Source organism: Microcoleus sp. S36b_A4 (assembly GCF_036700645.1).
GTDB lineage: Bacteria > Cyanobacteriota > Cyanobacteriia > Cyanobacteriales > Microcoleaceae > Microcoleus.
The window spans coordinates 57,672-115,342 of sequence record NZ_JAUBPI010000005.1 but is presented as its reverse complement, the minus strand read 5'-3'; the positions used below and the strand labels follow the sequence as shown (position 1 = coordinate 115,342).

Here is a 57,671-nt window from a genome sequence, read left to right as displayed (position 1 = left end):
CCCCTTTAATGGTGCGGGATGCAAATTTTGGCAATTGTCCTTTGTGCGATCGACCTTTAGACGAACACTACTGGAATTTGGTAGTCACAAAACACCACACCCAACAGCAGGAAATCTGGAACCAACTGTGGGTTGTGCGCGAACAGTTGGCCGTCTCTGAGCGCGAAATTCAAGTTCTCAGACATGAATACCGCGAACTTGAAGAGGAATTAGCGCCCTACCAAGAATTGCGGGAACGCCGCAGTCATTTACAAGCACAATTAGATAGCCTGGGCCAAGATGAAAACCGACTGCAAAGTATGCGTCAAGACGCTGCAGAAATCGAGCGGTTGCTACGCACCGGCGAGTATGCAGCGGAGGATTTGGGCGAACTCCAGCAAATCGAACAACAACTGCAACAGCTCAATTACAGCGATCGCAGCCACTCCCTCGCCCGCAGCGATGAAAAGCGCTTGCGGTGGGCGGAAATTAAGCAAGCTCAAATCAAAGACGCTCAGCAGAAACTGAATAAAATTAATGCCCGCCGCCCGGATTTGCAAACTCAATTAGTCACCGTACAGCAACAGTTAGAACAGCAAAAAAACAGCTCGGAAATACAGCAGCAAATTCTATCTTTAGATAGATACATTGCTGAAATTGGCTATAATTTGGAACAGCACGAACACGTGCGGAGCGAAATGCGCCGATCGCAGTTTTGGATCGCCCGCGCCGAAAAATTGCGATCGGCAACTGTGCAGTACCCCCAAGTGCAGCAGCGGGTTAATGAAATAGCAAATTCCATCGCAGTACGCGATCAAGATTTGCAAGTTGTCAGCGCTCAAACTGCCGCGATGAACCAGCAATTGCAAGAACATCCCGATCCCACAGCTCGCATAAGTGCGATCGAACAGCAAATCAGTCGCCGCCGCCAGCAGCTAGACCAACATTTGGGAAGTCTCGGACGCCTCCAGCAGCAGCAGCAAAATCTGGAAAATCTGCAAGTTCAGCTAGTAGCTCAAAAAGAGCAAATGCAAGTTGCCAAACGCCAGCAGCGAGTTTATCAAGAGTTGGGTCAAGCCTTTGGTAAAAACGGCATTCAAGCTTTAATGATTGAAAATGTTTTGCCTCAACTCGAAGCTGAAACCAATCAGATATTGTCGAGATTGAGCGCGAATCAATTGCACGTTCAATTTATTACTCAGCGGGCTGCTGCTTCTAAAAAAGCAACTAAATTGATTGACACTTTAGACATTTTAATTGCTGATGCTCGCGGTACTCGCGCCTACGAAACTTACTCTGGCGGTGAAGCTTTTCGGATTAATTTTGCGATTCGGCTGGCGCTGGCGAGATTGCTGTCTCAGCGGGCGGGCACGGCTTTACAAATGTTGATTATTGATGAGGGATTTGGGACTCAGGATGCTGAAGGGTGCGATCGGCTGATTGCTGCAATTAATGCGATCGCCTCCGACTTCGCCTGCATCCTCACCGTTACCCATATGCCGCACCTGAAAGAAGCTTTTCAAGCCAGAATTGAAGTAAGCAAAACTGCTCAGGGTTCTTGCATTAGCTTGTCAATTTAAAAGGGTTGATGAACCGGATGGAAGGAGGAGAAGAAAAAAAGTTCAACATATCAGTGTTTTCACCTTCTCTTTTCTTGCCGCCTTGGGTATTTTCACCTTCTGTTTTCTGGATAAGTACCGAATGCCTTCTGTTATACTACTTACTTTCAAGCACAAAGGTAATTGTATGCCCGTGCCCCAAACCATAATGGAATCAGTCATTGCCAATCTAAAATCTAAAATCTAAAATGGTATTAGTCGTCTCCCCCGTCGGCTTTTTTGGGCTGCTGACTTTGTTAAAAAAGCTAAATTAAAAATAAAATTATAGAATAAGAATGGCTCAAGCTATTTATAATTTCCTATTGTTCTGTCCGCTCCCAAGGAGTTTGGATATTGCTACAGATGACAACAGACTCTTTCAACCTGTCTCTCCTAGAACGGGCGATCGCAGCTTCGAGCAACAGTATCCTCATCGCGGATGCTCGCAAGCCTGACACACCTATTATCTACTGCAATCCTGCTTTTGAGAAACTGACCGGTTACAGTGCCGAAGAAGTTATTGGACGCAACTGCCGGTTTTTGCAGGGCCCCGATACCGATCATGCCGAATTAAATAAACTCCGCCGCAGCTTGGAAGCGGGAACGGAAATTCAGGTAATTATCAAAAATTATCGCAAAGACAAAACTCCTTTTTGGAACGAATTAATGGTTTCCCCCATCCTAGATAATGAGGGAAAATTAACTCATTTTATCGGAGTTCAGAACGATATTAGCAAAAGAGTAACAGCCGAAACAGCCAGGGAAGAAAGCGAAGAAAGATTGCGCGTTATCGCCAGTACGACTCCCGTTCCCATGTTAATTACGCGCATAGAAGACAGCGTTATTTTGTATGCAAATCCTGCTCTTGGTGAAAGTTTAGGTTTGAGTAATGAAGAACTCCTTGGTGGAAAAAAAAATGAATTTTATGCCAATATCAACGACCACATTCAATTGCTAGAATTAGTCAAACAAAATGGTTTTAGCGACCGCGAAGAAATCTGCCTCAAGAAAGCAAATGGTAGTTTTTTTTGGGTAAAAATGTCGATGCGAGCGATTAATTTTAATGGCGAAGCCGCAATTTTATCGGCATTTTACGATATTACCGATCGCGTAGAAGCAGAAACAGCACTACGGCAAAGCGAAGCGAGGTTTCAAAAACTAGCCGCCAACGTTCCCGGCATGATTTATCAATTTCAGTTAGCAGCAGACGGCGCTATGTCTTTCCCCTACGTCAGTTCCGGCTGCCGCGAACTCTGGGAATTAGAACCAGAGGTACTCCAAAATTCAGCTAGGCCCGCGATCGAAATGATTCATCCAGACGATGCGCCAAGCTTCCATGAATCTGTTGCTACCTCAGCTAAAACTTTAGAGCCTTTGCGGTGGGAAGGAAGATTTGTTTTTCCGGGCGATCGGATTAAGTGGATTAGCGGGGCTTCCCGACCAGAACCGGGCGAAAAAGATAACATTATTTGGGACGGCTTGTTGATTGATATTAGCGATCGCAAACTTGCAGAATCAGCACTGATCCAAAGCGAAGCCAGATTCCAAAAAATGGCCGCCAACGTGCCGGGAATGATTTATCAATACTTGCTGCATCCCGACGGTTCAAATGAATTCATTTATGTAAGTTCCGGCTGTTGGGAACTCTACGAATTAGAGCCAGAAAAAGTTGAACAAAACTCGGATTTAATTTGGGCAACGGTGCATCCAGAAGACCTAAAAAATCTGTTAGAATCAATCGCAATTTCCGGCAAAACTCTCAAACCTTGGATATATGAAGGGCGGATCGTAACCGGATCGGGAAAAGTGAAATGGATTCGCGGCATTGCCCGCCCCGAAATGCAGCCTGGGGGCGATATACTGTGGGAGGGAGTGACAATCGACATCAGCGATCGCAAGCTAGCAGAAATCGCCCTCAGCGAGTCAAAAATCGCCCTGCAACAAGCCAATCAAGAACTAGAAAAGCGCGTCCTAGAACGCACGGAAGCCTTGGAAACCTCCCAAAAAATGCTGTGGTTGGTAATCAATAACATCCCTCAGTTAATCGCCTGGAAAGATCGAGATTTAGTTTACTTGGGAGGCAACAAAAACTTTGCCAAAGTCGCAGGTTTCAATCACCCCAGTGAAATCGCCGGTCTCACCGACTTCGATATGCCTTGGAAGCCGGAAGAAACAGAATTTTTTCGAGCCTGCGACCGCCGTATCATGGCAACCAACACCCCAGAATATCACATCATAGAATCCAAAATGCAAGCCGACGGCACCCAGTGCTGTCTGGATACAAATAAAATACCTTTACACGACAATTCCGGCAATGTTGTCGGCATTTTGTCTACTTTTGAAGACATCACCGATAGGCTTTCCCTAGCAGCTCAAGTCCGGGCCAGCGAGGAACTATTTCGCACAATTTTTGAAGATGCACCCATCGCTATCTACTTAGCTAATTTAGATGATAATAAGTTAGTGAGAGTCAATAAAACTTACTGCGAAATGCTGGGATATACCGCAGCAGAATTGCTTGCCCAAACATTTATTGAACTTGGACATCCCGAAGATTCTCCAAAAAATCTCCAAGTTGCTGATTCTCTTAAGCGGGGAGAAATTACTCACTATCAAATCGAACTCCGCCAGATTACCGCTACAGGTAAAATTGTTTGGGTAAACGTGACAGCTACTTTGATTCGAGACGGTGAAGGACAACCTATTTACAACTTAGGGATGATTGAAAATATAACCAATCGCAAAATTTCCGCCGCTGCACTCCAAGCTTCCGAATCTCAATTAAGAAAACAAGCCGCCCAATTGCAAGAAGCATACGAACAGCTACAAAACGCTCAAATCCAATTAGTTCAATCCGAAAAAATGTCGAGTCTCGGTCAGATGGTGGCTGGGATTGCCCACGAAATCAACAATCCTGCCACTTTTATTAACGGCAATATTTCTCATACTTACAACTATTTTCACGATTTAATTGAACTGTTAAGTCTCTACCAGGAATGCTATCCGTCCCCAGGGCCTCAGATTGCTAAAAAAGTTAAGGACTTAGAGTTAGATTTTCTGAAGGAAGATTTGCCAAAAATGCTAAACTCTATGAGAGTAGGAGTAGAAAGAATCAGTAATATTGTGTTGTCGCTGCGGAACTTTTCGCGGCTGGATGAATCAGAAATGAAGTTAGTAGACGTTCATGAAGGAATTGACAGTACACTGTTAATTTTGCAGCACAGATTGCATCAGGCAAGTCAAAAAAGCCGGATTGAAATTATTAAAGAATACGGAAAAGTCTCAAAAATTTACTGTTGTGCGGGGCAGTTAAACCAGGTATTTCTCAATATTATCAGCAATGCGATCGATGCTCTAGAAAACCAACCGGAACCTCGGACGATCGTGATTCGCACCCTCATGAAAAAAGCTGGGTTGAAAAGCCACAGTAAAACCCAGCTCAGTGATTGCGATCGCATGGTAATTTGCATCGCCGACAGTGGCCCGGGAATGAGCGAAGAGGTTCGCAAGCGGCTATTTGACCCGTTCTTCACCACCAAGCCCGTAGGCTCTGGAACTGGTTTAGGATTATCCATCAGCCATCAAATTGTGGTAGAAAAACATAAGGGAAGCCTGCGGTGCATCTCAGCGCCCGGACAGGGAGCGGAATTTTGGATTGAAATCCCCTGCTGAGCGATCGTCCATTAATGTAAAAGTAAAAGTTTAAATATCTAACTTTTAATTCCCAATTGCCGTCGGTGCTTGAGTTATCAGGGTTTTGAATTAACCGCACTCAGAGGCCGGAACAAATCGCACTCAGCGGTGTGCTAATCTGCAGCCCTTATTCGCTAGGCAATTATGCTGAAAAAACTACCTTTATCCTGGTCTCGCTACATTCCAGCCGGGTTGACGCTGGCTTTGGGTGTCGGGCTGTCGGTTTTGACATTTGCCTTGGTTTGGGACTGGGAAGACAAGCGCCGCGACTACGAAATGCACCGCCGCATTGACGATATTTCGATCGGCATCGAACGCCAGCTCAACTCCGACTTAGATACTGTTCTCGCCCTCAGCGACTACATGAAAGCCTTCAGCGCCGTTGAGCGTTCCTCTTTTGCCCGGTTTGTCGCCCGGCCCCTATCCGTCCACCCCAGCCTGCAACTCCTGGCTTGGGCCCCCCGCGTCCCCAATTCCGAGCGGCGCAACTACGAAACCAAAGCTAGAACCGAAACAGATCCCAGCTTCGAGATTACAGAGCGCGGCCCGCGAGGAGAACTCCGCAAGGCCCTCCAGCGTTCCGAATACTTCCCGGCTTTCTACGTCGAACCACCAGCCGGAAACGAGACAGTATTAGGCTTTGACCTCGCCTCCCACCCAGAAATCCGCGTCGCGCTCGATCGAGGGCGCGATACAGGAGAAATGATTGTCACCAACTACATCGGCTTAACTCAGGGCAATTCCCCGGAACAGGGTCTTTTGGCAATAGTTCCGATTTACGAAAACAGCAGTAAACCGACTACCCTGGAATCCCGTCGCCAATTGCTACAAGGATTTGTTCTGGGCGTATTTCGAGGCAAAGATATTTTCCAAACCTCTTTAAAAGGACGCAATACCGAATACCTCAATATTTATCTCGTTAGCGAGGCTCCAGACAAGCAACAAGCAGCGTCATTGTTACCCCAAACGGCCAACCCGGTTCTCAAAAACCTCCCTGCTGAGAGGCAAATTCAGCAATTTGCGGTGCAGTTCCAATCCGCGAGCCAACAAGTGCTTCCAGTATCAGTCGCTGCAAAACCCTCTCTCCTACAAAACTGCCCGATTCTTGACAATCCAGGCCCGAACTATACAGCTTGCAGAAGGCGGCTGAAAATTAGCGGCCGCCAGTGGTCTATGTACGTGTCGGCAACGCCGGAAATTCGCAGGATTCGCAAGCACTGGCGCTCTTGGGGAACTCTGACGATGGGGATGCTGTGGACTCTGATTCCGGTGACATATATGCTGACATCTTTGAGTCGCACCGCCCAAATCGAAAAGCTAGCCGGAGAAAGAATTCGCCAAGCCGAACAGTTGCAGGCTGCTTACCTACAGTTGGAACTCGAACAAGCTAAATCCGAGCAATTGCTGCTGAACGTTTTGCCCGCAGCGATCGCCCTGCGTTTGAAGGACAATGAACACAATATCGCCGAAAGTTTTGCGGAAGTAACTGTCATGTTTGCGGACATTGTGGGGTTTACAGAGCTTTCGTCGAGAATTTCAGCGACGGCAGTGGTGGAAGTGCTCAACGATATTTTTTCCGCTTTTGACCACTTGGCCGATCGCCACGGTTTGGAGAAAATTAAGACTATTGGTGACGCTTACATGGTTGTCGGCGGTTTGCCTACGGCCAGAGAGGATCATGCCGAGGCAGTTGCGAACATGGCGATCGATATGCTACACGAAATTCGGCTCCTCAGTTTAGAACATTCGGAACCTTTCAGCATTCGGATCGGGATTAGCAGTGGCCCTGTCGTTGCCGGCGTTATCGGCTTAAAAAAGTTTATTTACGACCTCTGGGGCGACACAGTAAATATTGCTTCGCGCATGGAATCCCACGGGATTACCGGCTGCATTCAAGTCACCGCCGAAACCTACGAGATATTAAAAGATAAATATACTTTTCAGAAGCGCGGCGCCATTCAAATTAAGGGCAAGGGATACATGGTTACTTATTTGCTGACTGGGAAAAAAGATTATTGACAATCAAGCATCCAGGATACCCGCCACGTGATTCATCCGTCCAGAAATAAAAAACCTGTATCCGATGAAACTTGCCCCCCGAATTGCTCCGTGGGGTCAATGCTTCAATTCTTTAATCTAAAATCTAAAATCTAAAATCTAAAATCGATTGACCCAGCCCAAAAACGGATACAAGCCTCCGAATCCGCGATCGATTAAGACTTGCGATCGCCAAGCTAAGATATGATAAGCTCAAGGTATTCTATCACCCCTGCACCAACTGAGGAAAAACCATGACGACGCTGCTAATTCAAACCGAAAGCGTCCCACTGACGGTCAATTTCCCTGCGATCCAATCGATGACTGTTGAACAGTTCTATGAATTCTGTATAGTTAATCGCGATTTGAGAATTGAGCGTACTGCCAGTGGGGAAGTCATTATCATGTCACCAGCTTTTTCAGATACAGGGAATCGAAACGGTAAGATTTTTCAGCAACTTGCAAACTGGGCAGAAGAAGATGGCACAGGTGAAACGTTTGACTCCAGTGCAGGCTTTACCTTGCCGAATGGAGCAACCCGATCTCCCGATGCCTCCTGGATTAAACTAGAGCGCTGGAATGCCTTAACTGAAGAACAAAAAGCCTCATTCGCACCGATTTGTCCCGACTTTGTGATTGAATTGCGGTCTGCTAGTGACACTCTCAAGGGATTGCAAAACAAGATGCAAGAATATATTGAGAACGGTGTATCGCTCGGCTTTTTGCTCGATCGCAAAAACAGAAAAGTCTACATCTACCGTCCCGATTGCGAACCTGAAATCTTAGATAATCCTGAAACAGTCAGCGCAGATCCAGAGTTACCGGGATTTGTCTTGCGGATGGCCAAAATCTGGTGATTTAGATTGTTACACCATACTCAAAGACATCAATTCATCGGTCATTTCAAAATTCGCCGTGACGCTTTGCACGTCATCCAAATCTTCCAGTGCATCCATTAACTTTAGGAGCGATCGAGCTTTTTCAGGAGTGTCTATTTCCACTGTATTGCTCGGAATCCAGCGATTTTCCGACTGCAAAACTGCAAATTTTTTTTGTTTCAAAACATCAGCCAGTTGTTCCAGATGAGCCACACTTGTAAATACCTCTGCACCTTCAGTATCCTCATCAATTAATATCAAATCATAAGATTCCGCCGCCGCCTCTAGGGACGCTTCAAACAATTGTTCCTCATCAATCGGGCCGCGTACAGTACAAACTCCTTTGTTGTCAAACATCCAGCCCACACAACCAGTTTCGCCCAAGTTTCCGCCATTTTTAGTAAAAGCTTCTCGCAAGTCAGCCGCTGTGCGGTTGCGATTGTCTGTCAGCGCTTCAATCAGAATAGCAACCCCGCCAACGCCGTAACCTTCGTAGCGAATAGCTTCTAATTCCGAACTTCCCCCCGCCAAGCCAGCACCTTTGGCGATCGCCCTTTCTATGTTTTCATTAGGAATATCCGCCGCCTTGGCTTTTTCAATAGCCGTCCGCAGTTGAAAATTGCCAGCGGGATCGGGAACTCCGCTGCGGGCCGCGACAATAATTTCGCGAGATATTCGAGCAAAAACCTTGCCTTTAACGGCATCAACTCTCGCTTTTTGGCGTTTAATATTCGCCCACTTACTGTGTCCAGCCATATCGATTTAAGATTTTCGATTTAAAATGTGCGATCGAGATTAAACAATAACACCCAGATTCGGACTAATCAGATGAACGTAAGGTGCTCTTCTGCCGCGCACCTTACACACATAGCATAAAATGCGATTTTTCGCACGAATCTCAACTTTAATTAAACCGGATCGCGGTTTCAGAGTCAGTCAGGTGAGAAGTATCGCCATTAAGTGCGATCGACCATTCTCCCTCACCCCGCACCACTTTCACCAAACAGCACAAAGAAGCGTTAATTTCCGTTTCTGCACAGCCCGCTAGCCCGATCGCAGTTCCTAAAACCGACGCACCGTGACCTACTAATAACATATCTTCAGGAAACTCAGCCGCGAGGCGTTTAGCAGTTTCCCCCGCCCTTTTGAGACAAGCTTCCCCAGTTTCGGGATAATTAGTAATACCGCTTTTGTAGGAAGCATCAATCCGGGGAAAACGCCTGCACAAAGCTTCGACGGACTCAGTTTCCGGCATTTCTGTCATCCATTCCGGATTCAACCATTCGCACAGTCCCCACTCTAGTTTAATTGACAAATCGAGAGCTTCGGCCGCGTGATTTGCTGTTTGGACAGTTCGCAGAAAAGGGGAAGCAAAAATATGAGAAATTCCTTCTCCTTTGAGGCGATTGGCGAGTTGTTTAGCTTGAACGTGACCGTCTTCGGAAAGGTGGGGATCGTAGCGGTGTTCTGCGGTGAGAAACCAGTCGGGGTTAACGAAGTCGATGCGGTTTCCGTGTCGTGCGATCCAGACTGTTTGTGGCATGAGTTGGCTTGAGTTTGGCTTCTAGGTGTAATATTATATCAAAGTTGGGTAATTTGATTTGTTGCGAAGCTATTGAGGAGGTTTTGTTAACCGCAGATGCACGCAGATAGACGCAGATGGATAGTGGATTGGCTAAGGGGTGATGGGTGCGATCGGGTTTATTAATTCTTCCAAGTTAGAGTTTTACCAATCTTGATTCTAAAGCTAAATTAACTATTCTTTCTAAAGAAGTGGATTCGTCACTTTTTCCAATTATCTTAAAATAGTATGTTATGGACATCGCTAACGGCGAACCGTGACGGTAGTTCCGTCCATACTTGCTCACATAAAATTCCAAATTATTCATAACATAATTCTTTCTGTATGCTGGATCGTTCAAAAATTTATCCCTGGCACCTAATGCCCTATAGGAGGTATCAGGCATTAACTTAGCTGAAGGAGAAACCATACCTACTTTGTACTCATCCTCATTAACCATTATGCCAATTCCCTTCCGAATATAACCTGTATCTGTGACTATTTCCCAATTCGTCCAAATTCTCATTCTAGCTAGGATTTTATTATTGTTGTATCCTCTGGGAAGTGGCAGCCATAAAAACATTGCAGGGCTATTTCGTCTGGCATCAAATCTAAATTCAGCAATCAATTTATTTTTGCCGAAACCATACTTAATACTACTAGAGTCAGTAAGTTCCTTGACCCGTCTATCACAGCCTAGAATCTGTCTGCGAACGCTCAAAACTCCTTCGCGTTCAGTTTCATTACATTCTTGAACAAATTTTAAAAGCAACCTTGGCGGTTCAGATAGAGTTTCGTTGCTGTATTGTTCTCGATATGTAATCTCTACTCGTGCAATATGTTCGGCATCTACATCTTTAAAGTGTAAATATAATTTTTCCTCGTCAGGAACGATCGCAAATTGCAAAAATTGAAAAAATAGCCCGTGATACTTCCTATCTGTAAAATTATCCCTGTGAAATTTTAGCGTAATTGCTATTAAGCGAACGGGTCGATCGTAATCCACGCGATCGGCAAAAGGTTTGTGTTCCAACAAAGCATCGTAATAACGGGTTAACTGCTGAACGACATATCTATCTTCGCCGTTTTTCAACTCCAGCACAACTAACCGTTTATTCTCGTCCACCGCTATAATATCGCATCTTTGCTCGTTGACAGTGAATTGCCGCTTGATGACTGTCAAACCGAGCAAACTTTGCAAGTGAACTTCGACAAAATCCTCTAAGGCTTCTTCATTTGCAAATTCCCACCCCGACCCTGTTTTCCTCAATGCGGCGCTGCTTAGCATTTTGACAATTCTTAAAGTCTTTAACCAATTTTACCACTAATGTCTGTAGCCGGCCAGGGTTTAAATAAACCCCGATCGCCCTGACAGCTTCCCAGCCATCCCGCAACAAAATCGCTTTTAAGTTGGAGCGCTATAATAGTAACTATTCGACACTCCCATCTCTTGACAAATTATTAAAGATATGTTCCTCAGTGAAAGCGATCGCACTACCATTCGCTCAGTCGTAGAACAGCAACTGCAAGCATTTCAAAAAGACGATGCTGCTGGGGCTTTTGCCTTCGCCAGTCCCGGAATTCAGCAGCAGTTTCGCACAGCCGAAAACTTTATGCACATGGTAAAAATTGCCTATCAATCTGTCTACCGTCCGCGCTCGGTATTATTTGAAAACCTCGCCACTGTAGAAGGAATTCCCGCTCAGCCGGTGCTGTTGCTGGACTCGGAAGGCATCCCAATCCGAGCCATTTATCTCATGGAAAAACAGTTTGATAATAGTTGGCGAATTAATGGCTGTTATTTGGTTTCCATAACAGCATAATAAGTTATTATTACTTTTATGCTCAGCTTTTTTTGCTAACTCGCAGCATCTTATTCCCGCCTTTTTGAAACTCATAAGGAGCCTCTTGAATTTCTACACTAAAACTTCTCTTTTTCAATTCTGTGATAATCGGATTTAAGTGATCGGATTCCTCCCCGCTAAAACTCTGCAATAGAGGGAAGACCCGGACTTCCTTCGCAACCCGACACATTTCTGTAATTGCTTCCAAATGAAATTCTTCGGAAAGTAGGTGAGAATAAGCAAATAAGAAATGGCTGCACAAAGCTAAATCGAATTTACCGTTCTCGAAAGGCAAAACAGGCAGCTCAGCAGTTATGTAGCGGCCTTGCTGTAAGCCTGATGGAAAATCTTCTAAAAATTCCTGCATCGCCTTCATTCGCACTTCCCCTAGCTGGTAGGGCGATTCAAAATTATTCCACAGGTAGCCGTCTACATTGGCTTTTACACCGTCAATGACAGTTTGATATGTTTCTTGGATGCGATCGCCAATTTCCACCGCAGTAAACTGATAAACTGGATCGCAAGAAATTACCTTGTTACCTTGGCGACTCATTTCCGCATTGAAACTCGCCGGGCCGCCCGCACAATCAAGAATTGCTAGCTTGAGGTCACTTGAGGTCAAGCTAAACATTCCTATGTATTCATCCAAGCAGCGCCCCCAGGGAATTACTTTATCCAATTTTAGTGACACTTGTCTTTGTCCCGCAGATAGAATTATCTAATATTTTACCTCAAATCAGGGCGGTTTTTTCCTATCTCCTTTCTTCGGCGGGTTGATTTATATGCGGACTTATGTATGAAAAATTTTGCTCAAACGAGATCCTAATCCTGACAACAGTTGGCGGGCTTTACACTTTCTTTACAAACAAGGCACAAAATAGTTAAGTACGATCGTACAATTTTTATGCTTGCACCTGTGGATTTTGCAGCACAGCGAGGCTACACTGGACAGCAGGGAAAATAAACTAAAATCCACTAGCTAAATTGCTCTTGTTCATTGGCAGGCTGCAACCAGGGAAGAAAGATGAAACATACCATTCAAACCGCTACAAGTCTGAGTTTGTCAGCACTCCTGGTGCTATTGAGTTCGCTGCCCAGTAGAGCTCAGTTACCTGCCGTCAGAACTCCTGCGCCCGCTAGGAACCCAAACCAACCGAGAGTACCGCCGCCACCTCCGGGTTCGAGTTTGCCGCCGATCGGCAATTCTGGTTCGCTGACACCAGAAGCAGCTTATACTTTAGGCCCGGGCGATCGCATTGCTTTAGATATCTTCGGCGTCCCTGAATTCAGCAGAGAATATCAAGTGTTAGTTGATGGGACGCTCAATTTGCCAATTATTCGCAGCGTATCAATTCAAGGGTTGACGCTGCAACAAGCCGCTAATGTGATTACCCAGCGATACGAACCCTTCATCAATGTTCCCGTTGTTACCGTGACTGTGATCGTCGCTCGCCCCCTAAATATAGGTCTTGCGGGTGAAGTTACTCGCCCGGGTTCCTACAAGATTAATCCCACTAGAGAAGGAGGAGGAGTAAAATTCCCGACTTTGATGGAAATGCTGCAACTTGCACAAGGGGTGACATCAGCAGGAGATATGCGAAATGTCCAAATTCGTCGTTCCAACAGAGGCGGGCCGGAGCAAGTTACTAATGTTGATTTGCAGGATTTTTTAGACACGGGAAATTTGCGTCAAGATGTCACGATTCGAGATGGAGATACAATTTTTGTACCGACAGCAAGGGCCCTGAATACTCAAGAAGTTCGCCAAAGAGCCAGTGCTAATTTTTCCGCTGATATTACTAAACCAATTGGTGTGGTAATTGTCGGGGAAGTAAACCGGCCGGGGCCTTATACTGTATTTGCTTCGGATGTGCGATCGAGCAACCAACAAACAGAGTTGAGTTTTGTAGCTATCGACCAACAGCAAGGAGCAGTTGTAGGCTTACCAACAATAACTAGAGCATTGAAAATTGCTGGTGGTATCACTACAGAAGCTGACATTCGCCGCGTGCAAATCCGCCGCCGAGTCAGAGGTGGCAATGAACAAACTATCATGGTAAATCTGTGGGATTTGCTGCAAAAAGGCGACGCAACTCAAGATATTTTGCTGCAAGAAGGAGATAGCGTAATTATCCCGACAGCAGCTACTGTAGACTTAGCGGAAGTTTCTCAAGTCGCAAATAGCAGTTTTTCTCCGAACGCGATTAGCATCAATATTGTAGGAGAAGTAATTAGGCCTGGGGCTTTGCAGGTGCGGCCTAGTACATCCCTGCACCAAGCTTTGCTGACGGCGGGCAGTTTCAATCAATTGCGGGCTAAAAAAGACAAGGTAGAACTATTGCGATTGAACCCCAACGGTACTGTTTCTCGCCGCACGATCGAGGTAGATTTTGCTCAAGGGTTGAATCCTAATAATAACCCTACTCTCCGCAACGACGATGTGATTCTGGTAGCGCGATCGGGCTATGCTAGGGTAGGAGATAATATCAACAGTTTTTTGCAGCCAATAACAGGAGTTGCAAGTGGGATCAGCGCTGTTAGCGGCGTTTTTACTGGGTTTCAAGCAACTATCAACGCTTTTCAAAACTTATTTTTGGGAGGCGATTTTGAGCGGCGAAATCAGCTCAGACAGATTCGCGAACAACGTCAAGACAGACAAGAGCAACGTGAAGACAGACTGCTAGAAAGAGAGCTACAACGTGAAGAAAGACAGCGGCAAGCTGAAGACAGATTGCTGCAACTTGAAGACAGACGCTTGCAACTCGAAGACAGACAGCGGCAAATAGATCTTGAGAATCGGCAACTCGAGATCCAGCAGCAGCAACTTCAGCTCCAAAATCAGCAGCAGCAAATGCAGCCACAGCAAATTCAGCCAACTACTCCTTGATCAGACTCGGGCGTTGAAAGTTAGCCACCCTGTTTATGACTCGGCGGTTGAAACCGCTGCATAGAGTCATTCGATTTTAGATTTTAGATTTTAGATTTTTGATTGATCCCACGGATAAATTCGGGGGATTGTACTATCAAGAAATTCGCGGCGTTGCTGATTTACGGTATGAAACGCTAAATATGACTGTCATAGAAACCAGTATCCACACAGCTTTGGGATTTTAAAGTTTTTTTTCATACCCTGATTCAGCAACGCCACTATAAAGGTTCGATTGCCATGGTTCCCCTTTGTCCATTTCCCAAACTACATCAATCATGAGAAATTTTTTGTATTCGGGAAAATTAATCAACCTTTTGCCTGCAACAACTGCGGCTGCAAAACCTGATTTAATTTGCCACTGCGAAACCCCTCCAAATCCAAAGTCGCGTAAACAAAACCAAACTCTTGAAACACCGCGACTAATGCAGGCAAATCCGCATTTAACACAAACTGCTTAATCTCCTCTGCTGGTAACTCAATGCGGGCCGTATCTCCGTCCGATCGCACTCGCAAATTTTTCAGTCCCAACTGCCGCAAATAGCGTTCAGCGCGCCCCACTCTTTGCAACTTTCCCACGGTGATTTCTTCGCCGTAAGGAAAGCGCGAACTCAAACAAGGTTGAGCCGGTTTGTCCCACCAAGGCAAACCCAATTCTTTAGCCAACTGCCGCACTTCCAATTTAGTCATGCCTACTTCTGCTAAAGGCGATCGCGCGCCGCGTTCCTTCGCAGCCTGAATTCCGGGACGGTAATCCTTTAAATCGTCAGCATTAACCCCATCCACCACATAAGGATAACCCTTTGCTAGTGCTAGAGGTTTCAAAGTATCGTGCAGTTCGCTTTTGCAGAAATAGCAGCGGTTAACCGGGTTAGAAGTGTAATTTGGATTTGCCATTTCCTGAGTTTGTACTTCCTGGTGGGCAATCCCTATTTCTGCTGCTTGAATGCGCGCATCTTCTAAATCTTCTGGCAGTAAAGATGGGGAAACTGCCGTCACTGCCAAAGCGCGAGATCCCAACACATCAAAAGCGATTTTTGCCACCAAAGTGCTGTCAATTCCGCCGGAGTAGGCAATCAAAGCCCGTTCCATCTGTGCGAAAATATCTTTTAATTGTTCGAGTTTTTCTACTAACATAATTTCAACTTTTTGTGACAAACAGAGAAGTAAGAAAGCAAACTAAAGAAAGAAGGATGAAGAAAGCATATCTCGATCGGGTTCCCTTCTTCCCTCGAACCTCTTCCTTTTTCCGACTTGCATCGGACTTCTAATGCTATTCTGGATCGATACCGAGGGCTGCCAATCGAGCCAAAAGTTCTTGATTTCGCTGTCTTTCCTGTTCCAGCAGCGTCTCGGCTAACTCTTTGTCTTGCTGTTGGCGATCGGCTCGCTGGCGTTCATTTTCTGCCCGCAGGCGTTCATCTTCTGCCCGCAGGCGTTCATTTTCTGCCCTTTCTTCCGGCCACAAAAGCAGTTCTCCGCCCTCCGTCCACCAGCGCAGCCAATATCCCGTTCTACCTTCGCGAGTTCCCTGCCACACTCCCAGAAATAGATTTAATCCAGGTATTAAATAACGGCCGTTTTTATCAGGATTTTGATTGTCATAACGCTCGGATTCAAGCGCATAAACTTCTATTCTGCCTGTATGCGGTCGAAAAATGACATAGCGAGGAACTTTGATTACTTGTTCGTAAAAAAAACACTTACCGATTTCTTCTGTGTGTTCGACAGAGTATTCATCGCCGTAAGTAGCTGATAGAAATTCTATCACTACAAAAGGGACAGTTCCTTCGGTATGAGGGGTGTAACTACGGCGGGGATAGTTATGAGGCCAAGGTTGAACCGGCTGCACGTACATCCAGTCTGGGGCTTTGCAAATAGTGCGATCGTCCACAGCAGCGCACAAAGCAAAATTAGAAACTATTAGTGCGTCTTGCATTAGTTCCGGGGAATCCACTACAGACTGGCGCAAACCGTTAGCTAGCAAGGGATGGTCTATATCGTCTACAGGGTCGTCTGGTAGGATGAAATCATCGGGTAGCAGTGGCCAAGTAATCTTTAACTGCGATATCGGTTTGTGAATTATAGTAGTCATAAGTCACCTCATTTTACCAATAAAAGTTTGAGTTTTAGTCAAGATTGGCGATCGATAACCTTCTCTATATCTTAGCGCTCTAAGTCGATAATAAAATTGTTTGTAGTGAGGATTTTAGTCTTCACTACAAACCATTACCCTAAAGGTGCGGAATGCGCGCTTTAAAATTCCCGGCGGGAAAATATGGCGATCGCAATTGACAGCAGCAGCACCACATACAGCAAACCGTAGCCAGCATCTGTAATCAAACCTGCCAAGTAAGGAACTTGTCCGTAAACAGCATCGTTTCTCAAATTGAATCTGGCTAAATCCGGCAAAACCAGATAAAGTCCCATCATCAATTGTTCAAGACCAGGATTTTTAGTTAACTTGCCCAAAGCCACTAAATCCCGCGTCGAATGTCCCATTAAATAAACGCCAAATGTCAGTAAAGTTGCCAACAGCGAACTGCTAAAAACCCCAAATAAAATCCCGACACCAGCCATCAGACACAGCTCAAACCAGATAAATAGCGAAGCGATTAAAATGCTTTCCAAAGGGAAAGGAATGCGGCTCAAACTCAGAATAGCCAGATAGATAACAGTCATTGCTGCTACAAGCACAGCCAGCACCGCCGACAGTCCTAAGTGCTTGCCCACAATTAACTCAGCCCGACTTATCGGCTTAGCAACTAACAGATAAACAGTGCGCTTTTCAATTTCTTTGTTGACCAATCCGGTAGCCACAAACACTGTGGCAATTAAACCGAGAATGCTCATAGCCGCTAAACCGATATCTAAAATAATTTTCTTTTCGGTTGTCGCCGCCAATTCCGGTATCAACCGTACCGAAGCGCCCATCAACAGAGCAAAAATAATAATTAAGTAAAGGATGCGATCGCGAATTACTTCCCAAAATACATTGGTCGCGACTGTCAAGATTCTTCTCAAATTCATCTAGTTATTAACCCACTGGAGACTTTCGCCATACTTTAGTGTAAGGAAGAGGGAAGAGGGAAGAGGGAAGAGGAAAGAAAGAGGATTTTTTTCATCTCAGACTCTCAGAATCTCCCTCCCACTCTTAGACTCTCCTACTCTCCCGCTATACCGATCGCAATTAGTTAACAGAGACCGAATCAAACTTGACTGTCCCCCGCCGTCCCATCTTTTTTCTGTCCGGGTTGAGAGCGTTTGATCGCATCACAGGTTACAGTCGCCCTATTGCCTATATTGAACACCTCGCAAGATTTGGTAAACGAATATATTTCCGGTCTAAAAACCAGCCCCAGCCAAGTTGCCTGCATCTCTAACTGATAGCGGGAATCTCCTTGGACGATCGAGGTTTTGACATCCCACCTCGCATCTTCTGCGACTACCCCAGTTGTTTTTAAGGCTTGATTCCGCAGAAAAAATCGCTCGTTGTCAATATCTATTAACATTTGCTCTACTTGCGCCCACGGTTTTGTGCGGGCTTCATTTCGCAGGTATCGCTCCATTTCATTGAGGATGACAACTCCTCGGGAGCGATTAATAGTTGGCTGTTGAAATGTCACCACATAATCGCTTTGCCTTAAATCCTGAGATAAAACACTCGGATACTGTTCTATCCAACCTTGAATTAAAAAGTGAAATGCAAACCAACAGGAAAAGAGCAGGTGAACTAGAGTGATCATCAAAAAATGAGGGCGCACCAACGACCTGATACCTTCCCGTTTCGACTCGCTATTCCAAATCTCTATTGTCGCCAGAACTACTACTGCTATAAGTGGGCCAGCTATCCATGCTATTTCCTTCCTATCCGACGGCAATCTTACCAGCAACCACAACCCAATTAAAATGCTTGTCACCCACGGACTCAGACTTACTCCTTTAATCACAAAAGGTTGCTGGCTGGTCAGCAAACCCATTGAAAGTGTAAAAAATAACCAGCTCATATCAAAAAGCAGAGTTCTCGTCCGCCAGTCAGTGACTGCCGCCACTGTCAGCAAAGCTAAAAAGATGCTGAGTAGTAAAGGAGTCTTCCAGTGGACAACTTTAGGCGGAATCATCGCCTTTTGGATTTTTTTATTGGTTTCCCAAAGGTTGTTCGTCAGCTTAGTGAGTTGCTGAGTGACATCTAAAAATTGCTTCATCATAAATTTCAATAGACGCTTTGCAAAAACAACACGGTTAAAATAACGATATTGCTAACAGTGTGGGCGATTAAAATCCCCCCAAACTGGGTAGTTACTTGAAAAGTTTTTTTTGGAGGACGGCGGGTGAGGGTTGGTGGTCCTAAAAACTGAGGTTTGGAAGCTTTTTTATTGCCGGAAACCATGTTTTCTATGAATTCTAATCCCTGCCATTTAGCTAGAAATGTGACTGCCAATACTGAGAGTGCTATCATAGTTATTGGAGCGTAAACATTATCCCCACGTCCTAATAAAATATAACCGATAAGCTGTTCCCGCAATTCTTTGCTAAGAACGCTTTCAATGCCGAAGAAAACTAACCAGCCTACGCAAGTGCAAGATAGATTGAGGATGGCTGTATATTCAATGCTGGTTTTGGGGCCGAGTTTAAGTAGTTTTTGCAAAAACCACGATTCGATCGCGATCGCCAAAAACATAATTAAAATTTGCACCAAAACAGTCCGAAATGGGAAAACACTCGCAATCATAAGCCTTTAGGTATATCAGTCCGTGTTAAATTTTAATTGTACAGCACAAGCGGAAGAATCTTAACCGGAGGTTTGAGCACCTGATTCCGTTAGATCGCTGCTTAAAAGATTGGGGGTTAGAAGTTATCGTATAATCTGTTGAGATCCGCCAAAAGAATGGAAAAATTAAACATTCAAGGCGCGCGATCGAATACCCACCCCGCTACAGACTCAAACAACTGCTGATTATGGTAAGGAATGGCATTGGTATTCGGACAGCCTCATCCCGGTCGGAACGCGCCGCGGGTCAGATTCACGTCTACGACGGCGCTGGTAAAGGCAAGTCTCAGGCAGCTTTGGGAGTAGTGTTGCGGTCGATCGGGCTGGGTATCAATTCTGACTCGCCCACACGAGTCTTGTTGCTGCGCTTTCTCAAAGGCCCCGGCCGCTCCTACGACGAAGACGGAGCAATAGAAGCCTTGCAACGGGCATTTCCGCACTTGATCGACCAAGTGCGAACCGGCAGAGCCGAATATTTTGGGACCGAAGCAATCACCCGCTTCGATCGCGCCGAAGCTCAGCGAGGCTGGGATATCGCCAAAGGAGCGATCGCCAGCGAGCTCTATTCCGTCGTGGTACTAGACGAACTAAACCCCGTATTGGACTTGGGTTTGCTGCCAGTTGACGAAGTAGTCCAAACCCTCAAAAACAAACCAGAATATTTAGAAGTCATCGCCACAGGTCGAGCGGCCCCGGAAGCTTTGCTGGAGATTGCCGACTTACACTCAGAAATGAAGCCCCACTATCACCCCGCAGCGGCAGACCATCATATTTCGGGTATCGAAATATACACCGGAGCGGGGAAAGGCAAGTCTACGAGCGCTTTGGGCAAAGCTTTGCAGGCAATAGGTAGGGGTATCAGTCAAGACCAATCTCACCGGGTGTTAATCGTGCAATGGCTCAAAGGTGGCAGCGGTTATACAGAAGATGCGGCGATCGCAGCCTTGCGGCAAAGCTACCCGCAGCTAGTAGACCACCAGCGGTGCGGCCGAGATGCTATAGTTTGGCGGGGGCAACAGCAAGAGCTAGACTGCATAGAAGCAGAACGCGGCTGGGAAATCGCCAAATGTGCGATCGCCAGCGGCTGGTACAAAACGATTATTCTCGACGAACTCAATCCCACAGTAGACTTAGAACTGCTGCCGGTAGAGCCGATCGTCGAAGCCCTGCTACGCAAGCCGCGGGATACAGAAATTATTATCACCGGGCGCTGCCACAAACCCCACGCTTACTTTGACTTGGCAAGCGTACACTCCGAGGTATACTGTCACAAACACTACGGCGATCGGGGCGTAGAACTAAAGCGGGGCGTAGACTTTTAAAGCCCGGAGCGGTACCGAGTTCAATCCGGGCCAGAATTATTAAATGACGGCCCTGCCTGGAAAACCGGAAATTGCCACAAAGCCTTGTTACCAAGTAAAAATCTCCCAATTTTCCTTGTCTTCCCGATCACCCAGATCTGCCTTTTTTAATCTTTAATTTCCTCCCCCGGACGCGATCCCCGACCGCCAACCCAGAATGGAACATTAAGAATATGAGCCGCGTCTTATGGAGCGTGAGCACCTGAGACAGTGCACCAGGATTATTAAAGGGTGAAGACTTTGAAAATAAAAGCTTACAAGCAAAAAATCCGCGAGGGAGAAAGTCTAGACAGGGTTAACGCCAGTAGGCTAGACTTGCGGCTGGCAAACAGGTTAAACTACAGCGGAATCCAAACATTCGGTGTTCTAGGCAGTGTCTGTAGTCGCACCAGCGATGACCAACAAGTAGAGGAGTGAAGCTTTATGACAACGTTAGATGACAATTCTAATCAACTAGATTTAAACCTTCCGGGGCTAGGCCCGGATACAGTATTCGCCGGAGAGGGGGCGGATTTCATTAGAACTTCCACCCTGGGCGGCAGCTTAATATTTGGCCAAGGCGATAACGATACTCTGATTTCAGTTGGCCCGAACGATACCATATACGGCGGCGACGACGAAGATTCAATCAGATCTCAGCGGACTCCGGCTTTGCTATTTGGCGACTCCGGCAATGACACCATGATCGCTGAAGCCCGCGCTAGCCTGTACGGCGGTTTGGGAGAAGACTTGATCCAAGGTACTGTCGAAGCTAACCTCATGTTTGGTAATGAGGGCGCAGATACGATGCTGGGAGGGGCCCAGAGAGCAGATTCCCTCTACGGCGGTAAGGACAATGACTCGATCGGCTTCTTCATCGCAGGGGGTGGCAACAACCTCGGTCTTCCCCTAACCGGAGGCTTCGCTGGCAATGAAGGTAGCAACTACTTGCGGGGTGATTTGGGCGACGACTTGGTTGTAGGTATCAATGTAAGAGACAGTCTCTTTGGCGGTAAAGGCAACGACACCCTAAGAGGTGTGGCCAGCAACAGCTACCTGTCGGGCGATCTTGACGACGACATCTTATTCATTACCAACCGTACCCAGACAAGCCCGTTTGCTCAGGGCAGCGTCATTACGATCGGCATTGAGAGAACCACCTTGATTGGTGGTGGCGGCAACGATTCTCTCACCGGGGCGATCGGCGAGTTTGAAGCCGGCAGAAACTTCTTTGAGGGCGGCGACGGCAACGACACGATCACGGTTTTTGCCACGCAGGATACCGCTTTGGGAGGTGCAGGCGACGACTTCATCCAGTCATCCAGGGTATCGAATCTAACTTTGAGCGGAGGCGCCCAGAGTTCATTTCCCGGCTTCGCGGGTCGCAACTTGCTCGACGGCGGAGTAGGCAATGACACAATCGTTGCAGCTTTTGTGACGGATACAATGATCGGCGGCGAAGGCAACGACAGCCTGAGCGGTACCTTTACTAACGCAGCCGGTGGAGATGGCAACGATACTATCGATGCTACCAAGGCCAGTTTTGCTGGTACTGGTACGGCTTTGATTACTCTCGAAGGCGGACTCGGCGGCGATCTGTTAATTGGCTACACCAATCCTACTACTGGCAGCAGCTTCACCGTCACCAACCTCATGAACGGTGGCGAGGGAAGTGACACCATCATCTTTGGCAGCGCGCGCGATCGCGTGATTGGCAACGTTGCGGGTAACGACTTCATCTCCTACGCTAGCGGCGTCAGCTTTACCGGTCTTACAGCGCCAAACGTCATTACTGATAACTTAGGCAGCAACTTCATTATTGGTGGCAACGGCACTGATGTGATCACTACTGGTAGCGGGGATGACATCCTGTTCGGCGACTCATCCAATGCTATCGACTCCCTCGGAGGAGCCGGGGACGATACCTTAAATGGCGGTGGTGGGAACGACACCATGCTGGGCGGCTTTGGAAAAGACTATTTGATCGGCGGCGACGGTAACGACTCTCTCGGCGGGGGGCCTGGTGCTGACACGCTGATTGGCGGATCGGGTAATGACAGCTTCTACTACAACAACTTCGGCGAGGGCGCCGTGGGTACTGACACAGACCAAATCGGCGATTTTACGAGTGGCCAAGACAAGTTTATCTTCCAAATCAATGACTCCAACGGCTTCCCCAACTTGAGGGTACTGGATAATACGAATCGAATTTCTTCGAAGGCGTTCTTGCCACTTGAGAGTGGGCAGTACAACGGCAGTTTTGGTCCAGCCGGGGCGGGCGCGACAGAGCCGTTCGTCTTTTATGAAAATGAAACTGGACGACTAGGATATGACTCTAACGGTTTTGGTACTGCTGGCGGAGTAGTTACGCTGGCAATTCTGAATGGCAGACCGGGCATTACGGCTTCTGACATTACCCTGATTTAAGTTGGGTAAAAGTGGGTGGGGTCGATTCTGAAACATCGCCCTACCAACTCTCAAAACTAATTGTCCTATGTTTCGAGCTGGGGATATCCATCCCTGGCTTTTTTATTGGCATTGAGAATTGGGCATCGGGGATTGGGGATTGGGGATTGGGCATTGGGCATTGAAAGGAAGGGCAGATTCACCGCTCCATTTTGCCACCCATCAATAATGTTGATAAACCAGCCACCCAGCTCAAAGACGATATAATTGACATTTGAGTAAAAGTCGATTATCGTAGCAGACTAATATTCTATTTTGTCCTTCAAAAAAAGTTATTAATAGTGAAACTGCCCAATGGTCATCTAGCAGATTTAGGCAATAAAATAGAAGAATCTTCTCTAAATCTGAATCACCAAGAATGAAAAAATAAAGCTATTTTGTTTGCCCGTAAGTTAGGCATTAACCTAGAAAATGCTGAAATGCTCAAACAGGCTTTAAAAGAAGCTGCTATCAACGAAGATGTTGTTATTCAAAAAAACAATGAATACGGAACACATTATAACATGAAATTCTAGCTGAAAACCGAAGTAGGTGAGTCTCTGATTATAGCAGCTTGGAGCGTCCGCTCAGGTGAAACTTTCCCCAGATTAACAACTTGTTATCCCGTCCAAAAGTGATGTAAAAACAATGAAAACAATTAAAGACCTAGATATTGTTGCTTTAACTGAAGATTTAGAAGCAACCCATTTTGAAACAAAATAAATCATTAAATTATATAAAGGACAAGTAGGAACAGTTGTGATGGAATTTGATGGCAGTGCTTTTGAGGTAGAATTTTCTCATCAAGATGGCACCACTTATGCAATGGAAACAATTCCCGCCACCAAATTAATGCTTTTGCACTATGAATTACTGGAATCTATAAAGGCGGTTCGCAGGTGAATTTTGCCACCAATAATGTTGATAAACCCACCCCAAGATATTGGTACAAATAATTTAGGCTCATTATAAAAAATCCCGCAAACTATATGTTTGCGGGATTGAGTAGGCAGGAAAATTGTAGCGAATACTGTTACTAAGCTCGGTCTACAATCTCTTTTGCTTTATCTTTGAGGTCTTCTTTCAGGTGAATTGCTGATGCTTGATCCTGCTTGGCTTGACCTTCTAATTTATCTTTCTGATTGCCTGTAACTTCGCTAACAGCTTCTTGGATTTTGCCTTCAATATTTTTCGCTGTTGCTTCGACTCTATTTTCAATGCTCATAATTTTTTATTCTAACTCTACAACTATTAATATATACTTTTAAAGTTGAGTCTATATCCCTCTTTAGATAGATTTGTTATTACCGTTATTTCTATGTTAAAGGTTCGATCGCAACTTCGACAAGTTTATTTTTTGAGGAAAGACCTGATTTAATGCCGATCGCAGATTTCGGCACTTTAAACTTTTTTGCCAACAGCATGATTAATTCTTGGTTTGCTTTACCATCGACTGGCGGCGACTTGAGATGTATTGTGAGGCTGCCGTCGGGTTGCTCTTCGATGCTTTGCTGTTTGGAATTCGGTTTAACTTTGACTGTGAAAATTTTCATCTGACTAATAACTAATAACTGATGACTAATGACTAATAACTTATGACTAATGACTAATGACTAATGACTAATAACTAATGACTATCTGAATGTTCGATCTTCGTTCCCAAAACTTTCAGGAATTCAGCTAGCCAGTTAGGATGTGCTGGCCACGCGGGGGCGGTGACTAAATTGCCATCGACTACGGCTTCGGTAACGGGAACTTCTGTATATTTGCCACCTGCCCGGAGTACGTCGGGGCTGCAAGCGGGATATGCGGTGCACCGTTTGCCTTCGAGTACGCCTGCTGCAGTTAGAACCTGTAAGCCGTGACAAATAGATGCGATCGGCTTTTTGCTGTTGGCAAAGTAGCGGGTAATTTGCAGCACTTGTTCGTTGAGGCGGATGTATTCTGGGGCGCGTCCTCCGGGGATAATCAAAGCGTCGTAGTCGGCCGGGTTGATTTCGTCAAAAGTCGCGTTTAAAGTGAAGTTGTGACCGGGTTTTTCGCTGTAGGTTTGATCGCCTTCAAAGTCGTGAATTGCGGTGCGAATTGTTTGGCCTGCTGCTTTGTCCGGGCAGACGGCGTGGACGGTGTGACCTACCATTTGCAGTGCTTGGAAAGGAACCATTACTTCGTAGTCTTCTACAAAGTCGCCGACTAGCATTAAGATTTTTTTTGCTGTCATGTTTACAACTCCTGTTATTTTGATTTGGTTAAATAGGATTTAAAAAAATGCGGGGCCGTTAAAAAGCCTGCCCCGCAAGCTATTTTGGAATCTAGAAACCGTTGCGTCCCCAAATGACCATTGAAATTGAGAAGGAGAACAGAACTAGCACCGAAACCCAACCGAGTGACAAAATATCCATAGCTATTTATTGAACAAACTGTACAAAGTGACTCCAAACCTTATGATAGGTCAATTTGAGCCATTTTTGAAATGAGGGCGCTGTGAAGGATTCGTCAAATTTTAGTGCGGCTGAACGGGTAGAATCTTTGAAGGCAGGGAGTGTTGCTGCTTTGTCTTGTTTGCTGGCTTTTGGGGCGATCGCCCTTGGTAATAGCTTAATTCTAGCGGATAGGTTGGATTCTCTGGCGAGTTTGCAGGTAAGGGAAATTGACCTAAATTTTGCCTTGAGAGGGACGATCGCACTTTTGGGCGGTTTTTTGTTCGGCGTGACTTACCGCTACGCTATCCGCCGAGATGTTAACCCGCAGCTTAAATCTGGTGCGGTGTTGGCTTTTGGGTTGGTGCGGGCTTTTGGACAGTTGGATGCTGGATTGTGTTTTGAATCCGGGAAGATGCCCGCCCTACAAGAGTTATTGCCGTTTGCGGTTCGCGGTGTCGAGAGTGTGGTATTGTTTGCGATCGCGGGTTTGGTTTTGGATTGGGCGATCGGGCGATCGTGGATTAAGCCTTTCGATTCTTAAGTCTGGGCGGGTTTTGTACAAAAATCTGCAAAGGGCGGAAGTTTTGTATTGTTCGCTTAAACCGCCCCTACAGGTTTTTGTGTTTTTTGAGGTTTGGATATTTAACTAAAAGTTAATACGTCAAATTCTGGATTGCCGTAAAGCATTTGCCTGTCTACCGCCGACAAAACTTTATTGTTAGCAGCATCAGAAACTAAACACTGACAAACTAGCTGCGCTACATCCGCCCGGTGAATAGTTCCAGCAACTAGACAATCTTCTGTTAAAATACCGTTGCCTGTTGCAGGTTCCGATTTGAGTCCGCCCGGACGAATCACTGTATAAATCATCCCGCTTGCTATCAAATGATTTTCGGCTTTTTCCTTTTCAATTAAGACCGGGCCCAAAGTTTCCAAAACCTGCGGTTGCAAAGCAGCGGCACTTTTACCGCTACCGATGGATGAAACTAAAATAAATTTTTGCACGCCTGCTTTGACAGCCGCATCAATCAAGTTTTTGTTGCCCAAATAATCTGCTCTTTCTCCATCTTTGGGCAAGCCGCCAATTGTGCTGATTACGGCGTGAATTGGCTCACCGCCAGCCATCGCAGCTTCCATAGCTGCTGCATCCAAAGCATCGCCAGTCAAGACTTTGATGCCCATTGCTTCTAATTCGGTGCTGGTTGCGGGCGATCGCAAAAGTGCAGTTACTTGCATCTTTTGTGCTGTCAGACATTTCGCGATTTCTAAGCCGACTCCTCGACTAGCACCCGCTAAAAAAATGTGGGATTTATCTGTCATATTAATTGGGATTTAATTGGTGCAGAAAGTGGTTTATTTGACTGGATATAATTATACAACAATCTTCTGTCTATTGGTGAATGAGTTTTTTTATTTAACCGCAGAGGGCGCAGAGGCCGCAGAGGAATAGAGGGGAATGATTGGCAATTACCGATTGCCTATTTTCCATTTACGTTAGAGTTTTTTGCCCACCATTACTACCCAAGATTGAGCTTCGCGGGGTAAGCCGGGGGGGCGATAGTAGTGATTGACAATTGCAAATCCTGTTTCTTCTAAACAAGGCGCTAAAGTATGATATTCCCATCCCGCAGTATAGCGTTTTCCCGTTGGTCTCTCGTCGTATCCTTCCCAATTTCCTCGGCACATTGACATGACAATTGCACCGTTAACAACTAAGGCTTTGTGCAAATCTTGCAGCACTTTCACCATCTCGTCTCTGGGAACGTGAATCAGGGAAGCATTGGCAAAAATACCGTCAAATTCTGCTTTTGGCAAGTCGAGATTCAGAAAAGATTGTTGCCAAATTTCGCATCCTGACAACTCTTTTGCTATTTCTACAAAAGCCGGAGTTGCATCTAAGCCTACAACTGTGTGTCCTTGGCTCTTGAACGCTACTAAATCTCGTCCCGGCCCGCATCCTATATCGAGAATTTTACCGGGATTGCGGGGCATAGCAGCGGTCAGTGCGGATCGATTTTGGGATACGTCATGATGCCAAGTTCCTTCTCGAAAAGATTCGGCAGTTAGCTGGTATTCTGCGATCGTAATTTCTTCGCGTTTGTCCACAATTTTCCTCTCTTGTATTATTTTAGATTTTAGATTTTAGATTTTAGATTGAAGAATGTCAACCGTAGAATAAGGGTTTCGGGCTACAATCTAAGAACTTACCGTTTACACATTTGCTACCTCAGAAACCAGGTTTTTCTTTCCCATTCGTAAACGTGAAATATAGATACTGGGTAGGGACACGGCAGTGCCGTGTCTTCCTCTATTTCATCCGATTGAAAACTGCTATAAGAGTTACACAACCAGGGATTTTTGTTCGGATTTGGTAACTGCTGAATCAACTTCTAAGAGAGAACCTTCGGGGGATTCGATCGCAAATCCCGCATCTCGAATCATTTCCCAATCTTGATGGGCAGCTTGTCCGGGAGTTGTCAGATAATCACCAACAAAGATAGAATTAGCGGGGTAGAGTCCGAGAGGTTGCAGCGATCGCAAATGCACTTCCCGTCCCCCAGCAATCCGAATTTCTTGGCTAGGAAGCAAAAATCGGAACAAACAGAGAATTCGCAAACATTGGCGGGGAGTTAACCTGTTCACATCTGCAAATGGTGTGCCGGGAATCGGAATGAAAAAGTTAACCGGCACGCTAGTAACGCCCAACTTGCGAAGCGAAAGCGCTAAATCGATCGCATCATCATCCGATTCGCCCATCCCCAAAATTCCGCCGGAACAAGTTGTGATCCCCGCTGCTTTTACGTGTTCGACGGTTTCCACCCGATCGCCAAAAGTGTGAGTCGTGCAAATATCCGTGTGATATGATTCGGAAGTATTGAGATTGTGGTTTACGCGATCGACTCCAGCTTTAGCCAGCCGATGAGTTTGCTCCTCGCTCAACAATCCCAAACAAGCGCAAATTTTTAGGTTATAATTTGCCTTCACAGTCTCGACAGCATCCAAAACGCGATCGAAAGTAGAAGCGTTAGGTTGACGCCCCGAAATCACCAAACAAAACGTACCAGCTTTTAAATCTGCTGCACGTTTGGCGGCATCCAGAATTTTCTCCTTAGCTAAAAGCGGATATTTCTCAATTTCCGCAGTCGAAATTTTTGACTGAGAACAATAATGGCAATCTTCAGGACAAAGGCCACTTTGAGCGTTTAACAAATAGTGCAGCCTGACTCGGTTTCCCCAGTAGTGGCGGCGCACCCGATAAGCTGCGTTTAGTTGTTCCAGCAAAACCTCATCCGGTGCGCGCAATACGGCTAAAGATTGCTCGCGAGAGAGACATTTGCCCGCCAGCGCGTCGTCAGCCAAATCGTTCCAATTGGGTAAATTCATTACTAAAATTAAAGGGTTTACAGAGTATCCAAAACCTGACGAATTACCCGATAAATCGATTCTAGTTCATCAGGAGAAATGCAGTAGGGAGGCATCAAGTAAAGCGTATTTCCCAAGGGGCGGAGCAAAAACCCCGCTTCGAGAAATTTGGCTTTCAATACAGGAGCGATGTCATTAAAATAACCGGAATCGCTTTCCGTTTTCACATCCATTGCTGCGATGGTGCCGCAAGTCCGAATCCGTTCGAGTTTAGGATGATTTCTCAGCCATTGATTTAGATATTTGTGGTGGAGTTTTTCCATCCCTTGATACACATTTGGGTTTTGCTCCAAAAGCTCCAAGGATGCTACACTCACCGCACAAGCTAAGGGATTTCCGGTGTAAGAATGACCGTGAAAAAAAGCTTTGTCCCATTCATCTCGCCAGAAAGCTTGATAAATATCCTCCGATGCCATTGTGACAGCAATTGGTAAACAACCACCAGACAATCCTTTAGACAAACACAGGATATCCGGTGAAGTTGCAGATTTAACCGAGGCAAACAGTTCGCCCGTCCGCCCAAAACCCGTCATTACTTCATCGTAAATCAACAATACATTAAACTGGCGGGCAAGTTGTGCGATCGCCCGCAAAAACTCAGGGCGGCACATTCGCATCCCCGCAGAACCTTGCACCAAAGGTTCGATAAAAATTCCCGCATAGCCGCCCTGCTTTAACAAAAACTCCAATTTCTCTAAACTCGCCGCCTCCTTGCTTTCCACCTCCTCATCGCCGTCAAAAGTCGCCGGAAAAGGAACAACATCACCAGCAAACATTAAAAGTGCAAAAGATTCCCACCACAGCGAACTTCTGCCAGCCGACATCGCGCCCACAGTATCGCCGTGATAACCTCCCTCAAAACTAATAAAGCTAGTGCGATTAGTTTCTCCGATATTTTGCCAATATTGAAATGCCATTTTCAGAGCAACTTCAACAGCAGTCGATCCGTTATCAGAAAAGAAAATCCGCGTTAAAGAAGCAGGCGTATGAGTTAGCAATTTATTAGCAAGTTTTTCGGCAGGTTCGTGAGTAAATCCCGCAAATATTACGTGTTCTAACTTTTGAGCTTGTTCGTAAAGAGCCTCAGCGAGAACTGGATGGCTGTGCCCGTGAACAGTCACCCACCAACTAGAAATGCAGTCGAGAATTTGCCGCCCGTCTGCTAATTCCAGCACCGATCCTTTGCCGCGAATTACCTTCAGCGGCGGGGCAGCCGTTTTCATTTGCGTGAAGGGCTGCCAAATCGGTGAAGTAGAATAATTCAGTTCCTGATCCGCCGTCATTTTTACCCATCTAACTAATATCAACTCGCATTTTAATATAGCAAAGTTAACTCACTTGGCAACTCTTTATATTCTCTTCTCTTTTCTTCTCTTCTCTTCCTTCGCGTCCTTAGCGTCTTCGCGGTTCGTTCAAAAAAAATATAGTTTGGTGGCGAGGGCGTCTGCCCTGCAACGTCAGCCACCATACCACGTATTCGCGGGCGATGGTTAAAATTGTTAGTTACAATTTTCTACCTTTGAGCAAATAAGTCGTCATAGAGCCTTTGCCTTTAACATTAATTTTACCGCGTTTTTCCAACAAATACTTATCGCACAGCAATTCATAAGTTGAGTTGCTAACTTGAATTTTACCCGGAAGTCCCTGAGATTCCATGCGGCTTGCTGTATTCACAGCATCTCCCCACAAATCGTAAATAAACTTTTTAGTGCCGATGACACCTGCTACCACAGGCCCAGTATTAATGCCAATGCGGATATTGAGAGGTTTACCGCATTCGTCGCGGAATTTCATAATTTCTTGCTGCATTTCCAGGGCCATTTCGGCAATAGATTCGGCGTGATTTGTACAGGGAAGCGGCAAACCGCCTGCCACCATATAATTGTCGCCGATAGTCTTAATTTTTTCTAAGCCGTATTGTTCGCTTAAGCGATCGAAAGATGAAAATATTTTATTAAGCAACTCGACTAATTCTTCAGGAGATGTGCGCGAAGATATTTCGGTAAAGCCCACAATATCAGCAAACAAAACCGTAACATCGGCAAATCCATCGGCAATATTTATCTGGCCTTGTTTTAGGCGATCGGCAATCATGACAGGTAATATATTTAGTAATAAACGTTCCGACTTTTCTTGTTCGGCGCGTAATACTTCCTCAGCTTGTTTCCGCTGTGCAATTTCCTTGTATACTCGGTGAAACATTTGATTGAATGCGACCATGAGTTCTCCTAACTCGTCATCGCGCTTGACAGACAGAGAGTAGAAATCAGGTTTCTCTTGATCTTTGCTCAAAGCGTCTCCAGCAGCGATCAAGTCATCGCGCAATCTCAAGAGAGGTGAAATTACTGTCACCCCTAAAAAAAACATAGTCACCGAAGTGACAAAGGCTGATATAATGATGACTAGAACCGCAATCCGCCCGATAAATGCGTAGAGTTCCGGTTGAACGGTGGAAGCATCGTGGCGAACAATTAAGATGTAATCGCCTCCCAAATGTCGCTCCGTCCAAGCAATATCGTAGCGCTTGCCATCGAAATTGTGATTGTGAACTATACGAGCTCTTTTTAGTTGCTGTAAACTGATTTCTGGGGGTTCGCCAAGTGTATATATTAGCTGACCGTTAGCTTGGTAAATAGATAGTCCTAAAACCACTTGAGAATCCTTAATAATATTTTTTACTTCTTCTTGCAAGAAAGTGCGATCGGAAATATCTTGTTGAAGCAAAAACTCTAGGGAATCAACAGTCGCGCGAGATACCTGTTCCAGTTGACTTAAAAGTTCATTTTCTCGCCGAAAATAAGAAGGAACTAAAATAATTCCCTCTATGACAAGAATGCTAGCAAATACCCACAAAGCTATTTGCCTAGACAAGCGAGATTTGAAAAATTTCAAGAATGATAAAATCCGCGATAACATAAAACTTACTATTTTGCAAATGGCTAATGATAGAACATAAGAAAATAAACCCGGTTTCTCGTAATAAATTTTTGGTTTGTCAACGAAGCAACCGCGCAGAAACCGGGTTCTCACATCCCCTCTGTAATTCCTGTAATTGTCAGCAGTCAAAGGCCAGCAGGCATTAACTGTTAGTTGTTGGCTAACGGCTAACAACTAATGACTGATGACTTCGGACTAACTAGCATACCCCTTCATAATATAATAAACAAATTAAACCGAAACTGCGCTGACTAGCCTGCCTGCAAGCAGATAAGTATTCATATCGCCCTTGCCTTTGATGTGGATAATTCCTCTGTCTTCAAACCGATACTTATTTTGCAAGATATCGTAAGTTGATTGTGTGACTTGAATCGCGCCGGCAATTCCGTGGGATTCCATGCGGGCTGCTGTATTGACGGCATCGCCCCAGAGGTCGTAAATAAATTTTTTAGTGCCAATAACCCCCGCAATTGCCGGCCCAGTATTGATGCCGATGCGAATGTTAATTCCTGCATGATGTTTGGCATTAAATTTTGCTAATTCCTCCTGCATATCTAAAGCCATTTCCGCAATGCTTTCGGCGTGGTTGGTGCTGGGATTTGGCAAACCTCCCACTACCATGTAAGCATCTCCAATTGTTTTGATTTTTTCCAAGCCGTACTTTTCCGTTAAGCTATCGAAGGCTGAAAAAATTTCGTTGAGAAACTTGAGCAGTTCTTCGGGAGATATTTGTGCTGAAAGTACGGTAAAGCCTACGATATCTGCAAACAGAATAGTGACTTCTGCGAAGCCGTCAGCAATACTGCTTTGACCATCTTTTAACTTGGTAGCAATGGATTGGGGTAAAATATTGAGCAGCAGGCGATCGCTCTTTTCCTGTTCTTTTACCAATTCTACATTAGTTTCTTGCAATTGTGCCGTGCGTTCCCTGACGCGCTGTTCTAATTGTTTAGCATTTTGGCGCAACCTGCTGATAGATACAGTTAAGCCTGTCACTCCTAAAACGGAAAGTCCTACTAACAGTAAAAACAGGTTTTTAAGTTCACTTTGAGTATGTTGAGTGATGGTATCGAGAGGTTGAGTAATTTCTAATATCCCCCGCACATCTCCCACTTTCCAATCAGTTTTAGGACTGTCACGGTGAGTATTGTGACAGTTCACGCAGCTAGAAGTTAGAATATCTGCCTCGGCATATCGAAAGGCGGGTTTGCCGCGAACATCATCAACGCGGAAAAACTTTTTTGTCGGATTTTGCGTCAAATAGGTAATAGCTTGCTGTTCAAACTCGTCTCGGGCTCCGCCTTCTTTTTGTCGCCAGGGAAACGGGTAGTTGCTATAGAGACGAAGTGATACTTCGGGATTTTTTTTTGTGATATGGTTGCCTAGTTCTATTAAGAAACTGGCTGGTACGGGAACTGTTACTTTTGTCGGGTTGTAGTCGTGGGTAAAGTTAATTGCTTCAGCGGTGTTTAGAGGACTAACAACATCGGAACTGTAAAGGGTGCGGGCTTCTTTAACAGCTTGGGCATAGAGGGTGGCATTTTGGAGAGCTTGCGATTCGATTAGAGTGGAGGAAAGACGAGACATATTTGCCATCGCTACTCCTACACCTACACAAAATAAAATTGTCACCACAAGGATAATTCGCTTGTAAATTAATTGGCTGATGGCAGCCCGAATTCGAGAAATCAACTGGGGCATGGTATCCTCACGTGTGAGGTTTAATCTTGATTGGAATTTATGCACTACTAACATAACACTGCTTTCTCAGACTGTTTTGCTGGCGTCCGGGGTAAAGCAAGACTCTCTGAGTGCAACTGAGGGTTAATTATTGTTTACCGCGAGTGTTTCGCTTATCCGTAAGAATACCCATAACTTTATAGGGATTTTCTGTTGAGTGAAGTACAGATGCTCGGTTAAGGACATGGCAGCGCCCTGTCCCTACTTCACGCACTTTTTGCTTTATCTCGGTTAGGATAGCAATTGTAGTCTATGGTTGGCGATCGTGAATTCTGACTCTACTGTCTCACCTACTAACAAGGAAATTTTTCCGGGAGAAGTTTTCGTCAATACTGCTGATTTTGATACGGGCATTCGGCGACTTTTACCTAAATATGACGAAATGCTGGATGTAGTAGCAGGCTGCATTGCTAACACAAACCACCGCATTTTAGAACTCGGCTGCGGTACGGGGGAACTCACTTTAAAAGTTCTCCAACGCTACCCGTCTGCCGAAATAGTTGCTGTCGATTACTCGCCGCGAATGCTTGATTTTGCCCGCGCCAAAATAGAGTCGGCAGGATACGCAGCCCGGTGGACTGGCATAGAAATGGACTTTGGAGAATGGGCGAAAAATCCAAATTTCTCAGGCTTGAGCGATAAATTCAATGCTTGCGTTTCATCTCTGGCAATTCACCATCTTGAGGACGAGATGAAGTTGAAATTGTTTCAACGGATTCGCGGAAGTTTAAATGCTGGTGGCTGTTTTTGGAATGCCGACCCTCTTTTAGCAGAATCAGCAGCAATGAAAGATATTTATCAAGCGGCGCGAGAAGATTGGGCGCTAAGTCAGGGGGAAACGTTAGCACAAATTCGGGCAAATGTGGGGACGAGCGTCTCTTACGGCTATTCTAATCCCGATCGCCTAGCTACACTTTCGGCACAGTTGGAAATGCTGGTAAAAGCTGGATTTGAGACTGTTGTAGTTCCTTGGAAATACTACGGTATGGCAGTCTTTGGGGGATTGGTTAATTGAAAAAAGCAGTCCTGCTATTTAGGATGAAACCTCAGCACCTTACTGCTTAAAGAAAGATTGCAGTTAGTATTTTAGGTTACTAAGTTCTGTTTGAGAAAATATATAATCCTGTCAGGATTGAGGAAACAAAATGACTGCAAATGCGATTCAAAGTATTGACTGGGATGCTTTTTCTTCGGAACTATCGGGAATTGAAATAATTAGCGATCGCGCGCAAGTTGTCAAGCTATCTCAAGACTATTATCACTTCAGTCCTGTTTTGCAACCTCTCTTAAGTGATAAAACAGGAGATTTAGTAGTTCGTCCCGCCAACGAAGCCGAAGTTTTGCGGATTGCTGCAGCCTGCGTCAAATTCAAAATTCCGCTAACTGTCAGAGGTGCAGGAACGGGCAATTACGGGCAGTGCATTCCCCTGAAGGGTGGCGTCATTTTAGATACCACCAAAATGCACAGTATCCGCTGGATAAAACCGGGTTTAGCTTGCGTAGAACCAGGGGTGAAAATGTCGGTTTTCGACAAACAAGCGCGAGAAACTGGTTGGGAATTGCGGATGGTTCCCTCAACCTATCGCACCGCAACGATTGGGGGATTTATCGGCGGCGGTAGCGGGGGAATTGGTTCGATAACTTACGGGCAATTGCGCGATCGGGGAAATCTTCATGCCGTTCGAGTCGTTACAATGGAAGACGAGCCCCGCGTCATCGAATTACGCGGCGATGAAGTGCAAAAAGTCAATCACGCTTACGGCACAAATGGGATTATTACAGAGTTAGAAATTCCCCTCGCCCCTGCTTATGCTTGGGCGGAAATCATTGTCGCTTTTGACGATTTTATGACATCGGCAAACTTCGGTCAAGCTTTGGGCGATGCTGACGGAATTATCAAAAAACTAATTTGTGTTTGTGCTTGGCCGATTCCTGCTTATTTTGCTGCTTTCCGCGAGGCAATTCCTGAAGGTAAGCACTGCGCTTTGTTAATGGTAGCTGAATCTTGTCTGGAACCGCTGCAAGATTTGGTGCGCGAATATGGCGGCACAATTTGCTATCAAAAAAACGCCCAAGCAGCGAGCAAAGGTGCAGCAATTGCTGAATTTACTTGGAATCATACAACTCTGCACGCTCGCAGCGCTGACCCGTCTCTGACTTATTTGCAGACGATTTTTCCCCCAGATAAAGGTTTGAAATTGATTGAGGAACTGTACAATTATTATGGGGATGAGGTGTTGATGCACTTGGAGTTTTTGCGGATAAATGGCAGGGCGATCGCCGCGGCTTTGCAAATAGTTCGCTACACTACGGCATCACGGCTAAATGAAATTATTCGCTATCACGAAGAGCAAGGCGCAATGATTGCTAATCCTCACACTTATATATTGGAAGATGGAGGGATGAAAAGTATTAATGTGGAACAGTTGCAGTTTAAAGAGTTGGTCGATCCTTACGGTTTGCTTAATCCGGGTAAAATGCGGGCGTGGTTGGAACGGGATTAAGCGCGATGGTTTTTAGATAAGATTCGGATCTTGAAATCGCTGCTAGACAAACTTTCGTCCGCCTAAGCGCTGGCTTCGCCCACGCGGACTCAGAAATGAGCAAACAGCATTTGTAAATTTAAGGGACGGGGGCGGTAATTTCTGCTGGTGCGATCGCCCCTTCAGAAGGTACAGCTTGCTTTTCCAGTAGTAGGCGCTGTTTGTTGCGAAATTCGGCGGCCGCATCGTTTAAATTTTGGCGCTGTTCGCTATTAAATTCTTCCATGCTGCGGCCGCCTCCCAATTGGGATCTGTGAATTAAATCAAATATTGCGCTGCCGCTGCTGCGGCCGGAAAATGGGTCGGTATTGTCTTGAGTTTGAAAGTCTTGCAGCGGTTGGGCATTATTTAAACCGCTGGCTTGAGCGAAGCTTGCTTGAGGGGAGAACAGAGCACAGGATGCGATCGCGCTTGCAGCAATCCCCATCATCAATTTACCGGATTTGGAAGTTTTGGTGTTCATAATTTATTAGTTGAATCTTCAAAAAAACAATTCTATCTAAACAATATTCTGACTTGCGACTAAATATTATATTACTTCGCTGGGGCTAAGGACACGGCAATGCCCATTGGTGTGAACAATCGCCTGAAAGCCTTGATAAACCTCGTTTTTAGCTGAGTCCAGATCCCCCTAAATCCCCCTTAAGAAGGGGGACTTTGATCCATTTCCGGTTCCCCCCTTCTTAAGGGGGGCTAGGGGGGATCTAGGCTTAATAGTCCCACACCATTCTGTGACTGGGTTTGACGTTAAGTTGACACCAATGGGCTCTTGGAGTGTCCCTAGAATTGACGGTGCAGGTGAAACGCTCGCCCTAAGCAAACCTGCGTCTCAGCAGCGGTTGAATGCTCAGCAGCGCCACCAAATCAAACGCCAGCAGCACTAATAGCGCTCCTCCAAAGGTGACTGTACCCCAAGGAGCGTGCATCACGACACTGGCTAGGGACCAATCGCTGTGCAGGTACAAATAGCGGATGGGTTCGATCGCGTAACTCAGAGGATTGAGAGTCACCACAACTTGCAGCCACTCTGGCATAAATGACAGCGGCGCGAGGGCTGTGCTGGCAAATAACAGCGGCAGGTTAGTAACAAAAATTACCGCAATTAATTCTACGTGACCGGGAAGAGCGAAGGCTAAACCCAGACTCAAGCCGGTGACGCCCAAAACTAGCAGCAGCACAATCAGGGCGATCGCCCCTAGTCCGGCAATTCCGGGGAATCCCGCGCCCAAAAATGCCCCCGCTGTAACGATTGTGCCGGTTTGGATAAAGCTGAGGGTGACGATAAAAATAGCCGAAGCCAGGACGATCGAAAATCTGGAAGCCAACGGCGCGACTAACAAGCGGTTGAGAAATCCGAACTCGCGATCGAACATAATCGGCAAACCAGCATTCAGCGCCCCGGCAAAGGCTGTAAAAACTATTACACCAGCGCCGAGAAATTGTCCGTAATTCTGGCTTTCGCCGAACAAGCCTGCGGGTGCATTTTCAAACAGAGCTCCGAACAAAACCAACCACATCAGCGGCTGAATAATGCCTGCAACTAGCGTCGAGGGGCGGCGCTGCAATTGAATAAACAGGCGCTTGGTTAAGGCGAGTGTTTCTTGGATGAAGTCGCCCAGCAGGGAAGTGGAAGTGTCAGCGGATGCTGTGGAGAGTTGCCGCTGCTGGTTGAGGTTGTTGGGGGATGTAACAGTACCGCTCATAATTGCTTGTTGATTAAATCTAACTCTCTTTACAGTAGCAAGTCTGGAGGTATTGGTGCTGTTGGGCGGGCGATCGCTTTTTGTGTGGAGTTTTGGTAAACTGAATATCATGTTATCGCACACACCAGACCTCGCCGAACAAGTTAATGATTGGGAATTTATCGAATTGTGGGTAGATCCGATTGTTTTTCCTCCTCGTATTTTGATGTTAGTGAGTGCCAAAAATAGAGGATTTTGTATTTACTAACCATCAGCTAACTATAAGTCTCTATTTTCAAGTTCAAGTTATGATGAGGCTCATTCATGGCTTTTGGAAGATGAGTATGAGCGCTGCGATGGTCGGCTTTGAGCGGAGGAAATTGTTGGATTTTTTTAGAGGGATATCGTGCTAAAATTAAGGCGAGCAGAATTATCCAGACTTGATAATCATCGTAGATTTTAGGATATAATCGTATTGATTTAAAATTGATTTCTTCCAATATGCCAGCCAAAGACCTATATCACAATGTTGTCAAAAACGCCCTCATCAAAGACGGATGGAGAATTACCCACGATCCCTTGCGATTAAAATGGGGAATTAAAGATATGTACGTGGATTTGGGCGCAGAGCGGATTTTAAGTGCTGAGAAAGCTGGACAGAAGATAGCTGTAGAAGTCAAAAGTTTTGTGGGCGCATCAGACATGAATGACCTGGAGAATGCGCTGGGTCAATACTTAGTTTATCGTTCTGTTATAGCTAGAACTGAACCCGATAGAAAGCTATATCTAGCTATTACACAATCAGTTTTTAGCGAATTATTGTCGGAACCGCTTGGTCAAATTATTAGAGCCGATTATCAAGTATGTTTAATCGTTTTTGCCGAACAAAATGAGGAGATAGTACAATGGGAACCTTAGAGAATTATCGTCGCATTATCAAAAAAATTCTGACTGAATATGCTCAAATACCTTATGCTTATGGAGACATTCAGATTCAAACGGTTTTTGATAGCGATTCCGACCGTTATTTGCTAATAATATTGGGGCGCGAAAACGATATCAGAGTTCACGGATGTTTAGTTCATGTTGATATTATTGAGGGAAAAATTTGGATTCAAAGAGATGGAACTGAAGAGGGAATTGCGAATGAGTTAGTAGCGGGGGGAATCCCCAAAGAACAGATTGTTTTGGGATTTCGTTCTCCCAATATTCGGCAGTACACCGGATTTGCGGTAAATTAAATATAGAGGATAAAGCTATGTCATCAAGGGCGATCGCCACTTTGGTCAAAATTATGGAATCTTTGCCGGAAACTCTGCAAGATAGAGTGGTTGAACACCTGCGAGAATACATTCTGAAATCAAATATTACTGTTCCTGTCAACCTCGACGGTAAGTTAGAAATTCCCGCTGAGATTGAAGCTCAACTGAAGCCTGGGGATCGATATGCAGTTACAGTTACAGGAGATAGTATTGTTTTTCAGAAGGTAACAGGTTTTGACTGGGAGGAATGGGAACGGCGAATAGAAGCAGCGAGTCCAGATCCTGATGAGTTAACAATGGAAGAAATTTGCGAACTTGTGCGGGAAGTGCGTCGCGAGAAAGGTTCTGAAATAGAGTCGCACAAATGAAAATTGTAGTGGATACTAATATCTTTGTGTCCGGCTGGCTGTGGGGAGGTATCCCAGCTCGTTTATTCAGATTAGCTCGAACTCGTCAACTCATAATTTGTACTTCTGAACCAATACTAGCAGAATTAGAGACTACCTTGAACAAACAAAAACTCCAGGCGAAATTACAATCTTTGGGTTTTACCGTTAATGGTTTAATGAGGGGAACGCGAGAGATAGTGGCAGTTTATCCAATTTCCACTATCGACGTGCCTGAGTTACGAGATGCTAATGACAATATGATTTTAGCAACTGCGATCGCTGCTGATGCTGATGCAATTGTTACGGGCGATCTGGATTTGTTAGTTTTGCAGGAATATGAGGGGATTCCTATTGTTACGGCTAGGGAGTTTTTGGAGCGTTATTTTCCAGAAAATTAGGAGGCGATCGCACTTGGTTTAAGTAAGGGCGATCGCAGACTTACAACTTAGCATTCCCAGGTTACGCAGTCAGAAGGCAGTTATGGTTTAGCAGCTTTTACCACATCCTCAACCATTTTAATCGCCTCTTTGATTGCAATTTTACCGCTTTCTACGGCGCTAATTAAATCCTGAGCGTCTTTCGGGCTAATTAAATCGAGCCTGACGGGTTCTTTCAAGGAAACAATAAATTTATTTTTATCGCTGTCTTCCAGCTTAGAGGCTGTTTCTTTGGCTTTAATATCTTTTAGCTGTCCTTCTAAGTTTTTAAGTATTTCTGCTTTTTTCCCATCGTCAAAATTGCCATCAAATATTCGTTTTACCCCTACAAGAGCAGCAGCACCTAAAAGTGCACCGCCAACAACTAATCCTACGGGAGGTGCAACGGTTATTAACCCAAATAGAACTGGTACACCACCGAAAGCTGCCACCGCCGCACCAGCACCGGCAGCCCCCACCACACCAATGCCAATATCTGCTAAAATCCCTAATTTATCGTGTGGGTTTTTTTCCAGTTGCTCAATTGCCTTCAGAATTTGCTCTTTGGTTGGCGTTTTATTGGCCGACATATTAAACCTCAATCTTTTTGCTAATTTGGGCAGTTAAGCAGTGATGACGTTGCGGAAAATTGTATTGAAAACGTCTATCAGTAATTGAAAAAAATCTTTGGCAATCTCAATAATCTCTTGAACAATTCCAATAATTCCATCAGACACCTCTTTGCCTCGATCGAGTCGGTGGCCGGCTATTGCACCAATTGGGATACCCAGCGCTGTTGCCAAAGGTTCTAATAACGGGCCTACAAATGGTATTGAACTTGCCAAAATTTTTACAGCGACACCAACAGCAACCCCGATCGCTAAATGGGGATGAGCTTTGACAAATTCTATGATTTTAATGAGGAGAATTTTGCCGATAAGTAAAACTTTGTTAGCAGCTTTTTTCGTGTATGTGGCGAGTTCATGCAGCCGGATCGAGACTTCATGTGGCAAGCCGATATCATTTAACCACACATACAAGTCGCTGCTACTCATTGCATCAGCATCGACTTGCCAGAGAGCCATTTTTAAATTAGCTTGCGGTAGGGATAATGCACTAGACATAATTTTTTAGCCTCTTGGAAATTACCAAATTTTTACGAACATTTCACGAGGCGAAAAGCCCCTAAACGTCTTGCAATTATTAAAAAAGCTGGTTGATAAAAAAGCAAACCCAGGCGGATTAACATCGGCACTCCTACCCATGTCAAAACTCAGGGCAAAACTAATTTATGAGCCTTTTTATTTACTTCTTTGCTCACTAACGCAACCACATTTTAAGCAATTTCTTGCTTTAATGCCCCTCATTAAAAAGTTTAACTTTAATTTTTATGTATTGTCCAGTAGGAGAATGTCACAATTGGCCAGTAGTTGATAAAATTAGCTAGCCGTTAAAAGTCACATTTTGCCATCCTAAGTCAGAAAAAGTCAGAAAAAGTCAGAAAAAATCTGATACAATAGACAAAACTTCCTACACCTACCCAATAAATGGATGTTCAAGAACTCTTAAGGTTGGCCGATGGCTTGGTGTTCACTAAGACGGGCAAACACCTAGACGATCGGCAACAGGCAGTAGTACGGGGAACTTGGCAAGGTAAAAGATACTCCGAAATTTCCCAAGAGGTTCATTGTACTGAACGCCATGTCAGAAATATTGCATCAAAGTTATGGAAAATTCTTTCAAAAATCTTAGATGAAGATGTTAATAAATCCAATTTGAACTCCACAATGGAAAGATATGAAATCTCTAAAATTTCAAATTCTGGTTATTTTAACCTTGTCCACAAAGGGAATATAAACGTCTGCACAGAAGCCTCACACCCTCCAACAACTCCACAAAACTCACCCCCTACACAAACCCCAACTGAAGACGACACCCAAGAGAAACTGCGACTCGATTTAAGAGATGCACCGGAGTTCAAAACCTTCTACAACTACCCCAACTCACCCCTCACCGCCCTCGAAAACTCGATCGCCCACCAAAACTGCCGCCTCCTCACCATCACAGGCATGGCAGGCACCGGCAAAAGTGCGATCGCCCGTAACCTCATCCCCCAAATTCAAACTCAGTTCGATCGCATCATCTGGCTAAGTCTCCGCACCTCCCCACCCCTCGAAACAGCCCTCAAAACCCTCATTCAATTTCTCTCAAATCCACACCCCCCCAACCCCCCCTTACCAAGGGGGGGCGAAGAGAGGGTTGTCCCCACAAACACCGATGTTCAGTTATCAATCCTAATCGAATATTTGCGAGACAATCGCTGTCTAATCATCCTCGATGACGTGCAGCAAATTCTCAGCAGCGGGCAACTTGCAGGAAATTACAAACCCGGATATGAAAACTACGGAACCCTATTTAAACTTATCGGCGAAATTCCCCACAATAGCTGCTTAATCCTCAATAGTTGGGAACCTCCCTCAGACATCATCACATTCACCGACGATAATTCAGCAGTACGTTTATTGCAGTTAACCGGTTTAGGTGAAACAGCAAAAGAAATTCTTAGAGAAAAAGGTTTATTGGATGAAGAAACCTGGCCAGAATTGACTAACCTTTATCAAGGTAATCCCCTATGGTTAAAATTAGTCGCTCAAACCATTAACAACTTATTTAGCGGTAGAGTATCTCAATATTTAAGCTATCAACCAGTATTTTTAGGTGACGAATTGACACCGATATTTCAGCAGCACTATCAGCGGTTGTCTGAAATAGAAAAACAGGCGATTTCGCAACTTAGTAATGAAATCGAGCCTGTTTCGTTTACCCAATGGATGGCAAAATGTCAAGGGTCAGAAGGCGAATTATGTAAAGCAATTCAATCTTTAGCAAGACGGGGAATGATCGAAAAATTGAGCGGTGAAACAGAAACCGTTTTCACGATTCCACCTGTGTTAAAACAGTATGTTAAAATGGTTCAAGAGGAGTCTTAAATATATAGCTAATTGTTACAATGGTAGATACAAAACAACTCCTTTCCACTCCGATTGTTCGCTACAGTTAACCAGCACCAGAAGTTCATCAATAGCCTGTCTCACTGGCATTCGATCGTTAATTATAAATAAACCTGACATTTGTTCCTTATCCCTCAACTGTTCGTAAGCCAAATCTGGCATAGTTGCCCGGTCATGGCTTAACACAATGCGATCGTTCTGGGCCGCCCAGTTGAGAATTGTTGGATCGTCAGCTTCTCGCAAACCAACATCCTGAACGCGAAGCAAGTCAAGGTCTGGCTGACGCAGGAAAAGCCCTCGAACAATATCGCCATTAAAATTTTCATCGCTCAACAGCCGCAGCATAGTTAATCCTCAAGATTGTTTTTGGGCTAACAAGCGCGATCGAATAACGCCCAGATCGGGTTGAATGCCTAACAAACGCTGATGGACGGAATGTGCTAATTGCTCGCGATAATTGAGATAAGCTTCTACTGCTTCTTGGTGTCGGAGATAATAGCCGATCGCACTATAGACATCGGACAATGACAGAGTTGAATAACGCTGCACAATAGATTCCGGCGACGCACCATCCTGAAAAGCTCGAATCACCAATTCCAGCAAAACTCTTGAGTTTCCCACCCGAATAGCACCTGTTGCATCTTCTCGGAAAGGAGGCGCTTCAACTTCCAAAACAAGATTCATCTATTAATATCCCCCCAAATTACGAGCGTATTTTTTCACTCTCCTCTTAAGATTATATAGCAGAAGGAAGAAGGTTTTCTCTTCCTTCTTCCCTGTTCCTTATATCCGTTACATCCGTTACAAAATCCGTTGCCGAACTTTTCCCTTCCCTCAAACTACGATCGCATCGCCTGTTTTTGCTCAGCCTTCAAATCGCGGTTGCTAGCAGCAGCCAACTCCGCATCCAACAACGTCTTACCAGTCGCAGCCAAATACACATCATCCAAACTCGGCCGAGATTGAGCAATCCCAAAAGTAGGTAATCCCGCATTTTTTAAAGCTTGCTGAATAGTCACCAGCGCATCGCTTTGCGGTGTTACTACTAAATTGAGAGAATTTCCTTGAGCCGTGTTGACAATTACTTCCTGCACAAAAGGCAAAGATTGCATCAGTTTTTTAGCTTTTTCAGCTTCTTCGATCGGCGAAAACTCCCGAATCCGCAGAGTCACCCGATCGCCCCCAACCCGATTTTTCAACTCCTCCGGCGTCCCCTCAGCAATCACCGTACCCTTGTCAATAATCGCCACGCGATCGGCCAAAGCATCAACTTCTTCGAGATAGTGACTCGTAATCAAAACCGTCGTACCTTCTTCCCGCAAGCGCCGCAGGAAATCCCACACTACCACCCGACTTTCAATATCGAGCCCGACAGTCGGTTCGTCTAACACCAAAACATCCGGCTGGTGAAGCAATCCAGCAGCTAAGTCGAGGCGTTTGCGGATACCGCCGGAATAAGTGCCCGTCTTTTTATTTTCCCACTCCTCCAAACCGAGGAGTTTCACCATTTCGTCAATCCGCCCTTTAATCGTAGGGCGCGGCAAATGGTAAAGCGCTGCTTGCAGTTGCAGGAGTTCCCGCCCCGTCAGCACCTTATCGAGAGCCACTTCTTGGGCGACGTAGCCGAGTCTTTGTCTGGCAATTCTCGGCTGACTGACAGCAGAAATGCCAGACACTTCAATGCGTCCGCTATCGGGCGCACTCAAAGTACAAAGTACCCGCAGGGTTGTGGTTTTGCCTGCACCGTTGGGGCCTAGCAAACCAAATATTTCCCCCGGTTCTACCTTGAAGGAAACATCTTTAACGGCTTCTACAGTGCCGTAGCGTTTCTGAAGATTTTCAATTAAAACGGCGGGAGCCATATATTTTGGGGATGAACTGGTTGTTAATATTTTGACACTTCTGAGCTCAAATTGCCGGAATGGTCGATCGACTAATGCGACTGGCTGTGCTGGTAACGATCGCACACTCCTCCTCAACCGGAAACTGCTTATAATTTTGATTCTTAATATCAGTTTAATAAATATTAACTTTATAGCGGTTTTCAACCCTGATCTTCATCAGTTTTCCCACTCTCCAATGTCCCCTCTCAAATCCAAAAAATTATGAGTCTTGAGTTAATTATAACTTTTCAGTTAACAACTCAAAACTCATAAGTTTTCAACAAGTAGAGATGCACCCGAAACCTGTTATTTTTTAATTATCTCTACCTATAGGCAGATGTGTAGCGAGATTTTGATAATTAACACACTGGTCAAACGCATCACACTTTCGAGGCAACTATTAAACACAAAAAACTTCCCTACTTGGCAAGTTCTACTTGTAACGAGTTCCCAAAAAATGTAACTGTAGGACCGTGATCTCAACCCCGATAGTTATGAGTAATTACCAATTCTTTAATCGAAAATGGTGTTAAATCTCCTACAGAGAGTGGCTGCCACGTCTTTAATCGACAATTTTTACCCAACCGCGACGAACGTTGTACAGCAGTCGGTTGATGATGGCATACTCATCTTCATTCAGTGTTCTTTCTAAGAGTGCAGATCTGAGCTGTCTCCGGTCGTGGCGAGTCACGACGCTGGAGAACATGACCTGACCAAATAACTCTTCAAGTGTCATTTGGGATACTGACATGATAAACCTCCTAGTTGATTGAGACAGATAAAATTTTAACAGGCTTGTTGTTTTTGTATTATGCACTCTGAGAGCGACTTCAAAGGCGATCGAACACATTGACAATGTGTGATTTTTTGGTTAAAAATCTGTGACCAAGACTTTGATGCCAAGTGACTTGGATCTCTTAACTTTGTGATGCTTGTCACTGAAGTCAGAAGTCAGAAATCAGAAGTCAGAGGGAAAAAGACCATCAAGCACGATCGCCCTCAACAACTCTCCATCCCGTCCTCACCGCTTCTCAACCTTATTTTTCCCTAGGTCAATTTTCCAGCTAATTGAGGCATCGGTCAATAGTCGCCACAACCGACTCGGCCAACTCTTTCAGCGCGTAACCCCCCTCCAAACCAAAAGCTATGCGGCGGGTGAGTTGCAGGCAGTATCCGGTGAAAGTACCGAAATCTGACGGCATCAGAGTCATGCTCGCCAGCGGATCAGACGCAGTAGCGTCATAACCAGCGCTGACAATCAACAAATCCGGTTCAAATTTTGACAAAAAAGGCACGACAAGAGATTCAAAGGCGCTCAGGTATTCAGCTATGCCGCTGCCGGGATAGAGGGGAATGTTCAGCACGTTGTCGTAGGCACCGCGCTCCTCGGCATCTCCAGTTCCCGGATAGCACGGAGATTGATGCAGGGAACAGTAGGCAATTTGGCGGCAGCTTTCCACCAAAGATTGAGTGCCGTTGCCGTGGTGCACGTCCCAGTCGAGGATGGCGACGCGGTTGATTCCCGGCTGTTCCAAGGCGTAGTGAGCGGCGATCGCAGCATTGGAAAACAAGCAAAAACCCATCGCGCGGGCGTTTTCGGCGTGGTGTCCCGGCGGTCTGGCCAGCACAAAAGCCGGTTCCCCCGCAGCCACCACTCGATCGACCCCATCGAGCCAAGCACTCGCCGCTAGCAGCGCTACATCGTAACTTTCTGCTGAAATCGGCGTATCACCGTCGAGGTAGCCACCTCCCCGATGAGCCAAATGTTCGACTTCTTTGATGTATCTTTGCGAGTGAACTTTTTTGATAGCCGAGAACAGTTGTTGTTCGCGCTGCGCCACTGGGGTGGGCAGTTGCCACTCAATTTGAGCCGCCCAAGGAGCAGCTTTCAGAGCGTTGACGATCGCCGTTAAACGTTCTGGTCGCTCTGGGTGAAGCATTCCAGTCTTGTGTAGCAAGAAATCTTCGGAGTAGATGACGGGTAGCATCGGCTGATTTTAGATTTTAGATTTTAGATTTTAGATTTTTAGTTTGCTTTAAGAAGGCCTTCGGTTTTGTGAAATTACAATTGCGATCGGGAAACCCTTTTATTTTTTTAGATAACCCTCAAAAAACTCACCAAAGCATGAAAGCCTTCCCCCTAAAAAACCATTTCTAGCTTTTGCCAATTGATGACTAAATCACCAACTGCCAACTTACGAATTTCCCTTGTTTCGCCCATTAATTTTTCTGGCAACTTTCCCATAAATTCAAAGGCAAATTGTGATATAATTTCAGGAGTAATTTGCAATATTTGGCAGCTCTACTGAATCCAAACCGATTTTATCGCATTTTTGAGATTTATAGCGGTCAAATTTAAATTTTTAACGGAGTTTTTCAACCTATGAGTATCTCTGAGTCGCGGATAATCCCGACGGATCTGGGTAATGAGATGTCCCGATCGTACTTGGAATACGCCATGAGCGTAATTGTCGGTCGGGCGCTACCAGATGCCAGGGACGGTCTCAAGCCCGTTCACCGACGCATTCTCTACGCCATGAACGAATTGGGCTTGACTCCCGATCGACCTTTCCGCAAATGCGCCCGCGTCGTGGGGGAGGTGCTGGGCAAGTATCACCCGCACGGAGATACAGCGGTTTACGACGCCCTGGTGCGGATGGCTCAGGATTTCTCCATGCGGGAACGCCTGATCAACGGCCACGGCAACTTCGGCTCCGTTGACAACGACCCGCCCGCTGCCATGCGGTACACCGAATGTCGCCTCACAGCTTTGACTAGCGACTCCATGCTGCGCGACATCGACTCGGAAACAGTTGATTTTGGCGACAACTTCGACGGTTCCCAGCAAGAACCCCTCGTACTCCCGGCACGCATCCCCCAAATTTTGCTCAACGGTTCATCGGGGATTGCTGTAGGGATGGCCACCAACATTCCGCCGCACAATTTAGGCGAAATAATTGACGGTTTAGTAGCACTAATTCACAATCCAGCAATTACTGACCTGGAATTGATGCAGTACATCCCCGGCCCGGACTTCCCCACCGGAGGGCAAATTCTGGGTAGAGGCGGCATTCGCGATGCTTACACCACCGGGCGGGGTTCGATTACAATGCGCGGAGTCGCTGGCATTGAAACCATCGAACATCCTGGCCGCCCCGACAAAGAAGCAATTATTATCACCGAATTGCCTTACCAAACAAACAAGGCAGCGCTAATTGAGAAAATTGCCGAACTTGTCAACGACAAAAGATTAGATGGAATTTCCGACATTCGCGACGAAAGCGATAGAGACGGAATGCGGATCGTCATCGAACTCAAGCGCGACGCCTATCCCCGCGTCGTCCTCAACAACCTCTACAAACAAACACCCCTCCAAGCCAACTTTGGAGCCAATATGTTAGCGCTAGTAAATGGGGAACCCCAACTACTTACGCTCTCCCAATTCCTCAATGTCTTCCTAGACTTCCGCATTGAGACAATTACTCGCCGGACTCAATACGAGCTCCGCAAAGCAGAAGAACGCGACCACCTTCTGCAAGGCTTATTAATTGCCCTAGACAACTTAGATGCAATTATTCACCTAATTCGCGCCGCAGCCGACTCCGCCGCAGCCAAACAAGAATTGATAGATAATTACGGTCTTTCAGAACAGCAATCCGACGCAATTCTGCAAATGCAGTTACGGCGTTTGACAGCATTGGAAGCGCAAAAAATTCAGCAAGAACACGAAGAATTGCGAGCAAAAATCGCCGATTTGGAAGATATCTTAGCGCGTCGGGAACGCATCTTAGAAATTGCCGAATTTGAAGCAGTCGAAATCCAAACCAAAATCGCCACTCCTAGACGCAGTGTGATCGAACACGCCGAAGGAGAAATCGATGAAAGAGATTTAATTGCCAACGAACAAGCAATTATTCTGATCACAGAACAAGGCTACATCAAGCGGATGCCGGTCAGCACTTTCGAGGCCCAAAGTCGCGCTACTCGCGGCAAAGCAGGCGCGAAAATGAAAGAAGACGACGGAGTAGAACATTTCCTTTCCTGCTGCGATCACGATAGCGTTTTGTTCTTCAGCGACAGGGGCGTAGTTTACTCTGTAAAAGCTTATCAAATCCCCGTCTGTTCCCGGACGGCCCGCGGCACTCCCGTGGTGCAACTGCTGCCGATTCCTATAGAAGAAAAAATCACTTCTATGGTGTCAGTCACAGAATTCACCAGCGAAGAATACTTGGTCATGCTGACTCGCGGCGGCTACATCAAGAAAACCGCACTTTCCGCTTTTGGTAACATCCGCACTAATGGATTAATCGCGATTTCTCTAGAAGAAGGCGACCAACTGCGCTGGGTACGGAGAGCAAAAGTTGGTGACAGCATCATCATCGGTACGCGCCAAGGGATGGCAATTCATTTCCGCACTAATCACGAACAGTTGCGCCCAGTCGGCCGCGCGACGCGGGGTGTAAAATCGATGAAATTGCGATCGGGCGATGAGTTGATTAGCATGGACATTTTGCCCAGTTCAATTGTTGCGGAAATTGCTGAACTGGAAACGGAAGATTCGGAATTTGAGGGAGCTAATATTGCTCAATTAGAAACTGGCGAATCGGAATTTGAAGGAGCAGAAATTGCTGAATTGGACACTGAAGATGCGGAAGTGGAAGATGAAGAATTAGAACTGCAAGCCGAGGAAATTGAAGGCGAAGATGTCGAAGAAATTTCGGCAGTTAGCAGCGAAGTTCCTTCAGTGTTGGTAATCACCACCAACGGCTACGGCAAGCGGGTTCCAGTTTCTCAATTCCGCCTACAAAGACGGGCTGGCAAGGGATTGACTGCTACTAAATTTAAGTCGAAAAAGGGTAAGGATCAGGTAGCTGCGCTGCGAATTGTCAACGAAGATGACGAATTGATGATCATTACCAACCGAGGTATTATTATCCGTCAGGCTGTGAGTGCAATTTCTACTCAATCGCGCACAGCAACGGGTGTGCGGGTGCAGCGGTTAGATGAGGATGATTCGATCGTAGCTGTGGCTTTAGTGCCGCCTGCTGGTGAAGAATCGGCCGAAGAATCGGAATCTGAGGAAGTGGCAGAATAGTCATAGGTTAATAGTTTGTAAGGTGCGCGCTGCGTACCTTACTGCTGAATGGTAAAAATGCGATCGCCCCTACTCTGAAGTTTTCCCTCAAAAGTCAAAGATTTTTTCCGGTGAGGTAATGATGAGTCAACTCCAAACCCAACTACTAACTGATACCTGGGTTACAGCGACTTGGGATGAATATATAGAAATTATTAAACAGCCGGAGTACGATCGAGCAAAATGCTACTACTACAACGGACAGTTGAGGATTGAAAGGGCAGCAGTCGGGGCTGATCATGCTGATGACAACGGAATTATCGTCATCTTAATCAATTTATTTGGTATTGCTAAAGGTATAAAAATGAGACTGCTGGTCAACTGTAGCTACGCCAAAACGGGTGTCCGAGGCGCTCAACCTGATGCTTCTTACTACATCGGAGACCGGGTACAAACGGCACCTCGCGGCAGTTCGGTAGTGAATTTGGATAGCGCAGTTTCCCCTGATTTAGCGATTGAAATTGCCGACAGTTCTCTCGTTGACGATTTGGGTACTAAAAGAATGATTTATGAAGAATTAGGAGTGTCTGAATATTGGGTAGTAGACGTACAAAAAGCGCAAGTTATTGCTTTCAAAATAATTGCTAACCGGGGAAGCGAACGGCTGACGGAATCTCAAGTTTTGCCGGGGCTAAAAGTTGCTTTATTAGAGGAAGGTTTGCGCCGCAGTCGCCAGACAGACAATACAGAAGTAGGCAACTGGTTTTTAGAGGAAGTTCGTGAGAATTGTCAATAGTGCGATCGACTGTATTCTTTTTTTTAACTGGAGGCTAGAAACCCGGTTTCTACGAGTTTTGCGAACAGGAACGAGGAATATAGGAAGAAACCGGGTTTCTGAGGTTTGCGTGTGTCCAGGACACGACAATGCCATGCCCGACGCTTGAATCGTTGACAATCGATCCGATAATTGCTATAGCATAATATAATCAAAAAGTTAATAGCAAAAGTCGGTAAAAATGCCTTATTTAACAGCAGCAAACGACATCAAAGCACTCATCGCTAAATTTTCTCAAGCTAAAATTCTGTGGGTGGATACAGAAATCGCTGACTATAAATCCAACCCCAGATTATCTCTGATTCAGGTGTTAGCTGACTCCACAGATTCCACGGGAGATGCCACTTTTCTACTAGATGTCTTGGATCAACCAGAATTGGCAAAAGATTTCATCAACCAAATCATGGTCAATCCAAATATTGAAAAAGTTTTGCACAACGCCAGCTATGACATCAGATTTATGGGCAATGACGACGCTCAAAATGTCACCTGCACATTGCAAATGGCGAGAAAGATTCCAGCTTACATTCTGCCCTTACCTAATCGACAACTCAAAACTTTAATAGAAACACTTTGCGGCATTGCTTATGTAGATAAAACAGAACAAAGCGGCGATTGGGCAAAGCGTCCCCTCACCCAGAAGCAGCTAGAATATGCCAAGATGGACGCGGTTTATTTAGCTGGAGTGCATCGCCGCCTGCTAGAAATCCTTGCCCAATGTTACCCCGAACCGGCAACGGAAAACTTAACTGCATTGGGCGAAAAATATCAGGAAATAGAATCTCGGTGGAAGCCACTAGACTCAGAAATTTCTGAAGTCAAAGAACGATTTAAAGCGGGGATGATGGCGCAAAAGCTTAAAGATAGTTCTTATTTTGAGCTTTCCAGTTCGATAACGATGAAAGTAGATTTTATGACGCTGGCAAGACTGACGCAAACTGAGGGAATTGAGTTAAATTTTCCAGTGACGCTGACGAAAGAAATTCAAAAACAGTTAGGCCAACTCATCGCCGATCCATCTTTAGAAGTTGAGGAGATTGCTAGTAGGCGCTTGAATTCCAACCTACAGCAACGGCGGAAATCTACTAAGAAAGTTGTACCGGAACCGGAGAGTGAGGATTTAACAGCATTGGGGGAAAGGTACAAAGAAATTTTGGCTGAATGGAAGTTGCTGGATTCTGAAGTTGAGCATCTGAAAGAGCGGATTAAAAAAGCAATGTTGGTGCAAAATCAGGAAAATACTCCCCATTTTAACTTATCTAGTTCCTCGATTTTGAAGGTAGATTTTGCTAGCTTAGCAAAACTTGCCCTATCTGTGGGAGTTGAGTTAGATTTTATGGTGACGCTGACTCAATACATCCAAAAGCGGTTAGGGGATGCGCTTAACAAAATTGATGTGCAAATTGAGTATATTACCAGTTGGCGAATGACGGCGAAGACTGTGGAAGATGAAGAGGAAGAAATTCCGTTTTAATTAACGTCAGTTCTGGTTAAGCAGAAGGAGGCAAAACCCAATCAAACCCAAGAGAGTGCTTCTTAGGTTGATGGCAATAGGCAATTAAACCACACAAAACATTCGCACAGAGGCGTTGCTTAATCAGGGTATGAAAAAATAAGTTTAAAATCCAGAAACTGTGTCGAAAATGGTTTCTATGACTTGCCTATTTTGCCTTGCATACCGTAAATCAGCAACGCCTATTTTCCTTTTATTCGGATCTTAATCAAGTCTTGTTCACCGCTGACCTTTTCCATCCACTCGACGGTATTGCCGGAGCAGTCGTTGGTCTCGCGTATGTAGTCTGCTACGGTGACAGAAATGTCAACGAGAGAACCTATTCTTCGCTGCTCAGCGACCGGTCATTTGCTCCAGCTTTTCAGGGTACCGAGACCCTTGCACCGCGATCTTGGAGGCGGCGTCATCGATGTCACGCACATCGTCAGATGTGAGTTCGACGGAGACTGCCCCAATGTTTTCATCCAAGCGATGCAGCTTCGTAGTGCCTGGGATTGGAACAATCCACGGTTTCTGGGCTAGCAGCCAGGCGATCGCGATTTGAGCCGGTGTTGCCTGCTTCCGTTCTGCAATACTACCGAGCAGATCAATCAAGGCTTGATTCGCCTTGAGAGCCTCCGGCGTGAAGCGAGGCAGGGTGCTGCGGAAGTCGGAACTGTCGAAGGTCGCGTTTTCGTCGATCTTGCCGGTGAGGAAGCCTTTTCCCAGCGGGCTGTACGGGACAAGTCCGATGCCAAGTTCCTCAAGGGTCGGTATCACTTCCGCTTCAGGCTTTCTCCACCACAGCGAGTATTCGCTCTGAAGAGCCGTGACTGGGACAACGGCATGGGCGCGCCGAATCGTTTGCACGCCTGCTTCAGAGAGTCCAAAGTGCTTCACTTTACCTTCCTGAATCAGTTCCTTCACTGCTCCTGCCACGTCTTCGATCGGCACGTTCGGATCGACCCGGTGCTGATAGAGAAGGTCGATCGCCTCCACCTTGAGCCGCTTGAGCGAACCCTCCACGGCTTCCTTGATGTGTTCCGGTCGGCTATTGAGTCCGGGTGAACCCTTCATGCCACGAGGATCGGAATTCGGACTGATGTCGAACCCAAATTTAGTAGCAATGACCACTTGCCCGCGGAAGGGAGCGAGGGCTTCACCCACCAACTCTTCGTTTAAGTACGGGCCGTAGACTTCGGCAGTGTCAAAGAATGTTATTCCGCGATCGACGGCGGCCGCCAGAAGAGCAGTCATCTCCTGTTTGTCTTTGGGTGGGCCATAGGAAAAACTCATTCCCATACAGCCAAGCCCGATCGCCGAGACTTCCAGATTACTGTTTCCAAGTTTGCGCTTTTGCATTTTTTGAACTCCTGTCTTTGAATTAAAGGTCGAAACTGTCTTACTTCACGCTCAGGGTTGTTATTGCTTGGATGGTTTCATGTTCAGCAAAGTAGGTTTGGAACGTTCAGGGCTTCGGGGGCGCTTCTACACCCGAAAAAACCAGCACTGCGTCTGGCAGACGTGCCCCACGAATCTCGATCGCCGAAACAGATCGGTTCATTTCGGCGAGTTCGGCAGGCGTGAATCGAATGGCTGCCGCGCCGATGTTCTCGATCATGTGCCGCATCTGTGTCGTGCCGGGAATGGGGACGATCCACGGCTTCTGTGCCAAGAGCCACGCCAGCGCGATTTGAGCAGGAGTGGCTTGTTTCCGCTCAGCCCAGGTTTTGACTAAATCCACGATCGCCAGGTTGTGCGGCAGATTTTCGGGCGAGAACCGGGACTCAACGCCGCGAATGTCACCAGGAGCGAACCGCGTCTGGGCGTCAATGGCACCTGTCAGAAAACCCACACCAAGCGGACTCCAAGGAACAAAGCCGATGCCCAGTTCCTGGCAGAGAGGGATTACCTCTTCTTCCGGCCCACGCCAGAGCATCGAATATTCGTTCTGAACGGCGCTTACGGGCAACTCGGCATGAGCGCGGCGTAACGTTTTCAGCCCCATCTCGGACAGACCCCAGTGCAGAACCTTGCCTTGCGCCATCAACTCCTTGACTGCGCCGGCGACATCTTCAATTGGAACCTGTGGGTCAACTCGGTGCTGGTAGAGAAGATCGATGCGATCGGTGCGGAGGCGCTTGAGCATACCATCGACTACCCGCTTGATGTGTTCCGGGCGGCTGTTGAGTCCCGGACGGCGCTCACCGGTTTCTTGATCGATGTTCCAGCCGAACTTGGTTGCGATCGCGACCCGATCTCGGAACGGAGCCACGCCTTCGCCCAAGATTCGTTCCACCTCATGCGGCCCGTAAGCCTCCGCCGCGTCGTAAAAGGTGACGCCCCGGTCAAAGGCTGTCCGAATGATGTTGAACATCTCAGACCGGGTGGGGATGGTCTGTTGATAGGTGCGGCTCATGTTTTGGACGCCAATGCCAACGGCAGAGACTTCGAGGGTACCAAGCTTGCGGCGTCCCTCAATCGTGGGCGACGACTCTCCGTCAGCGGGGCGATCCGCCGGACCAGACTGTGCACTGGCGGACATACGACTCAATAACGAGGCTGCGGCTAAGCCTACCCCTGCACCAAGAAATGTGCGGCGACCAGGCAGCGCGGGGCCGTGTTTTCCATTTCGACCTTTTCGGTTTTGCATGATTTTTCCTTTAAGGGCAATTACGGTCAAGATTCCACCGTAGGCAAGGTAGGAGGGCCAGAGATGGAGAAGTTACGCCCCGATCGCCGTTTCGGGTGGCACTTTGATTTCGAGCGCTGCTGCGAAGCGCAGATCGCAAAAACCCCGTCGCTGAATGCCTCCAAACGGTTAGTATCCACACTCACCTCCTCTGCGAGTAACGATTGCCAAATTTGCGCTTCTGTATGGTTGCTCCTTCTAGAATCTGCCTCAATTATTCAGATTTGAGAGATGCCATATCGATGCAGAAGCGGTACTTCACGTCAGATTTGAGCAGGCGATCGTAGGCTTCGTTGACCTTCTGGATGGGGATAACTTCAACATCCGCAGTGATATTATGTTCGCCACAAAAGTCCAGCATTTCCTGGGTTTCCGCAATGCCGCCGATGTTAGAGCCGGAGAGACTGCGCCGCCCCATAATCAGGCTGAATGCCGCAACCTCCAGAGGATTCTCCGGTGCGCCAACCAGGGTGATGTTACCGTCGAGGCGGAGCAGGTTGAGATAGGCGTTGATGTCGTGCTTGGCGGAAACGGTATCAAGGATGAAATCGAAGCTACCAGCGTGCTTTTGCATTTCGTCGGCATTGCTGGAGACCACGACCTCGTGGGCACCGAGGCGGAGCGCATCTTCCGTCTTACCGGGCGAGGTGGTGAAGACGACGACATGAGCGCCGAAGGCACGAGCGAACTTCACGCCCATGTGTCCCAATCCTCCCAGACCGACCACGCCAACTTTCTTGCCCTCGGTGACACCCCAGTGGCGCAGGGGCGAGTAGGTGGTGATCCCCGCACAAAGCAGCGGAGCAGTCCCGGCAAGATCGAGGTTATCTGGAACGCGCAGAACGAAGCGTTCATCGACGACGACGCTATCAGAGTAGCCGCCATAGGTGACGGTCGCAGTCTTGTGCTTGTCTGGGGAGTTGTAGGTGAGAGTCAGGTTCGGGCAGAACTGTTCAAGTCCTGTTTTGCAATTGGGACAGGTTCCATCCGAATCAACCATGCAGCCGACTCCTGCCAGATCGCCAGGCTTGTACTTCGTCACTGCCGGGCCAACCTGAGTGACCCGTCCCACCATCTCATGACCGGGAACGATGGGGTAGACCGTGCCGCCGCCCCACTCGTTTCGCACCATGTGAAGATCGGAATGGCAGATGCCACAGAAGAGGATTTCGATCTGAACGTCGTGTTCGGTTAGGTCGCGCCGTGCGATCGTGTCAGAGGCTAATGGTGATGTTGCACTAGCTGCGGAATAAGCTTTGGCGTTGTACATGAATTGATGCTCCTATTGATTTACATTTGGTGTCTGCTACTGCTGTCGCTGACCTGCGATATGACTAATCGCCCTTGGCGCTGAAGGTAGCGATCGCGACAATGCTTTGTTGTCGTGCGTTTAATGTCGTGCGTTTAGGGTTCGATCGCGTTAGCGGCGATCACTGCACCGTTTGGCCACCATCGATGACCATAGCGTGGCCGATCATGAAGGCAGCCGCATCGGAGCACAGCCAGATGACGGCCGCAGCGATCTCTTCGGGCGTGCCCATCCGTCCGACCGGCTCCTCTGCAATGACCTTCGCACGCCCCTCGTCCGTGTCGCCGGTGAAGCGACCCATCATCGGGGTGTCGATGTAGCCGGGACAGACAGCGTTGACGCGGATGTTCTGCGCGGCATAGTCGAGGGCCGCTGCCTTGGTCAGTCCGAGTACACCATGTTTTGCGGCGGTGTACGCGGGGCTGCCCTTGATACCGATGATTCCCGCGCCGGAGGATGTGTTAACGATCGCGCCGCGTCCCTGCTTTAGAATCAGCGGGATCTCGTGCTTCATGCACAGGAAAACGCCACGGAGGTTGATGTCGATAATCCGGTTCCACTCCTCCTCCTCGTACTCTGCGGTCGGAGCCGCCTTCCTGGGCTCGATGCCCGCGTTGTTGAAGGCAAAGTCCAGCCGCCCGAAAGCCTCAACGGTCTTGTCCAGGGCCGCCTTCACCTCCTCGGTTCGCGTTACATCGCACCTGACGGCGATCGCCCGACCGCCCAGTTCTTCGATCGTGCGTGCCGTTTCTTGATTGCCCTGTTCTGAAACATCAGCAGCCACCACGCTGGCACCCTCACGGGCAAACGCCAGCGCCGTAGCTCGACCAATGCCACTCGCTGCTCCGGTGACGAAAACGACTTTGCCGATAAAGTTTCCATTCGATTGTGTTGACATATTTTTCTCCTGCTAGTTGCTCGCTTACTTGTTGAGGTGCTGATTGAAAAAGGACGCAAGCTTGTCCCACGGGATAAGGTTCACCCGATCGTACAAATCGACGTGCCCGGCCCCTGGAAGAATGTAAAGTTCCTTTGGTTCGGCTGCGCGCTTGTAAGCATCTTCACTGAACTCTCTGGAGTGTGCATCTGCACCCGTGATGAAGAACATAGGACGAGGCGAAATCGTCTCAATGTCATCAAACGGGTAAAAGTTCATGAATTTAACGTTACTGGTAAGCGTCGGGTGGGTTGTCAGTTTCGGCGACGAACCTTTGGGAGTGTATTCGCCCCTGGGAGTGCGGTAGAAGTCATAGAACTCACGCTCAATAGCAGTGGACTTCTCATTCAGTTCATGTACAGTCCCGCTTGTGTATTTGGTCTCGCCGCCCGTGAACTCCGCATAGCGTTGCTCGGCCGCCTCTGCGATGACTTTCTTTCTCTGTTCGAGGGTCGTAGAATGCCTCAGCCCGTTACGATTGGCCGCACCCATGTCGTACATACTGACCGTCGCAATGGCCTTCATGCGCGGGTCGATCTTGGCGGCGCTGA

General features: G+C 46.5%; 58 protein-coding genes and 2 pseudogenes (2 of these 60 cut by a window edge). 24 read left to right on the top strand and 36 right to left on the bottom strand.

Annotated features, from left to right (window positions below; all coding sequences use genetic code 11):
- The 4 genes from QUA03_RS03220 to QUA03_RS03205 all read left to right on the top strand — a co-directional run.
- Positions 1-1,559, top strand: partial view of an SbcC/MukB-like Walker B domain-containing protein gene (locus QUA03_RS03220; RefSeq protein WP_333209609.1) — the end only. 1,561 nt of this gene lie to the left of the window's left edge; 1,559 of the gene's 3,120 nt are visible here — the last part of the coding sequence; the start codon falls outside the window, past its left edge; it ends in the stop codon at positions 1,557-1,559.
- Between the two features lie 381 nt (positions 1,560-1,940).
- The gene (locus QUA03_RS03215) at positions 1,941-5,249 is read left to right on the top strand and encodes a PAS domain S-box protein (RefSeq protein WP_333209607.1); all 3,309 of its coding nucleotides are present in this window, start codon (positions 1,941-1,943) and stop codon (positions 5,247-5,249) included.
- Between the two features lie 165 nt (positions 5,250-5,414).
- Positions 5,415-7,289, top strand: coding sequence for an adenylate/guanylate cyclase domain-containing protein (locus tag QUA03_RS03210; RefSeq protein WP_333209605.1), 1,875 nt, complete (start codon positions 5,415-5,417; stop codon positions 7,287-7,289).
- A 272-nt stretch (positions 7,290-7,561) separates the two neighbouring features.
- Entirely contained in the window at positions 7,562-8,164 is a 603-nt protein-coding gene (locus tag QUA03_RS03205; RefSeq protein WP_333209603.1) for a Uma2 family endonuclease, read from the top strand.
- Between the two features lie 9 nt (positions 8,165-8,173).
- Here QUA03_RS03205 and QUA03_RS03200 read toward each other — a convergent pair whose 3' ends face one another.
- From QUA03_RS03200 to QUA03_RS03190, 3 genes are all read right to left on the bottom strand, one after another.
- Positions 8,174-8,941, bottom strand: coding sequence for a YebC/PmpR family DNA-binding transcriptional regulator (locus QUA03_RS03200; RefSeq protein ID WP_333209601.1), 768 nt, complete (start codon positions 8,939-8,941; stop codon positions 8,174-8,176).
- A 148-nt stretch (positions 8,942-9,089) separates the two neighbouring features.
- Entirely contained in the window at positions 9,090-9,728 is a 639-nt protein-coding gene (locus QUA03_RS03195; protein WP_333209599.1) for a histidine phosphatase family protein, read from the bottom strand.
- Between the two features lie 175 nt (positions 9,729-9,903).
- Positions 9,904-11,034, bottom strand: a complete 1,131-nt coding sequence (locus tag QUA03_RS03190) for an endonuclease NucS domain-containing protein (protein ID WP_333209597.1) — start codon at positions 11,032-11,034, stop codon at positions 9,904-9,906.
- Between the two features lie 181 nt (positions 11,035-11,215).
- Here QUA03_RS03190 and QUA03_RS03185 point away from each other — a divergent pair, with 181 nt between their 5' ends.
- Complete coding sequence (locus tag QUA03_RS03185; protein ID WP_333209595.1) at positions 11,216-11,569, top strand: DUF4864 domain-containing protein; 354 nt, start codon at positions 11,216-11,218, stop codon at positions 11,567-11,569.
- Between the two features lie 22 nt (positions 11,570-11,591).
- Here the strand turns inward: QUA03_RS03185 and QUA03_RS03180 are convergent, their stop codons facing one another.
- On the bottom strand, positions 11,592-12,281 hold the full coding sequence (locus QUA03_RS03180; RefSeq protein WP_333209594.1) for a class I SAM-dependent methyltransferase: 690 nt from the start codon (positions 12,279-12,281) through the stop codon (positions 11,592-11,594).
- A gap of 333 nt (positions 12,282-12,614) precedes the next feature.
- Between QUA03_RS03180 and QUA03_RS03175 the strand changes: the two genes are divergently transcribed.
- Together QUA03_RS03175 and QUA03_RS03170 are read left to right on the top strand one after the other, a co-directional pair.
- The gene (locus QUA03_RS03175) at positions 12,615-14,477 is read left to right on the top strand and encodes a polysaccharide biosynthesis/export family protein (protein ID WP_333209592.1); all 1,863 of its coding nucleotides are present in this window, start codon (positions 12,615-12,617) and stop codon (positions 14,475-14,477) included.
- Positions 14,478-14,575: 98 nt separating this feature from the next.
- A complete protein-coding gene (locus QUA03_RS03170; RefSeq protein ID WP_333209590.1) occupies positions 14,576-14,704 on the top strand; it encodes a hypothetical protein in 129 nt (42 codons plus the stop codon).
- Between the two features lie 121 nt (positions 14,705-14,825).
- Here the strand turns inward: QUA03_RS03170 and larE are convergent, their stop codons facing one another.
- The 5 genes from larE to fraC all read right to left on the bottom strand — a co-directional run bounded on the left by larE (position 14,826) and on the right by fraC (position 19,248).
- Positions 14,826-15,653, bottom strand: a complete 828-nt coding sequence (gene larE, locus QUA03_RS03165) for an ATP-dependent sacrificial sulfur transferase LarE (RefSeq protein WP_333209588.1) — start codon at positions 15,651-15,653, stop codon at positions 14,826-14,828.
- A gap of 136 nt (positions 15,654-15,789) precedes the next feature.
- The gene (locus QUA03_RS03160; RefSeq protein ID WP_333209586.1) at positions 15,790-16,611 is read right to left on the bottom strand and encodes a Uma2 family endonuclease; all 822 of its coding nucleotides are present in this window, start codon (positions 16,609-16,611) and stop codon (positions 15,790-15,792) included.
- Between the two features lie 161 nt (positions 16,612-16,772).
- The gene (locus QUA03_RS03155; RefSeq protein WP_333209584.1) at positions 16,773-17,546 is read right to left on the bottom strand and encodes an ABC transporter permease; all 774 of its coding nucleotides are present in this window, start codon (positions 17,544-17,546) and stop codon (positions 16,773-16,775) included.
- Positions 17,547-17,725: 179 nt separating this feature from the next.
- Positions 17,726-18,724, bottom strand: a complete 999-nt coding sequence (locus QUA03_RS03150; RefSeq protein WP_333209582.1) for a DUF5357 family protein — start codon at positions 18,722-18,724, stop codon at positions 17,726-17,728.
- Between the two features lie 5 nt (positions 18,725-18,729).
- Positions 18,730-19,248 carry a filament integrity protein FraC gene (fraC, locus tag QUA03_RS03145; RefSeq protein ID WP_333142471.1) on the bottom strand — a complete coding sequence of 173 codons (519 nt, stop codon included), beginning with the start codon at positions 19,246-19,248 and terminating at the stop codon, positions 18,730-18,732.
- 227 nt (positions 19,249-19,475) lie between these two features.
- Here fraC and QUA03_RS03140 point away from each other — a divergent pair, with 227 nt between their 5' ends.
- The 5 genes from QUA03_RS03140 (at position 19,476) to QUA03_RS03120 (ending at position 23,975) form a co-directional block, all read left to right on the top strand.
- The gene (locus QUA03_RS03140) at positions 19,476-20,609 is read left to right on the top strand and encodes a cob(I)yrinic acid a,c-diamide adenosyltransferase (RefSeq protein WP_333209580.1); all 1,134 of its coding nucleotides are present in this window, start codon (positions 19,476-19,478) and stop codon (positions 20,607-20,609) included.
- Positions 20,610-20,888: 279 nt separating this feature from the next.
- Positions 20,889-21,065 (top strand): hypothetical protein, encoded by a 177-nt coding sequence (locus QUA03_RS03135; RefSeq protein WP_333060313.1) that lies wholly within the window; start codon positions 20,889-20,891, stop codon positions 21,063-21,065.
- A gap of 6 nt (positions 21,066-21,071) precedes the next feature.
- Positions 21,072-23,054, top strand: a complete 1,983-nt coding sequence (locus tag QUA03_RS03130) for a calcium-binding protein (RefSeq protein ID WP_333209579.1) — start codon at positions 21,072-21,074, stop codon at positions 23,052-23,054.
- A gap of 413 nt (positions 23,055-23,467) precedes the next feature.
- Complete coding sequence (locus tag QUA03_RS03125) at positions 23,468-23,608, top strand: DUF6883 domain-containing protein (protein ID WP_333209619.1); 141 nt, start codon at positions 23,468-23,470, stop codon at positions 23,606-23,608.
- 187 nt (positions 23,609-23,795) lie between these two features.
- Positions 23,796-23,975 carry a DUF4926 domain-containing protein gene (locus QUA03_RS03120; RefSeq protein ID WP_333209617.1) on the top strand — a complete coding sequence of 60 codons (180 nt, stop codon included), beginning with the start codon at positions 23,796-23,798 and terminating at the stop codon, positions 23,973-23,975.
- Between the two features lie 133 nt (positions 23,976-24,108).
- On the opposite strand, the gene QUA03_RS03115 is transcribed toward QUA03_RS03120, so the two are convergent.
- The 4 genes from QUA03_RS03115 to petN all read right to left on the bottom strand — a co-directional run bounded on the left by QUA03_RS03115 (position 24,109) and on the right by petN (position 25,474).
- Positions 24,109-24,297, bottom strand: coding sequence for a CsbD family protein (locus QUA03_RS03115; protein WP_333048102.1), 189 nt, complete (start codon positions 24,295-24,297; stop codon positions 24,109-24,111).
- A gap of 91 nt (positions 24,298-24,388) precedes the next feature.
- The gene (locus QUA03_RS03110) at positions 24,389-24,625 is read right to left on the bottom strand and encodes a DUF167 domain-containing protein (protein WP_333209577.1); all 237 of its coding nucleotides are present in this window, start codon (positions 24,623-24,625) and stop codon (positions 24,389-24,391) included.
- A gap of 74 nt (positions 24,626-24,699) precedes the next feature.
- On the bottom strand, positions 24,700-25,293 hold the full coding sequence (locus QUA03_RS03105; protein ID WP_333209575.1) for a DJ-1/PfpI family protein: 594 nt from the start codon (positions 25,291-25,293) through the stop codon (positions 24,700-24,702).
- Between the two features lie 91 nt (positions 25,294-25,384).
- On the bottom strand, positions 25,385-25,474 hold the full coding sequence (gene petN, locus QUA03_RS03100) for a cytochrome b6-f complex subunit PetN (RefSeq protein WP_071883976.1): 90 nt from the start codon (positions 25,472-25,474) through the stop codon (positions 25,385-25,387).
- 82 nt (positions 25,475-25,556) lie between these two features.
- On the opposite strand from petN, the gene QUA03_RS03095 reads away from it, so the two are divergent.
- Positions 25,557-26,036: a hypothetical protein gene (locus tag QUA03_RS03095; protein WP_333209573.1), complete on the top strand. Its 480-nt coding sequence runs from the start codon at positions 25,557-25,559 to the stop codon at positions 26,034-26,036.
- Positions 26,037-26,137: 101 nt separating this feature from the next.
- On the opposite strand, the gene QUA03_RS03090 is transcribed toward QUA03_RS03095, so the two are convergent.
- The 7 genes and pseudogenes from QUA03_RS03090 to QUA03_RS28965 all read right to left on the bottom strand — a co-directional run.
- Positions 26,138-26,815, bottom strand: coding sequence for an SDR family oxidoreductase (locus QUA03_RS03090; RefSeq protein WP_333209572.1), 678 nt, complete (start codon positions 26,813-26,815; stop codon positions 26,138-26,140).
- A gap of 174 nt (positions 26,816-26,989) precedes the next feature.
- Positions 26,990-27,601 (bottom strand): class I SAM-dependent methyltransferase, encoded by a 612-nt coding sequence (locus QUA03_RS03085; protein WP_333209571.1) that lies wholly within the window; start codon positions 27,599-27,601, stop codon positions 26,990-26,992.
- A 234-nt stretch (positions 27,602-27,835) separates the two neighbouring features.
- Positions 27,836-28,879, bottom strand: coding sequence for a biotin synthase BioB (bioB, locus tag QUA03_RS03080; RefSeq protein ID WP_333209569.1), 1,044 nt, complete (start codon positions 28,877-28,879; stop codon positions 27,836-27,838).
- A gap of 17 nt (positions 28,880-28,896) precedes the next feature.
- Positions 28,897-30,201, bottom strand: coding sequence for an adenosylmethionine--8-amino-7-oxononanoate transaminase (bioA, locus tag QUA03_RS03075; protein WP_333209567.1), 1,305 nt, complete (start codon positions 30,199-30,201; stop codon positions 28,897-28,899).
- Positions 30,202-30,421: 220 nt separating this feature from the next.
- The gene (locus QUA03_RS03070) at positions 30,422-31,834 is read right to left on the bottom strand and encodes an adenylate/guanylate cyclase domain-containing protein (protein ID WP_333209565.1); all 1,413 of its coding nucleotides are present in this window, start codon (positions 31,832-31,834) and stop codon (positions 30,422-30,424) included.
- Positions 31,835-32,086: 252 nt separating this feature from the next.
- Positions 32,087-32,806: pseudogene (locus QUA03_RS28970) on the bottom strand (adenylate/guanylate cyclase domain-containing protein); the annotation flags it as partial.
- 135 nt (positions 32,807-32,941) lie between these two features.
- Positions 32,942-33,442 (bottom strand): annotated as a pseudogene (locus QUA03_RS28965) (Tll0287-like domain-containing protein); the annotation flags it as partial.
- A gap of 418 nt (positions 33,443-33,860) precedes the next feature.
- Between QUA03_RS28965 and QUA03_RS03060 the strand changes: the two are divergent.
- Positions 33,861-34,610, top strand: coding sequence for a methyltransferase domain-containing protein (locus tag QUA03_RS03060; RefSeq protein WP_333209561.1), 750 nt, complete (start codon positions 33,861-33,863; stop codon positions 34,608-34,610).
- Between the two features lie 130 nt (positions 34,611-34,740).
- On the top strand, positions 34,741-36,099 hold the full coding sequence (locus QUA03_RS03055; RefSeq protein ID WP_333209559.1) for an FAD-binding oxidoreductase: 1,359 nt from the start codon (positions 34,741-34,743) through the stop codon (positions 36,097-36,099).
- A 118-nt stretch (positions 36,100-36,217) separates the two neighbouring features.
- On the opposite strand, the gene QUA03_RS03050 is transcribed toward QUA03_RS03055, so the two are convergent.
- Both QUA03_RS03050 and QUA03_RS03045 read right to left on the bottom strand, forming a co-directional pair.
- Complete coding sequence (locus QUA03_RS03050) at positions 36,218-36,601, bottom strand: hypothetical protein (RefSeq protein ID WP_333209556.1); 384 nt, start codon at positions 36,599-36,601, stop codon at positions 36,218-36,220.
- Positions 36,602-36,950: 349 nt separating this feature from the next.
- On the bottom strand, positions 36,951-37,841 hold the full coding sequence (locus QUA03_RS03045) for an ABC transporter permease (protein ID WP_333209615.1): 891 nt from the start codon (positions 37,839-37,841) through the stop codon (positions 36,951-36,953).
- 109 nt (positions 37,842-37,950) lie between these two features.
- Between QUA03_RS03045 and QUA03_RS03040 the strand changes: the two genes are divergently transcribed.
- The 5 genes from QUA03_RS03040 to QUA03_RS03020 all read left to right on the top strand — a co-directional run bounded on the left by QUA03_RS03040 (position 37,951) and on the right by QUA03_RS03020 (position 39,869).
- On the top strand, positions 37,951-38,088 hold the full coding sequence (locus tag QUA03_RS03040; RefSeq protein ID WP_333209554.1) for a hypothetical protein: 138 nt from the start codon (positions 37,951-37,953) through the stop codon (positions 38,086-38,088).
- 233 nt (positions 38,089-38,321) lie between these two features.
- The gene (locus QUA03_RS03035) at positions 38,322-38,738 is read left to right on the top strand and encodes an element excision factor XisH family protein (protein ID WP_333209552.1); all 417 of its coding nucleotides are present in this window, start codon (positions 38,322-38,324) and stop codon (positions 38,736-38,738) included.
- Entirely contained in the window at positions 38,726-39,061 is a 336-nt protein-coding gene (locus QUA03_RS03030) for a XisI protein (RefSeq protein WP_333209551.1), read from the top strand. The genes QUA03_RS03035 and QUA03_RS03030 overlap by 13 nt, the downstream gene beginning before the upstream one ends.
- A gap of 17 nt (positions 39,062-39,078) precedes the next feature.
- Positions 39,079-39,450, top strand: a complete 372-nt coding sequence (locus tag QUA03_RS03025; RefSeq protein ID WP_333209549.1) for a hypothetical protein — start codon at positions 39,079-39,081, stop codon at positions 39,448-39,450.
- Entirely contained in the window at positions 39,447-39,869 is a 423-nt protein-coding gene (locus QUA03_RS03020; RefSeq protein WP_333209547.1) for a putative toxin-antitoxin system toxin component, PIN family, read from the top strand. The genes QUA03_RS03025 and QUA03_RS03020 overlap by 4 nt, the downstream gene beginning before the upstream one ends.
- 80 nt (positions 39,870-39,949) lie before the next feature.
- Here QUA03_RS03020 and QUA03_RS03015 read toward each other — a convergent pair whose 3' ends face one another.
- Entirely contained in the window at positions 39,950-40,477 is a 528-nt protein-coding gene (locus QUA03_RS03015) for a hypothetical protein (protein WP_333209545.1), read from the bottom strand.
- A 33-nt stretch (positions 40,478-40,510) separates the two neighbouring features.
- Entirely contained in the window at positions 40,511-41,011 is a 501-nt protein-coding gene (locus QUA03_RS03010; RefSeq protein WP_333209544.1) for a hypothetical protein, read from the bottom strand.
- Between the two features lie 423 nt (positions 41,012-41,434).
- Here QUA03_RS03010 and QUA03_RS03005 point away from each other — a divergent pair, with 423 nt between their 5' ends.
- Positions 41,435-42,877, top strand: coding sequence for an NB-ARC domain-containing protein (locus QUA03_RS03005; protein WP_333209542.1), 1,443 nt, complete (start codon positions 41,435-41,437; stop codon positions 42,875-42,877).
- A gap of 15 nt (positions 42,878-42,892) precedes the next feature.
- On the opposite strand, the gene QUA03_RS03000 is transcribed toward QUA03_RS03005, so the two are convergent.
- The 6 genes from QUA03_RS03000 to QUA03_RS02975 form a co-directional block, all read right to left on the bottom strand.
- Positions 42,893-43,243: a DUF5615 family PIN-like protein gene (locus QUA03_RS03000; protein ID WP_333025501.1), complete on the bottom strand. Its 351-nt coding sequence runs from the start codon at positions 43,241-43,243 to the stop codon at positions 42,893-42,895.
- A gap of 9 nt (positions 43,244-43,252) precedes the next feature.
- The gene (locus QUA03_RS02995) at positions 43,253-43,582 is read right to left on the bottom strand and encodes a DUF433 domain-containing protein (RefSeq protein ID WP_333209541.1); all 330 of its coding nucleotides are present in this window, start codon (positions 43,580-43,582) and stop codon (positions 43,253-43,255) included.
- A 155-nt stretch (positions 43,583-43,737) separates the two neighbouring features.
- On the bottom strand, positions 43,738-44,760 hold the full coding sequence (locus tag QUA03_RS02990) for an ATP-binding cassette domain-containing protein (RefSeq protein WP_333209614.1): 1,023 nt from the start codon (positions 44,758-44,760) through the stop codon (positions 43,738-43,740).
- A 583-nt stretch (positions 44,761-45,343) separates the two neighbouring features.
- On the bottom strand, positions 45,344-45,532 hold the full coding sequence (locus tag QUA03_RS02985) for a hypothetical protein (protein ID WP_015175516.1): 189 nt from the start codon (positions 45,530-45,532) through the stop codon (positions 45,344-45,346).
- Positions 45,533-45,845: 313 nt separating this feature from the next.
- Positions 45,846-46,769, bottom strand: a complete 924-nt coding sequence (locus QUA03_RS02980) for a histone deacetylase (RefSeq protein WP_333209539.1) — start codon at positions 46,767-46,769, stop codon at positions 45,846-45,848.
- 152 nt (positions 46,770-46,921) lie between these two features.
- Positions 46,922-47,071: a hypothetical protein gene (locus QUA03_RS02975; protein ID WP_333209537.1), complete on the bottom strand. Its 150-nt coding sequence runs from the start codon at positions 47,069-47,071 to the stop codon at positions 46,922-46,924.
- Positions 47,072-47,164: 93 nt separating this feature from the next.
- On the opposite strand from QUA03_RS02975, the gene gyrA reads away from it, so the two are divergent.
- The 3 genes from gyrA to QUA03_RS02960 all read left to right on the top strand — a co-directional run bounded on the left by gyrA (position 47,165) and on the right by QUA03_RS02960 (position 52,164).
- On the top strand, positions 47,165-49,876 hold the full coding sequence (gene gyrA / locus QUA03_RS02970) for a DNA gyrase subunit A (RefSeq protein ID WP_333209536.1): 2,712 nt from the start codon (positions 47,165-47,167) through the stop codon (positions 49,874-49,876).
- A 118-nt stretch (positions 49,877-49,994) separates the two neighbouring features.
- Entirely contained in the window at positions 49,995-50,651 is a 657-nt protein-coding gene (locus QUA03_RS02965) for a Uma2 family endonuclease (RefSeq protein ID WP_333209534.1), read from the top strand.
- Between the two features lie 220 nt (positions 50,652-50,871).
- Positions 50,872-52,164, top strand: coding sequence for a ribonuclease D (locus QUA03_RS02960; RefSeq protein ID WP_333209533.1), 1,293 nt, complete (start codon positions 50,872-50,874; stop codon positions 52,162-52,164).
- A 372-nt stretch (positions 52,165-52,536) separates the two neighbouring features.
- Here QUA03_RS02960 and QUA03_RS02955 read toward each other — a convergent pair whose 3' ends face one another.
- The 6 genes from QUA03_RS02955 to QUA03_RS02930 all read right to left on the bottom strand — a co-directional run.
- A complete protein-coding gene (locus QUA03_RS02955) occupies positions 52,537-53,544 on the bottom strand; it encodes an aldo/keto reductase (protein ID WP_333209530.1) in 1,008 nt (335 codons plus the stop codon).
- Positions 53,545-53,650: 106 nt separating this feature from the next.
- Complete coding sequence (locus QUA03_RS02950; protein WP_333209529.1) at positions 53,651-54,835, bottom strand: aldo/keto reductase; 1,185 nt, start codon at positions 54,833-54,835, stop codon at positions 53,651-53,653.
- Between the two features lie 26 nt (positions 54,836-54,861).
- The gene (locus QUA03_RS02945) at positions 54,862-55,014 is read right to left on the bottom strand and encodes a hypothetical protein (RefSeq protein ID WP_333209528.1); all 153 of its coding nucleotides are present in this window, start codon (positions 55,012-55,014) and stop codon (positions 54,862-54,864) included.
- A 74-nt stretch (positions 55,015-55,088) separates the two neighbouring features.
- Positions 55,089-56,144, bottom strand: coding sequence for an NAD(P)-dependent alcohol dehydrogenase (locus tag QUA03_RS02940; RefSeq protein ID WP_333209526.1), 1,056 nt, complete (start codon positions 56,142-56,144; stop codon positions 55,089-55,091).
- Positions 56,145-56,304: 160 nt separating this feature from the next.
- Complete coding sequence (locus QUA03_RS02935; protein ID WP_333209524.1) at positions 56,305-57,081, bottom strand: SDR family oxidoreductase; 777 nt, start codon at positions 57,079-57,081, stop codon at positions 56,305-56,307.
- 24 nt (positions 57,082-57,105) lie between these two features.
- Positions 57,106-57,671: the 3' portion of an alpha/beta hydrolase gene (locus QUA03_RS02930; RefSeq protein ID WP_333209522.1), read on the bottom strand. 520 nt of this gene lie beyond the right edge of the window; only the last 566 of its 1,086 coding nucleotides appear in the window; its start codon lies off the right edge, out of view; the stop codon is at positions 57,106-57,108.

Bases quoted from the DNA above. Each gene is read 5' to 3' on its own strand.
- QUA03_RS03215 (WP_333209607.1), top strand. From the start codon at position 1,941: ATGACAACAGACTCTTTCAACCTGTCTCTCCTAGAACGGGCGATCGCA.
- QUA03_RS03210 (WP_333209605.1), top strand. From the start codon at position 5,415: ATGCTGAAAAAACTACCTTTATCCTGGTCTCGCTACATTCCAGCCGGG.
- QUA03_RS03205 (WP_333209603.1), top strand. From the start codon at position 7,562: ATGACGACGCTGCTAATTCAAACCGAAAGCGTCCCACTGACGGTCAAT.
- QUA03_RS03200 (WP_333209601.1), bottom strand. From the start codon at position 8,941: ATGGCTGGACACAGTAAGTGGGCGAATATTAAACGCCAAAAAGCGAGA.
- QUA03_RS03195 (WP_333209599.1), bottom strand. From the start codon at position 9,728: ATGCCACAAACAGTCTGGATCGCACGACACGGAAACCGCATCGACTTC.
- QUA03_RS03190 (WP_333209597.1), bottom strand. From the start codon at position 11,034: ATGCTAAGCAGCGCCGCATTGAGGAAAACAGGGTCGGGGTGGGAATTT.
- QUA03_RS03185 (WP_333209595.1), top strand. From the start codon at position 11,216: ATGTTCCTCAGTGAAAGCGATCGCACTACCATTCGCTCAGTCGTAGAA.
- QUA03_RS03175 (WP_333209592.1), top strand. From the start codon at position 12,615: ATGAAACATACCATTCAAACCGCTACAAGTCTGAGTTTGTCAGCACTC.
- larE (WP_333209588.1), bottom strand. From the start codon at position 15,653: ATGTTAGTAGAAAAACTCGAACAATTAAAAGATATTTTCGCACAGATG.
- QUA03_RS03160 (WP_333209586.1), bottom strand. From the start codon at position 16,611: ATGACTACTATAATTCACAAACCGATATCGCAGTTAAAGATTACTTGG.
- QUA03_RS03155 (WP_333209584.1), bottom strand. From the start codon at position 17,546: ATGAATTTGAGAAGAATCTTGACAGTCGCGACCAATGTATTTTGGGAA.
- QUA03_RS03150 (WP_333209582.1), bottom strand. From the start codon at position 18,724: ATGATGAAGCAATTTTTAGATGTCACTCAGCAACTCACTAAGCTGACG.
- fraC (WP_333142471.1), bottom strand. From the start codon at position 19,248: ATGATTGCGAGTGTTTTCCCATTTCGGACTGTTTTGGTGCAAATTTTA.
- QUA03_RS03140 (WP_333209580.1), top strand. From the start codon at position 19,476: ATGGTAAGGAATGGCATTGGTATTCGGACAGCCTCATCCCGGTCGGAA.
- QUA03_RS03130 (WP_333209579.1), top strand. From the start codon at position 21,072: ATGACAACGTTAGATGACAATTCTAATCAACTAGATTTAAACCTTCCG.
- QUA03_RS03115 (WP_333048102.1), bottom strand. From the start codon at position 24,297: ATGAGCATTGAAAATAGAGTCGAAGCAACAGCGAAAAATATTGAAGGC.
- QUA03_RS03110 (WP_333209577.1), bottom strand. From the start codon at position 24,625: ATGAAAATTTTCACAGTCAAAGTTAAACCGAATTCCAAACAGCAAAGC.
- QUA03_RS03105 (WP_333209575.1), bottom strand. From the start codon at position 25,293: ATGACAGCAAAAAAAATCTTAATGCTAGTCGGCGACTTTGTAGAAGAC.
- petN (WP_071883976.1), bottom strand. From the start codon at position 25,474: ATGGATATTTTGTCACTCGGTTGGGTTTCGGTGCTAGTTCTGTTCTCC.
- QUA03_RS03090 (WP_333209572.1), bottom strand. From the start codon at position 26,815: ATGACAGATAAATCCCACATTTTTTTAGCGGGTGCTAGTCGAGGAGTC.
- bioB (WP_333209569.1), bottom strand. From the start codon at position 28,879: ATGAATTTACCCAATTGGAACGATTTGGCTGACGACGCGCTGGCGGGC.
- bioA (WP_333209567.1), bottom strand. From the start codon at position 30,201: ATGACGGCGGATCAGGAACTGAATTATTCTACTTCACCGATTTGGCAG.
- QUA03_RS03070 (WP_333209565.1), bottom strand. From the start codon at position 31,834: ATGTTATCGCGGATTTTATCATTCTTGAAATTTTTCAAATCTCGCTTG.
- QUA03_RS03055 (WP_333209559.1), top strand. From the start codon at position 34,741: ATGACTGCAAATGCGATTCAAAGTATTGACTGGGATGCTTTTTCTTCG.
- QUA03_RS03050 (WP_333209556.1), bottom strand. From the start codon at position 36,601: ATGAACACCAAAACTTCCAAATCCGGTAAATTGATGATGGGGATTGCT.
- QUA03_RS03045 (WP_333209615.1), bottom strand. From the start codon at position 37,841: ATGAGCGGTACTGTTACATCCCCCAACAACCTCAACCAGCAGCGGCAA.
- QUA03_RS03040 (WP_333209554.1), top strand. From the start codon at position 37,951: ATGTTATCGCACACACCAGACCTCGCCGAACAAGTTAATGATTGGGAA.
- QUA03_RS03035 (WP_333209552.1), top strand. From the start codon at position 38,322: ATGCCAGCCAAAGACCTATATCACAATGTTGTCAAAAACGCCCTCATC.
- QUA03_RS03030 (WP_333209551.1), top strand. From the start codon at position 38,726: ATGGGAACCTTAGAGAATTATCGTCGCATTATCAAAAAAATTCTGACT.
- QUA03_RS03025 (WP_333209549.1), top strand. From the start codon at position 39,079: ATGTCATCAAGGGCGATCGCCACTTTGGTCAAAATTATGGAATCTTTG.
- QUA03_RS03020 (WP_333209547.1), top strand. From the start codon at position 39,447: ATGAAAATTGTAGTGGATACTAATATCTTTGTGTCCGGCTGGCTGTGG.
- QUA03_RS03015 (WP_333209545.1), bottom strand. From the start codon at position 40,477: ATGTCGGCCAATAAAACGCCAACCAAAGAGCAAATTCTGAAGGCAATT.
- QUA03_RS03010 (WP_333209544.1), bottom strand. From the start codon at position 41,011: ATGTCTAGTGCATTATCCCTACCGCAAGCTAATTTAAAAATGGCTCTC.
- QUA03_RS03005 (WP_333209542.1), top strand. From the start codon at position 41,435: ATGGATGTTCAAGAACTCTTAAGGTTGGCCGATGGCTTGGTGTTCACT.
- QUA03_RS03000 (WP_333025501.1), bottom strand. From the start codon at position 43,243: ATGCTGCGGCTGTTGAGCGATGAAAATTTTAATGGCGATATTGTTCGA.
- QUA03_RS02995 (WP_333209541.1), bottom strand. From the start codon at position 43,582: ATGAATCTTGTTTTGGAAGTTGAAGCGCCTCCTTTCCGAGAAGATGCA.
- QUA03_RS02990 (WP_333209614.1), bottom strand. From the start codon at position 44,760: ATGGCTCCCGCCGTTTTAATTGAAAATCTTCAGAAACGCTACGGCACT.
- QUA03_RS02985 (WP_015175516.1), bottom strand. From the start codon at position 45,532: ATGTCAGTATCCCAAATGACACTTGAAGAGTTATTTGGTCAGGTCATG.
- QUA03_RS02980 (WP_333209539.1), bottom strand. From the start codon at position 46,769: ATGCTACCCGTCATCTACTCCGAAGATTTCTTGCTACACAAGACTGGA.
- gyrA (WP_333209536.1), top strand. From the start codon at position 47,165: ATGAGTATCTCTGAGTCGCGGATAATCCCGACGGATCTGGGTAATGAG.
- QUA03_RS02965 (WP_333209534.1), top strand. From the start codon at position 49,995: ATGATGAGTCAACTCCAAACCCAACTACTAACTGATACCTGGGTTACA.
- QUA03_RS02960 (WP_333209533.1), top strand. From the start codon at position 50,872: ATGCCTTATTTAACAGCAGCAAACGACATCAAAGCACTCATCGCTAAA.
- QUA03_RS02955 (WP_333209530.1), bottom strand. From the start codon at position 53,544: ATGCAAAAGCGCAAACTTGGAAACAGTAATCTGGAAGTCTCGGCGATC.
- QUA03_RS02950 (WP_333209529.1), bottom strand. From the start codon at position 54,835: ATGCAAAACCGAAAAGGTCGAAATGGAAAACACGGCCCCGCGCTGCCT.
- QUA03_RS02940 (WP_333209526.1), bottom strand. From the start codon at position 56,144: ATGTACAACGCCAAAGCTTATTCCGCAGCTAGTGCAACATCACCATTA.
- QUA03_RS02935 (WP_333209524.1), bottom strand. From the start codon at position 57,081: ATGTCAACACAATCGAATGGAAACTTTATCGGCAAAGTCGTTTTCGTC.